This is a genomic window from Fulvimarina pelagi HTCC2506, from assembly GCF_000153705.1.
Lineage (GTDB): Bacteria > Pseudomonadota > Alphaproteobacteria > Rhizobiales > Rhizobiaceae > Fulvimarina > Fulvimarina pelagi.
Window position 1 is genome coordinate 338,561 of record NZ_DS022272.1, and the last position, 55,540, is coordinate 394,100.

Below are 55,540 nucleotides of genomic sequence, written 5' to 3' on the forward strand. Positions count from 1 at the left end.
GAACAGCTCTGTCTGGTCAAGCTCATCGACGTCCCGGAAAATTCGACCGTCGATGCCTTGTCCCGCGCGGCCATCGTCGACGACGCCTTTCCTGAGATGGTTTCCTTCGGCACCCGCCTCTATGTCGCAGGGCCTTCCGATCTCGCTACGGCCGCTCGGCGCTTTGCCGTCGGTGAGATACCCGGCCAGGAAATCCCGGTGACGCTGCGGCGCGAGCGGGGCATCCAGGCTCATGCTGCCGAATAGGCTGATCGCGAAGGCTTGGCAAAGCTCGCTGTTTCGCCGACATAGCGCTCCATGGCGCGCGAACGCATTCTCTTCCTGACAGGGCATCTCGCCCGCCCCCGGCTCCAACGTCTGCTTGAAAGTCTCGGCGAGACCGAGTTCGATTGGGCGATCGCCGACATCGGAGTGAAGGTCGCGGCGCTTGCGACGGGCGATATCATCGAGCGGCGACTGCAGAGACCTGTCGAGGCCGACCGGGTGATGCTGCCGGGCCGCTGCCGTGCCGATCTCGGCAGGCTCTCAGAAAGCTTCGGCGTTCCCTTCGAGCGCGGGCCGGATGAACTGGCCGACCTGCCAGCCCATCTCGGCCGTAAGGGCCCGCCGCCGGATCTTTCTAAGCATGCTATGCGAATCTTCGCCGAAATCGTCGATGCATCGGCGCTTTCCGTGGACGAAATTGTCGCCCGCGCCCGGCCGATGCGGGAGGAAGGTGCCGACGTCATTGATCTCGGCTGCCTGCCGGACACCCCTTTCGACCATATGGAGGAGGCGATCGCCGCCCTGAAGTCCGAAGGCTTTACGGTTAGCGTCGACTCCGCCGATCGCGACGAGTTGCGGCGCGCGATCGCCGCCGGTGCCGATCATGTGCTCTCACTCACCGAGGAGACGCTTGATCTGGCGGAGGGCTATGACGTGATGCCGGTTCTGGTCCCGGCAGTGCCGCATGACATGGCCTCGCTTGGCCGCGCTATCGAGAAGGCGCGGGCGATGGGTATCCGCTTTATGGCGGACCCGATCCTTGATCCGATTCACTTCGGCTTTTCCGCCTCGCTCGTGCGCTATCATCAGATCCGCGAGCGCTATCCCGACATCGAGATGTTGATGGGCACCGGGAATCTGACCGAACTGACGGATGCAGACACATCCGGAATTACCGCCACATTGCTTGGCATCTGCTCGGAACTCGACATCGGCCATCTGCTGATCGTTCATGTCAGTCCGCATACGCGTAAGACGATCGCCGAGCACGATCTCGCTCGGCGGATGCTCTATGCGGCCAAGCGTGACAACGCGCTACCGCGCGGGTATGGACCCGGTCTTCTCCAGATCCACGATGTGCGCCCCTTTGCGGCGACGCCAGAAGAGGTCGCCGAAATGGTGGCCGATGTGAAGGATCGGAACTACCGGATTCAAACCAGTGAGCGCGGCATCCACCTCTACAATCGCGACGTCCATGCTATCGAGCGCGATGCCTTCGACCTTTTCCCTCATATCGACGTCGGTGACGATGTAAGCCACGCTTTCTACCTCGGCGCCGAACTCCAGAAAGCCGAGATCGCGTGGAGCCTCGGCAAACGCTATTCGCAGGACAACCCGCTCGATTTCGGCGTGGGCGCAGCAGTAAGAGAAGAGGACCGGACTCGGCTGGAAAAGGCCGGCCATACGCTGAAGGCGAAAACCGAAAAAGAACGAAAGACAAAAAGCGGCGGCGGCTCGTGCGCCTGAGCCGCGGTCGCCGTTGTGACGGGAGTGACATGGAATGCCCTATATCCGCGAGAGCGTGCTGACGACGAAATCGGCGGATGGCGAGGTACATATCGCACCGCTCGGCATCATTCAGGACGGCGAGCACTGGATCGTCGCCCCGTTCCGCCCCTCGACGACGCTCGAAAACATCGAGGCAAGCCGCCGCGCGGTCGTCAATTATACCGACGATGCCCTGATTTTCGCCGGTTGCCTCACCGGTCGAAAGGACTGGCCGCTGACGGACATCGCCGGCTGCGACATCCCCCGGTTGGAGGCCGCGCTGTCTCATGACGTTCTCGACGTCGTCGAGGTCGAGGAGGACGAACAGCGCCCCCGCTATCGGTGCAAGGTGGTCTCATCGGAAACCCATGCGCCATTCACCGGCATGAACCGCGCCAAGGCGGCCGTCCTCGAAGCCGCGATCCTCGCATCGCGCCTGCACATGCTGCCCGCAGAGAAGATCGAGGACGAGATCGCCTACCTGAAAATCGCCGTCGACAAGACCGCCGGCCCGGCCGAGCACCAAGCCTTCGCTTGGCTGCTGGAGAAGATTATCGAGCATCTGGCGCGGGTGGAGATGGAAGCCGTGGTCGAAGCCGACGACTCGGCTTGAAGCCGAGCGAGTGCTGTATGCGCTTATTCACTGAAGCGATTCTGTCAGTAGCGACGACACGCTGAGTGTTCCGGCCCTCTGAAAACTCGGGCGGCGTTTCGCCGCTAAAGGAAAACAGCGTTCACCCTCGAACCTTTTCGCACGCCGCTTAGTTTCCCGCAGGACTTCGAACCGTTCCAATCTGGAGCCTTGGCCGAAGTGCCCGGATGGAACGTCCCGACAAGCGAAGGGAAATCCCAGTGAACGTCACACTTTCAATTAACGGCAGGTACCACACGCTCGACATCGATCCGCGTACGTCCCTGCTCGATGCCTGCCGCGATCATCTCGCGCTTACCGGATCGAAGAAAGGCTGCGACCACGGCCAGTGCGGGGCCTGCACCATGCTCGTGAATGGTCGTCGCATCAATTCGTGCCTCACCCTCGCGGTGATGCACGAAAACGATACGATCACCACCGTCGAGGGTCTCGGTACCGCCGAAAACCTCCATCCCATGCAAGCCGCCTTCGTCGAACATGACGGTTATCAGTGCGGCTACTGCACCCCGGGCCAGATTGTCTCTGCCGTCGGTATGTTGGGCGAGATCGGCGATGGCTGGCCGAGCCACGTTACCAAGGACATCAAGACCGGTACCGAACTGTCGGGCGACGAGATCCGCGAGCGCATGAGCGGCAACCTCTGCCGTTGCTCTGCCTATCCGAACATCGTCGACGCGATCGAGACCGCTGCCGGCAAGACGAAGGAGCCCGCATGAGACCGTTTGAATATTCCCGCGCACAAAGCGTGGGCGAAGCTCGCACGCTCGGCGGTCGCTATATCGCTGGAGGGACCAATCTCCTCGATCTGATGAAGCTCGAGGTGGAAACGCCCGAGCAACTCGTCGACATCACCCGGCTTCCACTGAACGAGATCAAGGAAACCGAGGACGGTGGCCTCAAGATCGGAGCGCTCGTGACGAACTCCGTGCTTGCTGCGGACGAGCGCATCCGCCGGGATTACGAAGTCCTCTCCCGTGCGCTGCTCGCGGGCGCCTCCGGGCAACTTCGCAACAAGGCTTCGACCGGCGGTAACCTCCTTCAGCGCACCCGCTGCGGCTATTTCTATGAGACCTCTCGGCGCTGCAACAAGCGCGAGCCGGGTTCGGGCTGCGACGCCATCGGCGGCTTCAACCGCATTCATGCAATCCTCGGCCAGTCGAGCAACTGCATTGCGACCCATCCGTCAGACATGGCGGTCGCGATGATGGCTCTCGATGCAGTGGTCGAGACCCAGCAGGCGGACGGACACGAGCGTGAAATCCCACTGAAGGATTTCTACCGCTTGCCGGGTGATACGCCGCATATCGAGAACGAACTCAAAGAAGGCGAATTGATCGTCAACATTCGACTGCCCAAGCCGAAGTCGGGCTATCACGTCTATCGCAAGGTACGTGACAGGGCATCGTATGCCTTCGCTCTCGTCTCCGTCGCCGCGATCATCAAGACCGACGGCAATACCATCACGGAGGCAAGTCTGGCCTTCGGTGGTCTCGCACACAAGCCGTGGCGCGATCCGAAGATCGAGGAAATGCTGGTCGGCCAGGGGCCGCGCCGCAAGCTCTTCGAAGACGCGGCCGATGCCCTCCTCGCCGAAGCCCAAGGCCAGGGCGAGAACGACTTTAAGATCCCGCTCGCGCGGCGCACCCTCATTTCCGTGCTCGCCGAAGCAACGCAAGGAGCGTGAACGATATGAACAAGCACGTCATGGACGAAGCGATCGGCGAGACGCGCCTCGATCGCAACACGCAAGGGGTGATTGGCAAGGGTGCGCCCCGCTACGAGGGCAAGCTCAAGGTGTCGGGCACCGCGCCCTATGCCTACGAGCATCTCGGCGGCGAGGATGTAGCCTACGGCTTCATCGTGCCGGCGAGCATCGCACGCGGTAAGATCCGGTCGGTCGACACCAGCGCGGCCGAGGCTGTTCCCGGTGTCCTGAAGGTCATTTCGGGCGAGAAAATCGTGCGTGCCGCCTCGCAACCGATGGCCCCGGCGGCCCAAACCATCGATGGCGAAGTCTTCCACTACAATCAGCCTGTGGCGGTCGTCATCGCCGACACGTTCGAGGTCGCCCGCCATGCCTCGAAGCTGGTGAAGGTGGAATACTCCGAGACGGAAGGCCGCTTCGACATCACGAACCGCCACACGGTTCGCGAGCCGGATTCGATGCCGATGACGCCGAACCAGTCGCGGGGCGATTTCGAGCACGCCTTTGCTGAAGCCGAAGTCCAGTTCGACCAGACCTATACGACGCCGTCCTATCAGGCGGCGGCCATGGAACCGCACGCGACGACGGCAAAGTGGGACGGCAACCATCTGACGGTCTGGACGTCGCATCAGCTCCTCGAGACCGCTCCCGGCCAGATCGCCAAGCACACCGGGATCGACGAGGACAAGATCACCGTCCACAGCCCCTATATTGGCGGGGGCTTTGGCTCCAAGCTCGGTCTCGGCCCCGATGCGGTCATGGCCGCGAACGCGACGATCGCCATCGGCAAGCCGGTGAAGATCGCACTCACGCGTCAGAACGTCTTCCAGGCGACGTCGCGCCGTGGGGAGACAATTCAGAGAGTGCGCATCGGCGCGACGAAGGCCGGTAAGATCACCTGCTTCGCACACGAGACCGACACGACGAACTCACCGGGCAACGGCTTCTTCGAGCCCTCCGGCATATCTTCTCTCTTTCTCTATCCGGGCAAGGACCGGATCATTGCCCACAACATTGTTGAGACCGATGTCTTGATGACTTCCGCGGTCCGTGCACCGGGCGAAGCGACGGGTATGCTTGCGACCGAGAGTGCTCTCGATGAGCTCGCCGAAACCCTGGGCATTGATCCGGTAGAGTTTCGCCGCATGAACGAGCCGGAGGTTAATCCGCAGGACGACAGGCCGTTCTCGTCGCGTCGCCTGATGGAATGCATCGACGAAGGCGCAAAACGCTTCGGCTGGTCGGATCGACCGGAAAAGCCGGCATCACGACGAGAAGGCGAGTGGCTGATCGGCTACGGGATGTCGTCAGCAAGCCGGAAGAACGATCTCATGCCGTCTGCCGCAGAGATCGAAATGTCATCCGATGGCCGCGCCACGGTGCGTACCGGCATGACCGATATCGGCACTGGCACCTATACGATCCTTCAGCAGATCGCCGCGGAAATGCTCGGCCTGCCGCTCGACATGGTGGATGTTGAACTGGGCGACTCCCGGTTCGCCGCGTCCTCGGGGTCAGGTGGTTCGTGGGGGGCGAACTCAGCCGGCTCATCGGTATATGTCGCTTCGCTCGCGCTCATCCGTGAGCTTGCCAGCCGCCTCGACGCAGATGCCGAGACACTGACCCTCAAGGACGGGCATGCGATTTTCGGCAACAAGCAGATCCCGCTCCCCGATATCCTGAAGGGGGAGACGATCTCTGTCACGGGCAAGATCGAACCCGGCAAGCAGGCGGAGGAGACCCATCAGGCCTCTTACGGCGCGCATTTCTGCGAGGTCGGCGTCAACGTTGTCACTGGAGAGACTCGTATTCGCCGTCTGCTCACCGTTGGGGCAGCGGGCCGCATTCTCAACGAGAAGACGGCAACGTCCCAATGTTACGGCGGTCAGATATGGGGCATCGGCTACGCGCTCGAGGAAGACCTCGTCATCGACAAGCGCAACGGCCTGATCGTCAATCATGATCTTGCCGAGTACCACGTGCCGGTTCATGCCGATGTGCCGGCCCTCGAAGTGGTACTGCTCGAGGATCGCGACCCGCATGCGAGCCCGCTTGCGGGCAAGGGTATAGGCGAACTTGCTATCGCCGGCGTCGGTGCTGCGATCACCAACGCCATCTATAACGCATGTGGAGTTCGTATTCGCGATTACCCGGCGACCCTGGATAAAGTGCTCGCCGGCCTTCCCGACGACTATTTGACAGCTGCCTGACCACGCAGCCCCAAACCGAACTTCCCGGACGGGGCCGGGCAACCGGCCCCGTCTTTTGTCGGCTTCTCTGCAAAAAACCTGTGCAGCCAAGCGTTTGATGCTTTGTCGCGGGAACCGGTTCGCGCCTCGACCCGTATCGAGAGGGAAACTCAATTCCGAACGAACGGGACGCCTCTCAATGGACTATCCGCATCCCCATTCTACTGCGTCGATCGGCGGGCAGCCGGTCCATGCGATGTTTTCGCAATTTCCGACCGTCTGCTTCTCGCTGGCATTACTCACCGACATTTTCTACGTCCTAACCACCAATCTGATGTGGCAGGATTTTTCCGCGTGGCTCCTGCTGGCCGGCCTGGTCTTCGGTGGCATTGCATTGGTCGCCGGGATCATTGACCTGATCGGCAGCCGCGGCATCCGTGAGCAATCTTCGACCTGGCCCTATGCCGTCGGCTTTCTCGCCGCGATGTTGCTCGCCTTCGTGAACAGCCTCGTCCACGCCGGCGACGGCTGGACGGCCGTGATGCCGTGGGGGCTCGCTCTTTCAGTGGTAACGGTGATCGTCGTCGCAATGACGTCCTGGCTCGGTCGATCCCTTGTTTTCAAGTATGGTGTTGGAGTTTCGAACTATGAATAAATCTGTCCGTACCACCCGTACGCTCGCAGTTTCGACGAGTGCCGTCGTACTCCTGACTTTAGGTGCCTGCAGCGACGGCGACTTCGACTTGTCCCGCCAATTTGGCGCTGATCCGTACCTGCCGGAACCGACCAACGACATCATGCCGGACATGAAGGTCGCCTCGGTCGTTGGCTGGGAAGACGGCGAAACGCCGACCGTACCGGACGGATTGACGATCACGCCCTACGCGCAGGATCTCGGCAATCCGCGCACCGTTCACACCCTGCCTAACGGCGACGTACTTGTCGTCCAGTCGCAGGGGCCGTCCGGCAAGCCGTTGAACCGGCCGAAGGATTATATCCGCGGCTGGATCATGTCGATGGCCCATGGCAGTGGCGGCGGCAACCCGCCTGAGACCAACAAGATCACACTCCTTCGCGACACGAACCGCGACGGCGAGGTCGATGAACGTTCAGATCTGTTGACGGGACTTGCTTCACCCTTCGGCGTCGCCTGGATCGACGACACGCTCTACGTCGCGACGACCGAAGCCGTCATCTCGTATCCTTATGAACTTGGTCAGGCGCAGATCAGCGAGCAGCCTACACTGGTGACGCCGCTACCAGGCGGACCGATCAACCATCACTGGACGAAGGATCTGGCGCTGAGCCCGGACGGCGAGATGCTCTATGCTTCTGTCGGGTCGAATTCCAACGTCGTCGAGCGGGGTCTCGAGGCTGAGAAGGGCCGGGCGGCGATCTGGGAGATCGATCGCGAAACCGGCGCTTCGCGCGTTTACGCATCAGGTTTGCGCAATCCGAACGGCCTGACATTCCACCCCGAGACAGGCGAACTCTGGACCGTCGTCAACGAGCGTGACGAGCTCGGGCCGAACCTCGTGCCGGACTACATGACCTCGGTCGAGGAGGATGGCTTCTACGGCTGGCCATGGAGCTATTATGGCGACCATGTCGACGAACGCGTGATGCCGCGCCGGCCGGACATGGTGGAGCAGGCGATTTCGCCGGACTACGCGCTGTCGAGCCATGTCGCCGCGCTGGGGCTGACCTTCTCCAACGACTCGGCCCTACCGGAGGAATACGCCAACGGCGCCTTCATCGGCGAGCACGGCTCTTGGAACCGCGATCAGTTCAACGGCTATCACGTGGTCTACGTGCCGTTCGAGAACGGCGAACCTGCCGGCATGCCGCAGGAGGTCGTGACCGGCTTCCTCGACGGCGACGAGGCGCGCGGCCGCCCAGTCGGCGTCGGCATCGACGGAACCGGCGCACTGCTTGTTGCCGACGATTCCGGCAACACGGTCTGGCGCGTTGCAGCGGCCGATGGGTCGACAACCGACGAGGTGATCGGGACGGACCGTGTCTCGACGGCAGAAGCCGGTGGCGCAGTCAGTTCTTCTGAGGACAATTCGACATCAAGCGAGGGAAGCGCTGTGGCTGGCTCCGACAGTGAGGCCTCTTCCCGGGCGAGCGCTGCCGACGAACCGGTGACCTCCAGCGAGCAATCCGATTCTGAGCAGCCGACTGACTCGGATGCATCTATGTCCGATAGCCAATCGAGCGATACGAATGCGGATGCGTCCGTTGGCGACCAGTCTTCCGGATCCGCAACCGAACCGTCCCAGACCGACATCGCGCCGGCCGTTCTGCCGGAGGGAACGGTGGACGCTGCTCCGGAGGAAGCGCAATAACCGTTGAATGCTGTACCGGGGGAGGCGGTTCTCAACGCCGCCTCTCCCTGTTCCAGCTTCCGCCCATCGAACACCGCCGAAGGTCGCGCACTTTGGCATGGGCGTCGCCTATTTCATTGCCTTGACTGGTTGTGGCAGCGTAGCTGCTACGGAAAACCGGCAGGGCACCCATGTTCATCAGCGTCTTCGACATCTTCAAGATCGGTATTGGTCCGTCGAGTTCCCACACGATCGGACCGATGGTGGCAGCAACCCGTTTCCTTGACGAAGTGCGTGCACTGACCGATGGCGAAGTGAAACCGGTGCGCCTGCGGGTGCGGCTGCACGGTTCGCTCGCATGGACCGGCAAGGGCCATGCGAGCGACAATGCTGTTTGCCTCGGTCTCCTCGGCGAACAGGCCGATCGGATCGATCCGGACGACATCCAGCCGCGTCTTGAAAAGCTGAAGGTCGACAAAGTTGTCGAGGTCGAAAGTCTCGGCCAAATCGCCTTCGATCCGGCGACAGATCTTGTTTTCGACTACGACACACCGCGTGAGGGCCACGCGAACGGAATGACGTTCGAGGCCTACGATGCGGGCGGAACGCGCATCCTCAGATCGATTTACTATTCAGTCGGCGGGGGGTTCGTGATGTCGGAAGCCGAACTCGCGGCCTCGGCGGAAAGACGCAAAGGGGGGCTCGAAGAAGGCAAGAAGGCTCTCGGCTACCCCTATCCCTTCGGCACGGCTGTCGAGATGCTGAAGATGGGGCGCGAGGCCAAGCTTACCGTTGCTGAGATGAAGCGCGCCAACGAGGAGATCCATCTCGATCGCATTGCGCTGAACTACAGGCTCGACCAGATCTGGTTCGCTATGAGGGACTGCATCGATCGCGGCATCGCGCAGGAGGGGCAACTGCCCGGCGGCCTGCGCGTGAAGCGCCGCGCGAAGCGCATCGCCGACCGGTTGAGGGCGGACGAAGGCCGCAACCAGACCCAGCCCTATTCAAAGAACGACTGGCTCTCCGTGTATGCTATGGCCGTCAATGAGGAGAACGCCGCTGGCGGGCGCGTCGTGACCTCGCCGACGAACGGTGCCGCGGGTGTTGTGCCGGCGGTCATCCGCTATTACCGCGACCACTGCATCGGCGCGAACGACGAGGGCATCCGCATCTTTCTGCTCACGGCCGCCGCCATCGGCGCACTCGTCAAGCACAACGCCTCGATCTCTGGAGCTGAGGTCGGCTGCCAGGGTGAGGTGGGGTCGGCTTCGGCGATGGCCGCCGCGGGCCTCTGCGCGGCGCTGGGGGGCACCAACGAGCAGATCGAGAATGCCGCAGAGATCGCGCTGGAGCACCATCTCGGCATGACTTGCGATCCGGTGAACGGCTTGGTCCAGGTGCCCTGCATCGAGCGAAACGGCTTCGGTGCGATCAAGGCGGTCTCTGCCGCCTCTCTATCCCTCCACGGTGACGGCACCCACTTCATGCCGCTCGACAATTGCATCGAGACCATGCGCCAGACCGGCATCGATATGTCTGAGCGCTACAAGGAGACCTCCCGCGGCGGCCTTGCGGTCAACCTGCCGGAGTGCTGAAAGCGGGCAGATAAGCCTGAAGAGCGGGGGTCGCCTATCGCTGCATGTGCCTCGTGACGCGCGCCTCGGCGAAGTTCGTCAGGCGCCGCAGAATTTCGACGACCACAAGATAGAGTACGGCCGCCCAGACATAGGTCTGGAAATCGAATGTGCGTGCATAGGCCTGCCGCGTGATGCCGAAGAGGTCGTAGACGGTGATGATTGCGACGATCGCCGAGCCCTTGATCAGAAGGATGAGCTCGTTGGCATAGGGGCGCAGGGCGACGATCATCGCCTGGGGAAGCACAATCCGCGAGAATATGACGGAGCGCGAAATACCGAGCGAACGTCCACCTTCCCACTGGCCTTTCGGCACGCTTTCGATCGCACCGCGTAGGATCTCTGCCTGATAGGCAGCCGAGTTGAGGGCGATGGTAAAGAGCGCGCAGAACCAGGCCTCCCGGAAGAACCACCAGAGACCGATCGAGTCCAGAAAGCCGCGGAACTCGCCGAAGCCGTAATAGACGAGGAAGATCTGCGCGATCAGCGGAGTACCGCGGAAGAAGTAGACGAAGAGGAAGGACGGCACCCGCGCAGTTCGGCTCTCTGCCATACGCCCGAAGGCGATTGGTACCGAAAGGATCGCACCGCAGACAAAGCTCGAGACAACGAGGGACACTGTGACCCAGAGCCCTTCGAGATATGGCAGCCCGTAACGGGCGAAGAGGTCGGAATTCCAGCTTGCCGCGAGATAGTAGGCGAGCGAGGCGAAGACGACGACCCAGAAGCCGGCGAAGAGAATACCCGCAAGGCCGGGTTTCTTCTTTTCTGTCGATGGTGGTGCGGAAGCGGTGAGATCGGTCATCGTGACACCTCGCCACGCTTGGACCACTGGTCGATCCGCCCGATGGCGATCGATGAGATCAACGTCAGGACGAGATAAAGAAGGATTGCAGTTCCGAAAAAGAGGAACGGCTCGCGCGTCACGCGCGCGGCGATTTGCGACTGTCGCAAAATGTCCGTCAGCCCGATCACCGAGACGAGCGCCGTATCCTTCAGAAGGATCATCCAGAGGTTCGACAGCCCGGGCAGGGCGATGCGGACGAGTTGCGGGAAGATCACGAGCCGCATTGTCATGAAGGAGCCAATGCCGAGCGCATTTGCGCCCTCGTACTGGCCGCGCGGGATTGCCCTGAAGGCCGCGACGAAGACCTCTGATGCGTAGGCGGAGAAGACCAATCCGAGAGCGATCATGCCGGAGACGAAGCTCGAGAGGGCGATGTCCGGCAGCCCAGTCGCGTCCGAGAAGCTCTTCAGCAGGTTGTTAACGCCGAAATAGACGAGGAACAGTGTGAGGAGTTCGGGCAGCCCGCGAAAGATCGTGGTGTAGATATTGGCCGAGATGAAAAGAAGCCGGTCGCCCGACTGCTTGGCTAGCGCCAGAAGGAACCCGACTGCGAGGCCAATGGGCAGAGTGCAGACGGCCAGCGAACCGGTGACGAAGACACCATGGGCGATATCGTCGCCCCAGCCGGTCTCGCCGAAGCCAAGATGTGTAAGTGCTTCCATTCAGGCCCATCCCTTCAGGGGACCCGCAGCGAGTGCAATTGAAACGATCCGTTTCGTTGCCGCAAAACGCCGTCGCGATAAGTTCACACGTGAATTAAACCATGACGGAGGAAGAAAATGGCTTTCAGCCGCCGCACGTTTTTTGCCGGTGCCGCGAGTGCTCCGGTTTTCGTCAACTTCCTGACGCGTAGCGCCGCCGCGCAGGACGCGGAAACATCCGAGGTGGACGCGTCGAGCACTTCGACCCGTGTGCAAGCTCTTCCGATACAGAGAACCCGCGTCGGCGAACACGTCGTCACGGCGATCTCTGACGGCTATCTGGACATCAGCCTCGATCTCCTGACGAACATCGACGCGGACGCCGCGACAGACCTCTTGGCCAGCAAGTTTCAAGGCGACCCCCCGGTGACGACCGGCATCAACGCTTATGTCGTCGAGATGGCCGACCGGCTTGTTCTCATCGACACCGGAGGGGCGGGCGCCTTTCCCGAAATGGGCAAGCTGAACGAGAGAATCCGCCAGGCTGGCTTTCAGCCCACTGACATAACCGACGTTCTGATGACGCATCTCCATCCCGACCACGTCGGAGGTCTCGTCATCGACGGCCAACTCGCTTTCGCGAACGCCAACGTCCACGTTCATCAAACCGAGTTCGACTATTGGACTTCGACGGAAAACCGGGACGCCGCACCGGAGTCGGCGAGGGGATTCTTCGATACGGCCCGCACCGCGATGGAGACCACCGGCGACAAGGTCCAGACCTTCAGCGGCGATAATGAGGTCGTTCCAGGGATCACATCTCGGGAACTCTTCGGTCACACGCCGGGTCACACTGGCTTCATGATTGGGGAGGCTGAGAACGGGCTCTTCGTATGGGGCGATATCGTGCATGTGGGGCCGATACAGTTTGCGCGCCCCGATGTTGGTATCGCCTTCGATGCCAATCCGGAGCAGGCTATCGAAACCCGACAGAGAATCCTTGAGGAACTTGCCAGCAATCGAACGCGCATAGCCGGGATGCATATTGCGTTTCCGAGCTTTGGCCATGTCGTGACCGGCGACCGCGAAAACGAGGCCTATCGCTTCATTCCTTCCGATTGGGAGTATGTGATCGAGGGCTAGAAGGACTAGGCGCGGGCGTAGCCTAGCTATCGAAATGGAGACGGCCCGGCGTGCGGATTTGCGCGCCGGGCATTCTTCTTCCTCGAATGCCGGTAGAGCCGGCAACCGGCCTACTCGCCGTAGACGTCGAAATCGAAATATTTCGACTGGATCTCCTCGTAGGTTCCGTCCTCACGGATCGCAGCGATGGCCTCGTTCACCATGCCTTGAAGTTTCTCGTTATCCTTTCTCAGGCCGATTCCGATGCCTTCCCCGTAGATTTGCTCTTCGGCAGGTAGGGTACCGAGCAGCTTGCAGCAGGCTCCGGCTTCGCTCTTAAGCCACTGGTCGAGAACAACGACGTCGTCGAGCACAGCGTCGACACGGCCCGACTCAATGTCGAGCTTGTACTCCTCGGCCGACGGATATTGGCGCACTTCCGCGTCCGGAAAGTACTCCTCGGCAGCACGAGCGTGGGTCGTCGAGACCTGTGCCCCGATTGTCTTGCCGGAGAGTGCCTCTTCCGTTGCATCGGTGATATCGGAGTCCTTGAGTACGGCGACTGCCGGCGGCGTGTTGTAGTACTTGTTCGTGAAGTCGATCTGCTCTTCGCGTTCCGGCGTAATCGACATTGAAGCGACGATGAGATCGAAGTTGCCGTTCTGTAGCGCAGGGATCATGCCATCCCACTCTTGCGTGACGAAGCTGCACTCTACTCCCATTTCGTTGCAGAGCGCACGGGCGATATCAACGTCGAAGCCCTGCAGTTCGCCCGATGCGTCGAGGAAGTTGAACGGCGGATAAGCGCCTTCGGTGCCGACGACAATGTTCGACCAGTCCTTATCGGCATCGCTTTCTTGGGCGAGGGCCGGAACGGCGGCGAGGAGCGTTGTGGAAACGAGGGTGGATGTCAGGATTTTCAGCATGGATACCCTTTGTTCTTTCTTGCTGTCTTCTTGTTCTTCTATGGTGACTTCGGCGGCGTGCCGAAGCTGGCCGTCACCGCCTCTTAAACAGGCATGGCGCGGATTGCGGCAATGGTGGCATGAATATTATCGCGAAGACAATCGATTCTCTGCCGCTTCCCTAGCCGGTGAGAAATCGTTCCGCGGCCGCAAGCTCCTCAGGCGTGTTGATGTTGGAGAAGGGGTCCGGGCCGGACGTACCCCATTCTGGATTGAACGCGATCGTGCTGTAACCGACATGTTTGAGAAAATGGCGTAGCGCACGCGGACGCTCGTCGTCGAGCCAGCGAGACAGCGTCGACAGGAGGGTCACCGGCCAGAGCGCTACCGTCGGATGGAGGCGCCCGCCGCTTTCGACGCTTACGATTTCCCGTTCCTTGGCCGCGGTGACGAGTCGCGAGGCGATGTCGATGGGCAGGAACGGGGTGTCCGAGGGAAGAATAATGGCGTGCGTAATCTCCTCGTGATACTTCTCGAGCGTCGAAAGACCGGCCTCGATCCCGGCAAGCGGACCCTGGAACCCTGCACGGACATCCGGCACGACCTGCTCGCCGAACGCATCGAAACTGCCGTCCGCCGGCGCGTTGACGAGGATCGGCGTGTAACCGGCCAGCCGCTCCACGACATGAGCGATCATGGGCCGTCCGGCGAGCCTGCGCAGCGGCTTCGGTTCACCCTCCTCGCCCATCCGCGAGCCGCGGCCCGCAGCAAGGATGATCGCCCCCGCTCTCATGTTTCAGCGACGCGTGGAGCAATCAGCGATAATAGAAGAGCGAGAACCGCGGCGCCCAACATGACCAGCACAAGGCTGGTCGCAGCGGCCGGGCCGACGGCGAAGGTCGCCGTGATCGAGGAGGCAATGGCCCCGAGCCCGATTTGCGCCGAGCCGAGAAGGCCGGCAGCAGCGCCGGCTGCATCGGTTCTGACGCTAACGCCGCCGGCGGTCGCGGACGGGAGCGTCATGCCGTTGCCGATGCCGAGCAAGATCATCGGCCCGAACAGGCTCAGCGGGCTGAGGCGATCGAGGAGGATCGGCACGAGGATGACGAGCACCGATGCAAGCGTCAGCACCGAGCCGATTACCATCATCCGCTTGATGCCGACGCGCTCCGACATGCGTCCCGTCAGGAAGTTGCCGATTGCATAACCGAGCGGGCAGAGGATGAACCAGACACCGTACTCGGCCGGCGTCAGGCGGAGCACCTCGACCGAGACGAAGGTTGCGCCGCCGAGAAAGCCAAAGAATGCGGCGGTGATGAAGGAACTCGCACCGGCGAAGATCCAAAAGCTCGGTTCTGAGATCAGCTTGCCGTAGTTCGAGAGTTGCCGCGTTACGGGCGTGCCAAGGTTTGGGTTCGTCTCGTTGAGATCGAAGTGAACAAGGACGAGGCTCAGGACGCCAAGCGCCATCAACAGCCAGAAGACGCTCCGCCAGCCGAGCCAAGTGTCCATGACGCCACCGACCGCAGGGCCGATCATCGGGGCGACCGCCAGGCCCATCGTCACGTAGCCGATCATCGCGGCCGAACGTCGACGCGAATAGACGTCCCGCACGATTGCGCGCGACAGGGCGATCCCGGTCGCACTCGCCGCCTGAACGATGCGACCGATCAGGAACCAGCCGATCGTTTCGGAAAAGAGGCAGATCGCTGTGCCGACGAGGAAGAGCACCATGCCGCCGATGATTACCGGGCGGCGCCCATAACGATCGGAGAGGGGACCGGCGATGACCTGAAGGACGGCGACCGCGACGAGATAAAGCGAAAGACCAAGACCAACCGTGGGCCCATCCGTGCCAAGAGCCTCGGCGATGGTCGCCATGGACGGTATGAATATGTTGATCGCCAGCGGCGATATCGCCGATGCAATCATCAGCGTGACCAACATAGGTTTTCGCGCGGCCACGTCCGGTGTCGAGGTTTGGAGGGTCGTCAAGGGGACGTCTCGTCGTCTGCGGATGCAAACAGTCGGCCGGCGAAGGCGATCCTTCCGACGCGCTGCTGTTCGAACAGCGATATAGAGCGCCTTGAGATCATGGAACCTCTACAACGAAACCACAGATCTTTTCAGAGGATCGCGTTACGCAAGTTTCTACTATATTATAAGTCGTACTTATGAAAAACTCACAGTAATGTCATCGACTGGTTCAAATTGCAGTAAAGCTGGAAACGCAAGGGCAATGAGATACAGCAATTCTTTTCTCACAGAGATTATGAACTGAAGGGAAAGCGATCGAGATGCTGTATGAATTGTTTGTTGGTGGTGGATATAGTGGCGGTTCGACTTCGCCCTCGGCACCCGCAACGCAACCGAGCCAGAGCGAACAGCCGCCTAGTGGCGAGACACAGACTTCGCAGCCAGCGCCAAGCGGCAGTAGTTCGGGCGATGAAACTGCCCCTACTTCCGCGGCGGATACCTCAAGTCAGGCGTCCGGTGCGGGTCAGGCGCAGTCCTCTGCGCCGGCAAGTGCTGCAGCTAAACCTGCTTCGGCTCCACAAAGCGTAGCTACTCGTGCGCCTGCTTCAGGAATGGAATCGAATGCTTCATCTGGTGCTCTGCGTCCGGATGCCGCCGCACCCAAACGGTTCGGCGTTGACGAACGCGCTCGTGCCCTTGCCGTCCAGGCCGAGCTAAGAGTCCGGGCGATGATCGAAGACATGGCGAAAGTGCAGACGATCGACATACTGGGCGATGCACCCGGCGCCGAGGACGAGATGGTCGATGGCCGTGGCGCCGTGGGACAGGTCACGAACGCATATTCAGAGAATTCGGCCGCGGCAAGCCGGTCACCCTATTCCGAGGCCTCTGAAGCCGTCGCGGCCTGATGAAACACATGCGGAAACGTTTCGCGGCTCGGTTCAGCCCTGCAAAGGCGCCGACGGGCCGCGGAGCGAATTCGTAACGTCGCCTACGATCGGATCGTAGGTGTCGCGCGCGCTCTCCGGGTAGCGGATCGCGACCGAATGGATCAGGTCACCGCGAAAGATGTAGCGCTCGTAGAAGATGCGGCCGTCGAGATAACCCGAAACAACCGCCCAACGCTCGCCTGAAGCCTTGTAGGTTACATCGTCCGCATCGGCTCGCTGAGAAATCACCGATTTCGGCGTTTCGCCGCCTTGATTGTTGCGAGCGTAAATGAAGATCTCAGCGCCGCTCGGAGCGCTCCAGCCAAGACCGTCGCCGCTTGTCGGGGCCGGCAGTCGGTTCGGGAAGAGCTCGGTTGGAAAGGTTGCGCTCGTGCCGAAGCGCTCGTTCTTGTAGAAAAGGTCTTCGGCGCTGGCGGGCGTAAGGACTGTGGCGGCGGCAATCGAGGCTGCCGCAAGGGTCGTCGTCAAGCGAATCATCGGTCTTAACCTGCTGTTACTTGCGTATTCCGACGCTTGCAAAACCGGTCTTAACCTCTGCTGAACAGGCTCTAGCCTCCAGTCACGCTCATATGACGGGAAACGGACGGATTGCGCGTCTTCCTGTCGATAACGAAGTCGTGGCCTTTTGGTTTACGCGAAATCGCGCGGTCGATCTCTTCGGCGAGAAGGTCGTTGCCTTCTGAGGAACGCAGCGGCTCGCGCAGATCCACGGCGTCTTCCTGACCGAGGCACATGAAGAGTGTACCGGTGCAGGTGACACGGACACGGTTGCAGCTCTCACAGAAGTTATGGGTCATCGGCGTTATGAAGCCGAGACGACCGCCGGTTTCGGCGACTTCCACATATCGGGCCGGACCGCCGGTCTTGAACGGGATGTCGTTCAGCGTCCATTGCCGCGACAGGTCGGCCCGCACCTTACTGAGAGGCAGATACTGGTCCGTGCGATCCTCGTCGATCTCGCCCATCGGCATGGTCTCGATCAGGGTCATGTCCATGCCTCGGCCATGAGCCCATTCGATCATCGAGGGAATTTCACTGTCGTTGAAGCCCTTCAGCGCAACGGCATTCAGCTTGACGTGAAGACCTGCCTCCTGTGCAGCGTCGATGCCTTCCATCACCTTCTTGAGTTCGCCCCAGCGGGTGATCCGCCGGAACTTGTCGGCGTCGAGCGTATCGACCGAGACGTTGAGGCGGCGGACGCCGGCGTCCGCAAGATCCTTGGCGAATCGCTTGAGTTGCGAGCCGTTCGTCGTCAGGGTCAACTCCTCGAGCGCACCCGTCTCCAAATGGCGCGACAGCGAGCGGATGAGGTACATGATATTCTTGCGCACCAGCGGCTCGCCGCCAGTGAGGCGTAACTTCTTCACTCCCTTCGCGATGAATGTCGTCGAAAGTCGATCAAGCTCTTCGAGCGTCAGGAGATCGCGTTTCGGCAGGAACTCCATATCCTCAGCCATGCAGTAGACGCAGCGAAAGTCACACCGGTCCGTTACCGAAACACGCAGATAGGTGATGTGACGACCGAACGGATCGACCATCTCCCCGTTTGCGCCGTTTTGGAAAGTTGCCAGCTCCGAGCGAGCCCCGCCTTGCCTCACTTCGATAACGCCAGAAGGCGGTCTGAAGGTCGGAAGGCCATCCTGTTTGAAAAGCGTTGTCTTGGTCATCGCATATTCTTATCAGAGGGAAATCGAAGCCGAAACAGATGCTTTCGTTCCAGACATGTTCAATTACGAATGTGGACGCCGGTCCACCTGGGATCAAGCGGTGCGGCTTGATCGGATGTCTTGCTTCGCGCAGACCTCATAGACCCGAAGACCTTGTTCGCCTGTGGCGACATCGCCATTGGTAGGTGAGCCGCAGCTGCCGCCAGCGGCACTCGAACGACAGGAGGCCCCCGCATGATCGCGCGCCAGACACCGCCGAGTGAAATCCGGGTATCGAAGGACAAGCGAACCATGACGCTCGCTTGGCCCGGACGTGAACCCGAGGAGCTTTCGGCGGAGTATTTGCGCGTTCACTCCCCCTCTGCCGAAGTTCAGGGGCATCGAGCGTCCGAGCGCAAGACTCAATTTGGAAAGCGGGACGTCGAGATCCGCAAAATTCAACCGGTAGGCAATTACGCGATCAAGATCAGCTTTTCCGACGGACACGACACCGGGCTTTATTCCTGGACCTATCTCTCCGAGCTCGCGGCTGAGAAAGACGAGAAATGGGCAGCTTATATTCACGAGTTGGAGGAAAAGGGGCTGCCGCGGTAAGTGTACAAGCCAAGCCGTTAGACTCTAGATCTCATTGAACTCCGAAAGAGCTTCAACTGTCGCACTGAGATCCTTCAGTTTGCTGACGACGGTCGTCGCTCCGGCTTCGGTGAGCGCTTCAGCGTGGCCGGGGAAAGTGTGACTTGCGCCGGTGAAGCCGACGACCCGGCAGCCGGCTGCGCTGGCGGCGGATACGCCATGGACCGAGTCTTCGATGACGAAGGTGTCGGACGGCTTCACCCCGAAAGTCTCGCACGCATGTAGGAAGACGTCCGGTGCCGGTTTGCCCTGCTTGGTGCCGACCTCAAGCGCTGCAAAGACGTGCGGGCCGAAGTAGTCCCAGAGCCCCACATGGTCGAGTTCGAGCTCCAGTCTCTTCGAGGATGAATTCGAGCATATGCAGATGGGAACGCCTTTGGCTGCAAAGGCTTCGATCGCTTCGCGCGCGCCGGCGATTTCCTCCACCTCCTCGCCGAGCCGGCGATCAATTTCGGCATCCGCGCGCTCGATAAGGCTCGCCGACATCGGCTGTCCGCTCTCCTCGCTGATCTTTTCAAGGATCACCGGGAAGGTCAGCCCAGCAAAGCGGATTGCGAGATCTTCGGCGCTCATTTCGACGCCATACTCGGCGATCAGCTTCGCCTCGACGTCTGCGGCGATGATCTCACTGTCGACCAGCACGCCGTCGCAATCGAAGATCATCAGCTTTGGCATTGGCATCGTAACGGTTCCTTGCAGCGAGCATCGGAGGAATTTTCGCGCTGCGGTATCACGCGTGGCGGTGAGGCGCCAAGCCTGAGCGGCGCTGATTTCGCAAGCCGCTTTCATCGCTAATTAACCGCGTTCGGTAACTCTGTTCCGCGAAAGACCTGTTGAAATTCGAAGTCAAGCGGCGGTGTAGAGTATGAAGCGTAGCGGACCCGTTCTCGTCCACAGTCAGCCATTCCCGGAGATCGACTGGCGGAACCAGATTCTGCAGGGACACTGCGTGACGGAGATGGAGCGCCTGCCAGCTGAGTCGGTGGATGTGATCTTCGCCGATCCCCCTTACAACCTGCAGCTCGGCGGCGACCTGATGCGCCCCGACCACTCCAAGGTGGACGCCGTCGACGATGCTTGGGACCAGTTCGAGAGCTTCCAGGCTTATGATGCCTTTACGCGTGCCTGGCTGCTGGCGGCGCGGCGCGTCCTGAAGCCGAACGGCACGCTCTGGGTGATCGGTTCCTACCATAACATCTTCCGCGTCGGCGCGAGCCTTCAGGATCTCGGCTACTGGATCCTCAACGACATCGTCTGGCGCAAGACGAACCCGATGCCGAACTTTCGCGGCAAGCGTTTCCAGAACGCGCATGAGACTCTGATCTGGGCGTCGCGCGACGCGAAGGCGAAGAGCTACACCTTCAACTACGAGGCCTTGAAGGCGTCGAACGACGACGTGCAGATGCGATCCGATTGGCTCTTCCCGATCTGTTCGGGCGGAGAACGGCTCAAAAACGAGGACGGCGCGAAGGCACACCCGACCCAGAAGCCCGAGGCACTTCTCGCACGCATTCTGCTGGCCTCGACCAAACCCGGCGACGTGGTCCTAGATCCGTTCTTCGGAACGGGGACGACAGGCGCAGTCGCCAAGCGTCTTGGTCGCGACTTCGTCGGCATCGAGCGCGAGGAGGAGTATGTGAAGATCGCCCAGCAGCGTATCGCCGATGTAGAGCCGCTCGACGACGACGATCTGAAGATGGCCGCCGGGAAGCGCGCTGAGCCGCGCGTGCCGTTCGCGAGCCTCGTCGAGGCGGGCCTCGTGACACCAGGCACCGAACTCACCGACTCCAAACGCCGCTACCGGGCGCGGGTGAGGGCGGATGGAACGATTGCCGTCGGCGACGATGCCGCCTCGATCCACCGGATCGGCGCACGCGTTCAGGGGCTGGACGCGTGCAACGGGTGGACCTTCTGGCACGTCAAGGAAGGCAAGAACCTCACGCCGATCGACGAACTGCGCCAGCTAGCAAGACAGCGGATGGCGACGGCGGCGATTGCCTAGCGCGCATGCCGTTGAGTACCTGGTCGCAGTAGGCTTGCTTGGCTCTGCAGCCTTCGCGTTAATGCACGTTGGCACGAGAAGATTGCTCAAACACTGACTTACTCATGCTGATGACGCCGGTCGTTTTCTCACGGAGGCACTCACCAAAGGCTACTTAATGCGACGGAAGTGTTGGTCCGAGGTCTTACCCGAGAGCCTTATCGACGACCTTCCGCATCAGCGTTGGTAGACCTTGGTCCGCGATTTCATGCCGTGCGGCCCACCAGCCCTCGTTTGAGGGTTCCGCGTCGATCTCGGCGCGGTACACCTCCAACGTCAGCTTGAAATGCGTGAAACCGTGCGCGATCGCGCCAACATGCATCCAATCGGCTTTGAAAGGTGCGACATCGGCTCCGGTCTCGCCGTCTTTCCTTGCGGACCACGCCGTCGATGGCGCTTCCGCCATCCCGCCGAGCATGCCGGAGGCCGGGCGCCGGCGGAGCCAAACCGCGCCGTCGCTCGACCGGGTTGCGACGAAGGCGGCGCCGGTTCTCTGCGGCACCGGACGTTTTGCCGCCTTCACGGGGTAGGCGGTCTGGTCGCCATGGCTGCGAGCCTCGCATTGTTCGGCGGCGGGGCACAGGAGGCAGCTCGGCGAACGCGGCACGCAGATCGTCGCGCCGAGATCCATCATGGCCTGTGCGAAGTCGCCGGGCCGATCCTTCGGGGTGAGGCCAGTGACCTTCTCCTTCACGTGTGGCTTCGCGCCAGGTAGCGGAGCGGAGATGCGGTAGAGCCGTGTGATCACGCGTTCGATATTTCCGTCGACCACCGGAGCGGCTTCGTCGAATGCGATCGAGGCTATGGCGGCGGATGTATAGTCGCCGATCCCTGGCAGCGCCTTGAGTGCGGCCGCTGTCCGCGGGAAGGCGCCGCCGTGATTTTCGACTACCTCTTTCGCGCAAACATGAAGGTTGCGAGCCCGGCTGTAATAGCCGAGCCCCGCCCACTCGGCCATGATCTCGCTCGCCTCGGCGTTCGCGAGGTCGCCCACCGTCGGCCAACGATTGACGAACCGTGCGAAAAAGGGTTTCACCGCCGCGACCGTAGTCTGCTGGAGCATGATCTCCGAAAGCCAGATCTTGTAAGCATCCGGACGATGGCCTTCTCTCCTGGCCTTCGGACCGAGCCGCCAGGGCATGTCGCGCGCGTTCCTGTCGTACCAGGCAAGAATCTCTTCGGAGAGCGAACTGGGCGGAAGCGGCATGGGCAGGCTTTCAGGTCTGCGGAAGGGGCGGAAATGATCAAGGTGGAGCTGAAGACGCGATGAACCCAGTGACGTCTTTTGCTCGCCTGATCAATCCGCCGACCGAAGGGATGGCCGAGCGCAATCGGCCAGCGATCATTCTGTCCTACGCCGTCATGCCGCTCGCCGGGTCGTTGGCCAGCTTCATGATTGTCGTCCTGGCCTGCTGGGCGGCGATTTGTCTCGTTGTCGGACGGCTCGCCTGGCGCCCTTTCGGCGCCGCAGCGCCGATCGTGTGGAGCCATGTCGTTCTTTTCAGCGTCCTTGCGCTCGCGGACATCGTGAATATTGCGCCCGGAACGGCCGCGCTCGATATCGGTTTGCGCCTGTTCTTCCTGATGCCCGTCGTGGCGGTCCACCGGGTGGCGATATCCAGCACGGGGGATGTCCTGGAGGCGGTATTTCGTGGAGCGGCAATCGGCGGCATTCTCGCACCGGTCCTCGGACTAGCGTCCATCCTGCTCTCAGGCAGCTACCGGGCCGAGGGACTGGCGGGGAATGCCGGTCCGTTCTCGATCCTGTGCCTGCTGACGGCAGGTCTCGCACTTCTCGGTCTTCGAGCGAAAAAGGACATGTTGTGGAATGCGGCTGCGCTGCTCGGCGCGTTCGGCGCTGCGCTCGCGGTCGTCATGACTGGTATGCGTGGAGCCTGGCCGGCGCTTCCAATCGTTCTGGCTATCGTGGTTTGGGTCCGATGGCGGGATCTCCCGGACGTCTGGGCTCGCGTCGAGAAGCGGCATCGGGTTTGGGCGATCGGCGCCGCGTTGCTCCTGACCCTTGTCGGGGCGGTCCTCGGTGCGGAGTATATTGGCTATCGAACGCAGAAGCTGATCGAAGATGTCCAGGCGCTTTTCCTGAGTTCGGACGCGAACTCTTCCGTCGGCCTTCGTGCGGAAATGTACCGTGCTGGGATTGCGGCACTTCTCGAACGACCGCTTCTGGGCTGGGGCGAGAGCGGCGTATGGCCAGCCCTCGAGCCGCGCCTCGGCGCAGCATTCGCCGACGGTTTCTCCTACAGCCATCTCCACAACATGATTCTGACGGTCGGCGTCCAGGCCGGCGTTCTAGGCATCCTTGCCCTTATCGCCGTCCTCATCACACCGGTCTGGTGCGCCTATCGCCAGCGGAACCGGGCTGAGGGTCGGGCGCGGCTTGCCTTTGCGCTCATTCTCGTCTGCGCCTATGCGATCCCTGGTCTGACGAACATCATGTTTTTCCATGATATTCTCGATGGGGTCTGGGCGCTTTCGATCTGGACTTTAGCGGGTACGATGATGGCCGATCCAGAAGCCCCGGACGAGAGGGGAGGTGGGTGATGAGCGATTTCGAGAGACCCAAGCGAAAACCTCCCGCGCGGTCCCTCTCAGATGTCGCCGCGAAGCTCGTCGATCCCGTGCTTCGCAAGAAGGCTGGCATGACCTCCGAACTCGCTTTGGCCTGGCCCGAGATCGCCGGACCGCGCCTTGCCGGGCAGACGCGGCCGCTCGAATTCCGCTGGCCGCCGAAGCGCGGCGAAGACGACCCCTTCGAGCCGGCGACGCTCGTGATCGGCGCCGAGCCGGCGGCGGCTCTCAGGTTGCAGCACCAGACCAGCGAACTGATCGCCCGGATCAACCGGCTTTACGGCTTCGTGGCCGTGGCGAAGGTAAAAATCACGCAGATGTCCGTGATGGAAGCCTCGCGAAGCAACAAACCTGGCACGCGTCCCCTGGATGATGCGGATCGCCTAAAGGTCGAAGCGATGGTCGGTCACATCGTAGATGAAACCTTGCGCCAATCCCTGAGGGCTTTTGCCGAGGCAACGCTCGGTCGAACCGATCGCAAGCGCGACTAAGCCGGCGGAGACTTGTGCCCGCATGACGGAATTGTAAGTCCGCGCGCACGTCGTTCGTGGTAGGCAACGCGCATGCGCCCATATAGTGACCGCTGCAAGACGATTTTCACAACGGAGAGACTTCACCCGTGACCCGCTCCAACATATCGACCTTGAAGCTGACCATGCTCGCCATGGCCGGCGCGAGCCTCATCACGCTTGCTGCCTGCAGCGACGAGGACACCTCCGCCAACGGCATCGTACAACCGGATGCGGCTCAGGCCGGCACATCCGATGCGGCCGGGTCGACGGTCCAGGCCGAAGAGCCAGCAGGCACGGACCCCGAAGCGGCAAGCGAGGCCGCGCCCGCCGCGCAGACTTCGGAGAGTTCGTCCGGGCAAACGCTGACCCCCGCTGCCGAGGTGCCTGAGTCCTCTGGAAGCGTCGATGTCGCAGACCTAATGTCCGAGCAGGCCCTGCCGGATATCGTTCAAGGCGATCCTGAGGCGCCGGTTACCATTGTCGAATATGCGTCGATGACCTGCGGCCACTGCGCCGACTTCCATGAGAACAGCTATCCGGCCATCAAGGAGGCTTATCTCGACACTGGCAAGGCGAAATTGATTATCCGCGAATTTCCGTTCGATCCGGTGTCTCTCGCCGCTTTCATGATGGCCCGCTGTGCGGGAGACGATCAGCGGCGTACGGCTATGGTCGACGTTCTTTTCGACCAGCAGAGCACTTGGGCGACGGCGGAAAGCCCATCGCAGGAACTCCTAAAGATCGCCCGGATGACGGGTATGGGGCAGGACGAGTTCGTTGCCTGTCTCGACAATAAGGAACTCCAGCAGCAGATTGTCGATGTCCAAAAGAAGGGCGAAACCGAGTTCGGCGTCTCTGCGACCCCCACTTTCTTCATCAACGGCGCTAAGTATTCCGGCTCGATGAGCCCGGAGAACATGGCGGCCGCGATCGAGGCCGCAACGCCGACGAACTGACCGGAAAGCGATTTCGGAGACACGGCGACGGCGATCCCGTTACAGTGTCTCCGCCCTTTGCCTGTGCCCCCAAGAAGATTCCGCGGGGGCGCTCTTGGTGTTGCGGACTTGCCGCGCTAAACGCGTGGACAGACTTACCAAGACGTTCCGACCCGGCGGTTCGATGCCACAACGCATATTTCCATTTCAGAAGGGCAGGGCCGAACGCCCGGCAGATCCGCTGGAGTCGCTAGGACTCAAGGGCGCAGACCTTTCACTTCTCGCATCGCTAAACCTACCGGTGCCGCCAGGCTTTACCATCTCCACCTATGCCTGGCGCGAAGCGAAGGGCGGACGAGACGACCTCCCCATGGGCCTGCGGGCGGATCTGCGCGATCAGGTCGAGGCCCTCGAAGAGGTCACGGGCCGGCGCTTCGACGGCGATCGTCGGCCGCTTCTTCTTGCCGTGCGTTCCAGCGCGAAGACGGCGATGCCAGGGCTCGCGGAAAGCGTACTCGATGTCGGTCTCAATGGGCGGACGGTCGAGATCCTCGCCGAGGAACTGGATGACGCGACTTTTGCGTTTCGCAGCTATCGCCGGCTGATCGAGAGCTATGCCCAACTCGTCTTCGACACCGATCCCACCGATTTTGAGGAGATTGCCGACGAAGAAGCTGGCGAGAAGGGCTGGACGGGCGAGCCTGCCTCCATCGACGACTGGCGGTCTCTCATAGCGAGATTGAACGCTTTTCTTGCCGACGAGCTCGATGTCGTCATGCCGCAAACGCCGTTCGAACAACTCGTCGAAATCGTGAACGCCGTATTTAAAAGCTGGCGGAGCGCGCCTGCGCAAGCCTATCGGGCGCTGCATGGCATACCGGAGAATTCCGGTCTCGCCGTGACCATTCACTCCATGATTTTCAACGAGCGCAATGCTCAGTCCGGGCGGGGACGTGCGCTCTCGCGCGACATGGCGACAGGCCGCCCTCAGCTGACGGGAGAATTCCAACTCGGCTCGGGTCACGTCCTCAGAAACGGGGAACACCGCACGATCGATCTCGCAGGCGCCTTGGCGGATGGCGGTTCGGATTATCCCGCCGACATCGCGGATCTCGACGATCACGTACGCGCGGTCGAGGCCTATCTTGGCGATCTGGCCGAAGTCGAATTTATGATCGGTGACGGCGAGCTTTTCCTCCTCCAGTCGCGCGTCGGTCGCCGCAGTGCATCCGAGGCCGTGCGACTGGCCGTCGAATTTGTGCGGGATGGCCTAATAGACGAAGCCGAGGCGCTGACGCGCATCGACGCAACCTCGCTGGATCAACTGCTCCACCCGTCTATCCAGCGCGACGAGAGCTTCGTGGTGATGGCACGTGGTATGCCGGCCTCTCCCGGCGCAGCGACCGGCGAGATCGTGTTCTCGTCTGATCGCGCGCAGGCGGTAGCGGCTGAGGGCCGCAAGGTCATCCTCGTCCGCCACGAGACCTTCCCAGAAGACATCCACGGCATGCACGTTTCCGAGGGTGTCCTCACCATCCGCGGTGGCACGACAAGTCACGCTGCGGTCGTTGCGCGTGGAATCGGAAAGCCTTGCGTGACCGGGGCAGGAACGCTCCGCCTCAACGCGGCAACGGGAGAACTCCACGCAGGAAACAAGGTCCTCAGACAAGGCGATGCAATCACGATCGACGGGGCTTCAGGCGAAGTGATCGAAGGCGCAGTGACACTCGTCCGGCCCTCCCTCGATGGCGATTTCGCAACGCTGATGGAGTTCGCCGACCGGGCGCGGCAGATGAAGGTACGCACGAACGCCGAGACGCCCGCAGAAGCGCGAGCGGCGCGGGATTTTGGTGCCGAGGGAATCGGCCTCACCCGAACGGAGCATATGTTTTTCGAGGGTGATCGGGTGCGCGCCATGCGTGAGATGATCCTTGCTTCGGACGAGAATGGCCGCCGCGCCGCGCTTGAAAAGCTTCTACCGATCCAACGCGCGGACTTCGTCGAGCTCTTTGAGATAATGGCCGGACTGCCGGTGACGATCCGGCTGCTGGATCCACCGCTGCACGAGTTCCTGCCCCAGGCCGAGAATGACATCGACGAAGCAGCGGAGTTCCTTGGCGTCAACGTTTCGAGCCTGCGTGAACGCATCGCCGCGCTGCAGGAATTCAATCCGATGCTCGGACATCGCGGTTGCCGGCTTGCAATCTCTTATCCGGAGATTGCCGAGGTTCAGTCGCGCGCGATCTTCGAGGCAGCCGTGGAAGCCGGGGCGAAAACGGGCGCGGCCGTAACGCCCGAGATCATGGTGCCGCTCGTCAGCCTTCGCAGGGAGCTCGATTTCGTCAAGGAAAGGATAGATGCCGTCGCTGCACAGGTGATCGAAGAGACCGGTACGAAACTCACCTACCGCGTCGGGACGATGATCGAACTGCCGCGGGCCATCGTGCGCGCAGACACGATCGCCGAGGCCGCCGATTTCTTTTCCTTCGGTACAAACGACCTCACGCAGACTGTCTTCGGCATATCACGTGACGATGCCGGCACCTTCCTGTCGACTTATGTCCGTGAGGGTATCGTCGAGCGTGACCCATTTCAGACAGTTGATGTGGAAGGCGTAGGTGAACTCATCCAGATTGCCGTCGAAAAGGCGCGGCGCACCAAGCCGGACATCGAACTCGGCGTGTGTGGCGAACAGGGCGGCGACCCAGCCTCGATTGCCTTCTTTGCTGAAGCCGGCCTCGACTACGTCTCCTGCTCGCCCTTCCGCGTGCCGATCGCCCGGCTCGCTGCCGCTCAGGCGGCGATCCGGGAAGGCCGGATCACTCGTGGTGGACGTTCGCGCCGCTGAGCGTCTTCTTCAAAGTCCATAGTAGACGCTGATCGCCAGACAGCTCGCCAGGCCGATGACAACGTTCATCGGTCCGCCGATCTTCAAGAAGTCCACGAAGCGATAATTGCCCGCGGCGTAAACCAAAGTGTTCGTCTGATAGCCGATTGGCGTCGCAAAGGAGGCGGATGCGCCGAACATGACAGCCGCGACCAGGGCGCGAGGTTCCATGCCGATCGAGGCCGCAAGGGCGATCGCGACGGGTGTGAGGATAACCGCGACTGCGTTGTTCGTAACCATCTCGGTCAAAACAGATGCGAGAGCATAGATCAGTATTAAAACGGCGAAGGCGGGCATTGTCCGCAGTATCGGCTCGATCGACGCAACGATGAGGTCGATGCCTCCGGTCTTGGCAAGGCCCTCACCGATCGAGAGCATGGCGAAGATGAGGATGAGAAGATCGGCACGGATCGAGCGCCAGGCTTCGTCGGCATCGATCACCCGCAGCAGCAGCAGGGCAGCGATGGCAACGAATGCGAGTGCCTGAATTGAGCCTACGCCAAGAGCGGAGAGAACGACTACGGCGGCGAGCGCTCCGATGGCAAGCGGCGCCTTCTCCCGCCGAAAGGGCCGGGCATGTGAGGTGTTGATCTCGATCAAATCGTTTGTGTCTGCGATCCTCGTAATCGCCTCCGGCGCACCTTCGAGCAGGAGCCGATCCGCCGGACGCAGGCGCGTCTCCAACAGCGACGGGCCCGGCGTATGGCGATGGCGCCGGACGCCTATCACTGCGACCCCGGAGCCCGAATAGCCGATCAGATCGTCGATCCGCCGGCCAATGCCGCGGCGGTGTGGCGCGGCGGTAGCCTCGACCACGACGGTTCCTGCGTTCTTGCGCGAGCGGCTGAGCCGGCCGACGCGGTAATGATCGCTGTCGTTGAGTGTGAGGAGTTCCTCAGCGGTCGCAAAAAGAATGAGGCGGTCACCCCGTTCGATAACCTGATCCGGCAGGTCGCGCCGGATGGTCTCGCCTCCGCGCCGAATTGCGACGACCTTCACGCCACGCCGTGAAAGGCTGGAAACGTCCTTGATCGTCCGACCGATGGCGCTCGCTTCCTCCCGAACGGTGATTTCGCTCAAATATTTGTCGTTGTCTTCGTCGCCGGATAGCGCTTCCTCCGTCCCGCTGCGGTTTGGCAGCAGCATAGGTCCGAAAACCACGAGGTAGACGAGCCCGACCACCGCACCGAAGAGGCCGATCGGCGTGATCTCGAAGATCGTGAACGCATCGAGGCCTTGCGAACGGGCAACACCGTCGACGAGGAGGTTGGTGGATGTGCCAAGCAGCGAACAGGTGCCGCCGAGAATGGTGACGTAGGATAGTGGGATGAGGAGCCGCGACGATCCCACCTCAAGCTTTTTCGCGATCTCGACGAGGATCGGGATCATTACAATTACAACAGGGGTGTTGTTCATGAAGGCCGAGGCCAGCATGACGCCAGCAGTAAGGATTGCCATCGTTACAAACGGCTGACTGGCTGAGCGTTCGACCAACCAGCTTGCCGCCGCCTCCAAGATACCAGTCCGGATTAAAGCGCCCGACAAAACGAACATGGCGGCGATCGTGATCGGTGCCGGGTTGGAAAAAGCGGCGGAGAGTTCGTCCGCGTCGAGGTAACCAAGTATGAGAAAGCTCACGGCACCGGCGACTGCGATTACTTCCGGCGGGTAGCGTTCGAAAGCGAAGCCTATGAAAACCACAACGACAATCGCGATGCCGATGTAGGCCGAATAGTCGGCGAGGAATGCGCTCATGGGCTTACATGCCGCTCTCGCAGGGCGCACTGAATGCTGACAATCGGAGGAAGACGTCGGGGTCCGGGGGTAGCGCGGATCTGCGGCAATGCTGTTTCGCTGGTCTCATTCCGGAGAAGGTAACGCTCGCGGATAAAAGAAAATCCCGGCCAAGATCAAAATCTTGCCGGGATCGGTGTCGGGACGGCGATCGCCGTCATTATGGGGACTCCGCTTATGCGGCGGCCTTGTTGATGCCGCCGGTAGCGAGAGCGGTCATGGTGCGGTCCCCATCCGCCGTATGATCGAGGCAGGACTGAAGCTTTTTGGCTTCGTCCTCGAGGCCGAGACGTTTCGCAAAGGCCACGAGGCAGCCATATCCAGCGATCGCATAATGGGCCATACGCTGGTACTGGGTGATGATCATTGCATCGCGCGCATCAGGATCGCTGATGTCTTCTTCCAGACCATGGGCACGGGCTTCCTTCACGAGGCCCTCCATTCCTTTGCAGAACTCACCCTTTGGATCTGCGCCATGACCTTCGATGATGGCGGAGAGTGTTTTCATACCATCTTCGATGCCGTCGATGCCCGCATTCAGCGCCTTCTTTAGATCCTCGCTTTTTGCGGCCGCAGCAAGTTCGCGCGTCACCTTTTCCGACTGGTTGCAGGCGCTGTAAATGTCCTGCGCCTGATCAATGTAGATATCCTTCAGATTGCTAATCGTCATAATCAGTCCTTCCTAGATCGGTTGTTGTGGGGCATAGCGCTCTCTGGCACGAATCGTTCCACGCTGAAGGGCTGGCGACACGACCTGCTCTGCAGAGCGATTGGCAAATCAATCGGTCTGTTCAATTCACTCGCGCGGACCGGCCACTTTGCGTGACGGCAAACGGTTGCGAAGGGTCTGTGCAGAAGAGCTTCTAAGTAACGCCTGCGTGAACTGGTCTCATATCGAGACCGTAGCGATTTCGATTACATAGCCTGCCATGGATACGACTACGCGCCAAAGTTTCGATCTACGCCTTCCGCCATTCGTCACCACGATGCGCGAAAGTCAGCGCTTGCGTCTGGCGACCCTTGTTCGCCTGAGATGGCTTTCGGTCGCAGGCCAGATTGCAACGGTAATATTCGTCGCATGGGGCGTATGGTGGCCAATCCCTGCTTGGTACTGCCTCGCCCTGATCGCGGCGTCTGTCGCGCTTAACATCTATCTGACGACCCAGTTTCCGGCCAGTCGACGGCTCTCACCAGGCGCGGCCGCAGGTGTCCTCACATTCGACATCCTGCAGCCCACGGGACTTCTCTACCTTACCGGCGGGCTCAACAATCCGTTCTCAGTATTTCTGATTGTGCCTTGCCTGATCGCGTCGGCGACCCAACCGCCCGCGACCACCTTCGGCCTTGGCTTCCTCGCAACAGTGTGCGCGACCGGCCTCGCAATTTTTCATCTGCCGCTTCCCTGGCCTGACGGACAGAGTTTCGAGCTGCCGGCGGTCTATCTGGCAGGGTTGTGGTATGCCATCGTCGGGACTTTGGTCTTCTCGGCCATTTACGTCTACCGGGTCGCCGCGGAGTCCAGGGCGCTCGCCGACGCTCTAAGCGCCACAGAACTGGTACTCCAGCGCGAGCAGCACATTTCCGCGCTCGATGGTCTTGCAGCCGCAGCCGCCCACGAACTCGGTACGCCGCTCGCGACGATCGCGCTCGCAACAAAGGAGATGAGCCGGACTGTCCCGAAGGATAGTCCTTTGCGTGACGATATCGATCTTCTACTCGAGCAGTCGGAGCGCTGCCGGGAGATTCTGCGCCAGCTTTCGAGCCTTTCCTCTTCGTCGGAAAGCCATATGGCGAAGTTGCCGCTCCTTTCTCTCATTGATGAGGTTGCAGAGCCCCATCGCAATTTCGGCGTAACAGTTGCTGTCGAAACGTCCGGCGATGGTGCAGAGCCGGTAACACGGCGCAATGCCGGCGTGCTGTACGGCCTCGGAAACATCGTCGAGAATGCCGTAGATTTCGCGCAGTCGGCGGTGATGATAGAGGTGATGTGGAGCGAGACGAACGTATCGGTCACCGTCAAAGACGACGGGCCCGGCTTCAACGCGGATGTTCTTGCAAGGATAGGAGATCCTTACATGCCGGACAAGTTACGCAGCGATCGTCGAGCCGGTGGCGGTCTGGGTCTTGGGGTCTTCATTGCGAAAACCCTCCTCGAACGCTCTGGCGCCGCCATTCGCTTCGAGAATCGGCGCGATCGCGACAAGTCCGTTGGCGAAAGAAACGGCGCGATCGTCACAGTCGAATGGGCCCGGACGGCCTTCGAGGAGGGAGGGTCGCTCGCGCGGATGAGCCAGACCGACTGAGCGCTACCTACAGGTAGGTTGCGGCTGGTAGCCGCAGTCTAGGTTTGGCTGCATCCATCGAACTGTTTGTTTCGTTGCATTGACAAGGATCAGTATCCATTTGGTTGCCATGGAAAAGGTCCGGCACTCTGGCTCGTCTAGGTCTCCCCAGTCAGGAGATCGATACGGGAAATTAGCTGCGGACCTAGCTCGCGCTTACGTTTCTGCGCAACCGGACAAGGAGACCGAAATGCTCGATACGGTACAGGCAGACGCACAGACATTTACTCCCGTGGTCGGGGACAATTCTCTGCTGCTGGTGGACGATGATCGCCCTTTCCTTCAACGTCTCGGGCGTGCCCTCGAGCAGAGAGGCTTCGCAGTTACGACAGCCGAGAGCGTAAACGAGGGTATGAATGCGCTCAAACGGTCCTCACCTGCCTACGCCGTCGTCGACATGCGTCTCGGAGATGGCAATGGTCTCGACGTGGTCCAGGCGCTGCGCAACGCTCGGTCGGACGCTCGTGCGGTCGTTCTGACCGGATACGGGAACATAGCAACAGCCGTCACGGCGGTGAAACTCGGCGCGATCGATTATCTCGCAAAGCCCGCCGACGCGGATGAAGTGATTACCGCACTGACCCGCAGTGCCGATGAACGCGCCGCACCTCCGGAAAATCCGATGTCGGCCGATCGCGTTCGTTGGGAGCATATCCAACGTATCTACGAACTCTGCGACCGCAACGTTTCGGAAACCGCGCGTCGACTTTCCATGCATCGGCGCACGCTTCAGCGGATCCTTGCAAAGCGCGCTCCACGCTGAGTTGAACCGCAAGGTTCAGTATCGCCTCAGTCTGAAAGTTGATGGGCTGTCATTCGGTCATAAACGGATTGGCGGCCCATTCCGCTTGCAGCAAACGGTCCGCCGAGAGGCGTGCAAAGCGCAGCATCATTGCCTTGCGCGTCGCAGCACTCAGTCGTTTCTCCGGGGCCTCGCGCAGGACTTCCGCCGTGTAGCCGTCTGAAACGATCAAGCCGTGATCAGTGGGAAAAATGTCGGGCGGCACGCCGGGATGGGTTGCGAAAAAGAATCGGTCGCAATGCAAAAGATATTCCGACCATTTCCGGTCGACCCGCAAATCCTCGATCGAGGTCTTAATCTCGACGATGATGACATCGCCCTGTTCCGAGAGACAAACGAGATCGGCCCGGCGTCCCGATTTCAGCGGCATCTCCGGTAGAAGTGATACCCTATGGGCGATCATCAGCCGCTGAACGCCCCGGCGCACCATCATAGCCCGCTCGGACTGACGACCGTCGATCAGGGGTTCTTTCGAGAATGGGGAGACCAACGGCATACGCCGAGGCTATGAAACAATTTGCCCGCCCGCGCAATACAAAACGTGAACGGGTGATGCTCCAAGCGAGAAGCGAAGCCCCGCGCGTCGGTCAGTTGGTCACGAGTTTGCGATCAGCGCCGATTTCATCAAGGATCGGACAATCGGGATCGGCGTCGCCGTGGCAACGGTTGGTCAAGTCGGCCAAAGCGCGCTTCAAAGTCTCCAATTCCTCGATCTTGCGATCAATCTCCGCCACCCTCCGCTTTGCGACCTTTTTGACATCCTTCGAATGTCGGTTCTCGTCGGCATAGAGCGACAAGAGCCGTCTGGCATCATCGATAGAAAAGCCCAACGAGCGCGAGCGCTGGAGAAAGCGCAAAATGTGGACGTCTCGATCCCCGTAATCCCGATAGCCATTAGACGCGCGGGCCGGCTTTACCAGCCCGATTTCCTCGTAATATCTGATGGTCTTCGGCGGCAGGCCGGACAGCTTTGACGCTTCCCCGATGTTCATTCGTGCCTCACCATGCCCTTCGCGGCAATCCATGAGCCGCACTTCTTTTTCAGATGTCGCGGGGGAGGTGAGCGTCAACTGTGTTGGCGTCGCAACAAGGATTTCTTAAGCATGGTCTGCCACATTCTCGCCGTTGCTTCACCGCATGGGCAAGCTTATCCAAAGTGATAGCAATATCGGGTCTGGCTCGTCGAAGTGCGTCGCAGAGGATCCGCTTTTCTCGCTGCTTAGAAAGCAGCTCCATGTCTCTTGACCGGACGATAGTGATGAAATTCGACACCCTTCTCAAAGCCGGCATGGTCATCGCAGCCGCCGGTCTCTTGTCGGCCTGTTCTACCGGTCCGTCCTCACGGGTTTCGACGGTTTCTCCGATGACCTCGGAGGTCGCCGCCGCCTATGCCGGGCCTTCCAGCTTCAATTCCGGCAGTGTGAATGCGGTGTCGAACCCGGACTACGCTGCTGTCGTCGACGATGGTTTCGCGCTTCCGGCCATTCCGTCGGAGAAGATAGACCCCCAGTATCTGCGACAGGAAGTCTCCTATCCTGAAGGCAGCCAGTATGAGCCGGGCACCGTCGTCGTCGATACGCCGAACCGCTTTCTCTATTTGGTTCAGCCGAACGGCATGGCGATGCGGTATGGCATCGGCGTCGGTCGTGCCGGTTTCTCCTGGTCCGGTGACGCGTATGTCAATTCCAAGCAGCATTGGCCGAAGTGGCATCCTCCGGGTGAGATGATCGATCGCAAGCCTGAACTTGAAGAGTACCGAAACGGAGGCATGGAGCCCGGCCTGACCAACCCGCTCGGTGCACGTGCTCTCTACCTCTTCCAAGGCGGCAAGGACACGCTGTTCCGTATCCATGGTACACCAGAATGGTGGACCGTTGGCACCGCCGCTTCGTCTGGATGTATCCGCATGATGAACCAAGACGTCATCGATCTTTACGAGCGGGTTCCACGCAATGCGAAGGTCGTCGTCAAGCAGGGCCAGGAGCGCATGGCAGCCCGCTGACCCGAAAGGGGAATGGGCCAGTCGCCGGGGATTGCTTCTGCGGCTGCCGGGAGATTGAACGGCGGGGGACGCCATCGAGCCGGATATCTCGAACCGAGATGTCCGGCTTTTTAGTTGCGGAACTTTGTTGCGACGCAATCCATCGGTAGGCCGAGATGTCGAACTGCTATGGGTCGCAACCGAGTTGTAGCTTGCTTTTTCCCGTGATTCTTACGATTTAGGGAGAAACGCCGCAGTAAGTTCTGTTCGCACCGCCTTTGAGGCCGAGTGAGCGATGCGGTGAGGGCCGCCCCCGTGCGGCCCGTTTCAATTTGATCATGTCCTCAAACAAGGGGACGGCTGACAAGGAATACGGATGGCCAAGGAAGAAGTCCTCGAATTTCCCGGCGAGGTCGTGGAACTGCTGCCGAACGCGACTTTTCGCGTCAAGCTCGAGAATGAGCACGAAATCATCGCTCACACCGCCGGCCGAATGCGCAAGAATCGTATCCGCGTGCTTACCGGTGACAAGGTCCTCGTCGAGATGACCCCATACGATCTTACCAAGGGCCGTATTACTTACCGCTTCAAGTGATGCCACCCGACGCCGATTGACGTCCAGCAGCGAAGATTCTTTATGCTGATACTCGCCTCAGCCTCGCCTCGCCGTCTCGGATTGCTTCAGCAAGCCGGGATCGAACCCGACGTGATGATGCCCGCCGATCTTGATGAGACCCCGACACGAAGCGAACATCCTCGCTCTCTTGCAAAGCGGTTGTCTCGAGAGAAAGCGGAAGCAACGTCGAAGCGCGTAGCCGAACTGAACTACGCAAACCCTTATGTGCTTGCCGCCGATACTGTGGTTTGTGTGGGGCGCGATATAATGCCGAAGACCGAGCTTTGGGAAGACGCCCAGGCCTGTCTGCGCATACTCTCGGGACGTGCTCACAGAGTCTATACTGGCGTCAGCCTCATCACGCCCCGCGGTTCGCTGCGACAGCGCCTCATCGAGACCCGGGTGCGCTTCAAGCGCCTCTCCCGCGAGGATATCGACCGCTATCTGCGATCGGGCGAATGGCGCGGCAAGGCTGGAGGCTACGCGATTCAGGGGCGGGCGGGTGCCTTTGTGGTGAGACTGATCGGCTCGTATACCAATGTGGTCGGACTGCCGCTTTACGAAACGGTGAATCTTCTCGCCGGCGAGGGGTATGACATCGATTCGCGTACAGGTCTTCAGCTCGAGGATGACGTGAATGAAGGGCCTAAGCTGACGCCAGTCGATGAGGACGCGACTGCACCAGATCGTGACAGGGAAGCTGTGCCCCTAACCTCATGACCGAAACGATCTCGAAGGTGACACCTCTGCGCCGCAAGCGTAAATGCCCGGAATGCAACCGCGAATCCTCACGAGAGCATTTTCCGTTTTGCTCGGAACGGTGCAAGGCGGTTGATCTCAATCGATGGCTTGCCGGGAGCTATGTTATTCCAGATCCGTCCGTCTCGGCCGGGAATGATGAGGAGGAGAGCTAGCCGAGAGGCTCGCTACCATCCTGGCAATGGAAGCTTCCTCCCGTTTGACCGTGTCGAAATCGACCGGAGCGCTATTTGAAGGAGCGACCGAAAGCGATTTCAGCGCTGCGCTGACGAGTTCGACCAGTTCTCTGTCATCATCGAAACTCACGCTCGTATCCTTCCGGCGAGAGGAGCGTCCCAAATTGAACACTACCGGAAAGCCGGGCCGGATACCATTAAGTCTCTCAGAAAAAATCAATATTTCGCATCGATCAGGCAAGAATGGGCAATTTAATTGACGTCGCGCCTAATAATACACAGTGATATAGAAGCGATGATAAGTGATTTGCGCCTCGAACCGCACTGCAGCATTTGGAACGGGCGCTCGATCTGTTCTTAGAGACGTACCCGCTCAAAAAGGCTCTGTAGCACTCGCGCGATCATCTCAAGATCACTAGGCCGGGACAGTCGGTGGTCGCCGTCTTTGACGAGCGTCAAGGTCGCATCGTCAGCGGACAGGCAGCTCATCAGCGCAAGTGCGTGATCATAGGGCACGTCGGGATCTTCCATTCCCTGAATGATCGCAACCGGACAGCCGGTCTCGATTGGTGCATCCATGACCAGATTGGCCGCGCCGTCATCGAAAAGCGCCTTGGTGTAGATGTTAGGCTTCGCACTGTAGCTCGAAGGCTCCTCGAGACGTCCCTTCGTCGCGATGCTCTGAAGCTGGATCTCGCTCAACCTCGGCCGCATCAGCCGCTCCGTGAAATCCGGGGCAGGTGCGAGGAGCAGAAGCCCTGAGACGGAAAAGCCGGTCTTCCCGAATCTCGCACGAGCGACGAGTTTCAGCGCGATCCAAGCTCCCATCGAGGAGCCAACGAGAAGCACGGATTTGGCGCCTGCGGCTTCGATCGCAGCCTGTGCCTCCTCGGTCCAGCGTGAGATCGTTCCGTCCTCGAACCGACCGCCCGACTCCCCGTGGCCGGAATAATCCAGACGGAGGAAGGCTCGTTTCTCGCGCTCCGCGGCTTCGAGGAGATATTCGGCTTTCGTTCCACGCATATCGGACCGATAACCGCCGAGCCAGACGATGGTCGGTTCCTTTCCGGGAAGCGTCCGGTAGGCGATCTGCCGTGCATCTTCGTTCGCTCCGACAACGACTTTGTGGCCGAAGTCCCGTTCGCCGTCCTGCATCGCGTTTCTCCTTGGCATTCCGTGCTGCGAGGGTCTTAAGAAGATCCCGCCCGGTGTCAAAGGAAGCCCTTTCGAATTGTTCTGCGAGCACGTCCATTCGGCGCCCAGAGTAGCCTTGACTTTCGAGGTCCGCCCCTGCACATCCCTGGCGAGATAGATGGTCGCGAGAGCGAGCAGTCTCGGAGCGTAGCGCAGCCTGGTAGCGCATCTGGTTTGGGACCAGAGGGTCGCAGGTTCGAATCCTGCCGCTCCGACCATGCCTCGTCTTTTCGAAAGCGCCCGGTCGATTTGCGAGAGGATTGCTATGGTCGCGAGGATCTACAAACCGACGCGCACCGCCATGCAGTCGGGCAAGGCCAAGACGCAGGAATGGCTGCTGATCTACGAGCCGCAGGAGCCGAAGCGGATCGATCCCCTCATGGGATACACCTCGTCTGGGGATATGCTGAGCCAGTTGCGCTTGTCTTTCGAAACACGCGAACAGGCGGTTGAATACGCTGAACGCAACGACATCCCCTATCGTGTCGAGGAACCAAAGGAAACCAAGCGGGTCCGCGTCGCCTATGCCGACAATTTCAAGTACGACAGGCGGCAACCCTGGACGCATTGATAGGTCGATCTTGGCCGCGTGATATTCCGCGTCGACGATCTATCATTGTGCAAACGGTCCCATAGCTCAGCTGGATAGAGCAACGGCCTTCTAAGCCGTAGGTCCCAGGTTCGAATCCTGGTGGGATCGCCATTTCTGCGCCGGCCTTTCTGAAATACTGTTAATATGACGTTTCGATCGAGCTCGAATAGTTTGTCTGCCGACGCCAGTCGGCAAACACGGAGTGAACCCATGACCATGCGGCTAAGGTCGAGACTAGGTGCGATAATCGGGATCGGTACGCTCGCCCTCATTTCGGCAACGTTTTTGGCACATGCCGGCGAGGCCATGAAAGTATACTCCTCGCCCACCTGTGGGTGCTGTGCCGCCTGGGTGCGGCATGTTGAGGATGCTGGTTTCACCGTCGAGGTTGAGCATCTCGGCATGGCTGACCTCAACGCGCAGAAAGAGGCAGCAGGTTTGACGCCCAAGCACGCCTCCTGCCACACCGGCCTGATCGATGGTTATGCGATCGAGGGTCATGTTCCAGCCGCGGAGATAAAGCGTCTCTTGACCGAGAAACCCGATGCCATCGGTCTCTCGGTACCAGGTATGCCGGCGGATGCACCGGGTATGGGATCCGGTGACACGCCGTACGAAGTGCTGCTCGTCAAGGAAAACGGGTCGAGCGAAGTCTTCGCGCGCTATCCACGCTGATCCTGAGCCCGCTCGCAGCGAGCTGCTCTGCAGTTGAGTTGCTGCGCTGCACCGTCGGTCGTTGCACGACGGTAGCCGTTTCCGTTTCGCCTATTCTTTGATCAGACCGTCCCAACAAGGTGAGATCGCGATGCGCTGGCGTACGGAGAGGACCGGTTCATAGAAGGCGTAGAGCTCGTCGTTGGCGCTGGTGACCGGGCATTTCGGATAAAGTACGAGATCTGTCGCTTCGAGCTCGGCGAGAACCGCGTCGCTCGGTTCCGGAACCGTGCGGGTGGGATCAGCGCCGATCGGTAAGCCTTTTGGTGCGCTGCGATCCATCAGATAGGGAAACGGGTTGGTGAAGTTGAGGCTGAAAATTGTCTCAAAGCGCACATCATTCGCCGTTTCGTAGGCTTTGATCGCGGCAACGCCTTCGGAGACTGCGCGCAGCCAAGTGAGCTGGGTGTCCTGTTCGGTGTAGAAGGTGAAGCTCGGCAGAAGCTTCCTGTCCGCGTAGCCTTGGAAAGTGTCTGGATACCGCTTGTACAGATCGAGAACGGTGGCCGAGCGTTCGACGATTTCCTGCCGCTGGCTCACTTGGTCGAGCGTCTTCATGTAAGGCAGGTCCATCGAGACATATTGCAGCTGACCGACGGCGGCGCGCGCAGCATTATGGATGGTCGAGACCGCACTCGGCAGCGTCGTCGCGGCCGCAAGCGTCAAGCAGATGAGGCGAATTTTGCCCTTCTGCCGCCTGATATCAACGATGATTGCTAGGACTACTGGCCAGATGAATACGAAGGGTTGGCTCCCTGTGTTCTGAGTCTCGAAAAAGAGACCGGCAAAAAGCGCGATGCCTAGCCAGATCGGGCCGCGATCGCAGAGCGCATTGAGGCGCGCAAGGCTCGTTTCGCGAACGAGGTCGCGCATTCCCGCAAGCAAATCCTTTCGCTCGGCGTAAAACAACGCGAGGCACAGAAGAGCGGCCGAGGCACAGATGCCGAAATGGAGGGATCCCGCCTGCAGAAAGCGCTGAAGGAGCACGCCGTCGTTCATGATTGCGAGCGTCGTCAGGTCGGCGACATAAGCCGACGTCACGCCGGTCGCGAGTTCAAGGCCGAGAAGGAGAACCGCGAAGCCCGCGAGGATGACAAAACCCTCGCTGATTCGAACACGGCCGGCAAGGACTGCGAAAGCGCAGAGAAGCCCGCCCGAGACGAAGCCGGTGATTTTTGTCAGGAAGAGCGCCGTCATCGTACCGATCAAAACCGCAACGATAACGGTTCGGTTGGTCGCAAAGAGAAGGGCCGCAGTCAGCACATAGAGGAGGTGAATAGACTGGCGGTTATAGTAACCGAAGCCGTCGATGCCCGGATAGGACGAATAGGGGGTGCCGTTGATCGGCAGGGCGACGAACAGAAGAAACGGCAGAAGTAGCGCGAGCGCGGCGGTGCGTGAGCGTTGGTCAACATCAGCAAGGACCGCCGCCAGGAGGGGAGCGGCAATGAGAAGTATCATGTACTGGGCGAGCAGCGCCGGCTGAGCTTGCTTGAAAATTCCGTTTAGAAAGGCAAAAAGCCAGTAGCCAAGCGGACCGGCCGGAGCAAAGAAATCGACTGAGGGCATCTGGCCGTCGTGAAGTCGATTTGCAGCATCGAAATAGATGAATGTATCCCAATAGAACGGACCGATCGGCACCGTGATGGGAAACGTGAGAAGCGTAAAGAGAAGGGCCGTTGCGAGGCCAAGAAGGAGCGTCGGCAGGGTGAAGCCCAACCGAGATCCGGTGAGGCGCTCGGGCTGGCTGGTGATATCGGACATCGGCTGAAATTGTCTCGGGACGGAAACGGACGAGACCCAGCATGCGAGGTCGCCGTTAGGGAACCGTTACCGAAGGTAGAATCGGACGGCGGCCAAAGGCAAAGATCGACCGTTCCGACTGGTTTGCGTGCAGCTTTCACCCAGACCGCTTGCCACAATCGACATGACTGCTAATCGGGGAAACCACCGCTAGCTGTCCGATTCCTTCTCCAAGAAGCAATGTCGCAATGACCTTTTCGCTTACCACCTGGAATATCAACTCCGTGCGCTTGCGCGCCGAAAGCGTTGTGAAGTTTCTCAAAATGGAACAGCCCGACGTCCTATGCCTGCAGGAGACGAAGTGCACGAACGAGCAGTTCCCCCATGCGGCCTTCGAAGGGCTCGGCTACGATCACGTCGCTCTACACGGGCAGAAGGGTTATCATGGGGTTGCCGTGCTCTCGAAACTCCCGTTCGAAGACGTCGTGCGCCAGGATTTCTGCGAGGTAGGCGATGCTCGCCATCTTTCGGTAAAACTCAAGGTCGCAGACCGAGCGATCCGGGTCCACAATCTATACGTTCCCGCCGGTGGCGACGAGCCGGATGCAGAGGTAAATCCGAAGTTCGGACACAAGCTGCAATTCATTGAGGAAATGAGGAAGATGCGAGCCGAAGGGGAGGCGGGTGTCTCTGCTCTCCTTTGCGGAGATCTCAATATCGCGCCCTACGAGAGCGATGTCTGGTCGCATAAACAGATGCTGAAGATCGTTTCCCACACGCCGGTGGAGACGAGCGGCCTACTTACGGCGATGTCGGAGGGAGGCTGGACCGATCTCATGAGACGTCATGTTCCGATGGAAGAAAAGCTCTTTACCTGGTGGAGCTACCGCGCCAAGGACTGGGCGGCCTCCAATCGCGGACGGCGGCTCGACCATGTTTGGGGATCAGCCGATCTCGCCGCGAGACTCTCGGACGTGAACGTGCTGACCGATGCGCGCGGATGGGAACGCCCGTCGGACCATGTGCCGGTGACTGCGAGTTTCGCGCTCTGATGCCTGCGAAACTCTAACGCCACCGATTGGACAGTTTGGCCGCTTCGGCGTCGCGGGCTTCGGTGAAGCCGAGAAGCCAAAGCTGGGCCCGCGTGGACGAACCCGGATAGGGGCAGGCGCCTTCATTTTTTCCGGTCTTGAATGCGGCTCGCCCGGCCTGATGAAAGACGCGTTCGGCCTTCGCCCTGTCAATCGCTTCCGCGAGAGTGGGCTGTCCAGCCGTGTTTGCAGGCGTCCTAGCCTGTCTCGTCTGTATTTCGTCGCGCATGTTGATGACACCGTACTCGAACAACAGGACGACGAGCCGAAGCAGCCGCCGCTTTCCGCAACCGCTCGACCAAGGCAGCCGCACCGACGATTTTCGTCAAATGCGGTTGCTCAAATACTAATGAACGCGAAAATTTGTGGAAATGCGAGTCATTGTTGGTCGCCAGACAGAGTCACTCAATTGACAAAGCGCTTCCCGGGGTTTGCCGCCGTTCCTCTGGGTATGTCCGAAAACCGCGCCGAGCCATTCGACGACGACTTTGGCCGACTTCGAAAAGGTTGTGTTGGCATATCCCGAGCGGCGGACCAGCGCCTTCGCGCACTCACGCAGCCAGGGTGCGTCTGATCGCGTTCTCCCAAAGGGCCAGCCGCCGTCCCCGCTCGACGGCTGCCATTTGCGGCTCGAACCTGCGTTCCAGCCGCCACCGTTCGGTAAATCCGTGCCGGTCCGGCCAAACGCCGGCCGAGTGTCCGGCAATCCACGCGGCGCCGAGGGCGGTGGTCTCGAGAACGATGGGTCGATCGACCGGCGCATCCAGAAGATCGGCAAGGCGCTGCATCGTCCAGTCGCTGGCGACCATGCCACCGTCGACACGCAGAACCGTGTCCTTCGCACCTGAAAAATCCTGCTTCATAGCCCGCAGGAGATCGGCTGTCTGAAAGCAGGTGGCCTCCAGCGCAGCGCGGGCGATCTCTTTCGGACCGGACTTGCGCGTAAGCCCGTAGATCGCCCCGCGGGCTTCTGCGTTCCACCAGGGGGCGCCGAGCCCCGTAAAAGCGGGAACCATAATTACATCCTGGTTGTCGTCCGCTTCATCCGCCATCGAGCCGGTCTGTTCGGCGCGGTCAACCACGCCCAGGCCGTCGCGCAGCCATTGAACAGCCGCGCCGGCGACGAAGATCGAGCCTTCGAGTGCGTAGGTGGTGTGGCCGGAGAGCCGGTAAGCGATTGTTGTGAGCAGTCTACTCGTCGAGGGCACGCGTTCCGAACCGGTGTTGAGAACTGCGAAGCAGCCCGTCCCGTAAGTGCTCTTCAACATGCCTGGCTCGAAGCAGGCTTGGCCGAGTGTAGCGGCATGCTGATCGCCGGCGATCCCACGGATTGGGATGGCTGCGCCGAAGAGCGAGGCATCGGTCACGCCGAAGTCTCCGTCGCAGTCCTTCACTTCAGGAAGCATCGCGCGCGGCACGCGTAGAAGCTTTAGAAGATCGTCGTCCCAGGTGTTGGCTGAGATGTCGAAAAGCTGGGTACGGCAGGCATTGGTCGTATCCGTCGCATGTATCCTGCCGCCAGTGAGTCGCCAGAGGAGGAAGGTGTCGATAGTGCCGAAGGCGAGATCGCCGGCCTCAGCTTTCTCGCGCGCACCATTCACGTGGTCGAGCATCCAGGCGATCTTGGTCCCGGAGAAATAGGGGTCGATCAGGAGCCCCGTCTTTTGAGTGATCAGCTCTTCTGCGCCGTCGTTCTGGAGGCTTCGGCAGATATCTGCAGTTCGACGATCCTGCCAGACGATGGCATTGTGGATAGGCTTGCCTGTCGCGCGATCCCAGGTCAGCACCGTCTCGCGCTGGTTCGTTATACCAATTCCGGCGATGTCTGAGGCCGATAGAGAGGCGTCGCTCAAAGCGGTGCGGACAGTCTCGACAACTGAATGCCAGATATCCTCCGGATCGTGTTCGACCCAACCTGAACGAGGAAAATACTGCGCAAATTCCTGCTGGCCGACGCCGACCACACGAAAGTGGTCGTCGAAGACGATCGCCCGGGATGAGGTTGTGCCCTGATCGATCGCGAGTACATAGCCGGACATACTGGTTCCTCCTCCAACTTGATCCAGTGCAAACAGCCATTACGGCGATCGACGCGATGCGCAAGGGCGCGCGCCGATATTGATGGACCGATGGAGGGGCGACCGGGCGCCATCTGTCTGTCTACAAATGACAATTCGTGATCGGCCGTCCGGAACGTATCTGCCCGTTGCGTATTCTTGTCTCATCGTAAACAGACAGGATGATGATCCTATGAAACGTCTTATCGTTGCAATGCTCGCTTCTGCCTTCGTGGCGGGTCCGGCTTTGGCACAGACGTCGACGACGACGACCGTAACGGAGACCACGGTGGTTGAGCAGCCCCAGGTCGAGGAGATTAGAACCTATGTCGTCGACCAGTCCGTCGAGTCTGTCGCTGCACCCGAGGGCGTGACGATCTCTGTCGGGACAGCGCTGCCGGAACCGGTGCCACTGTACAAGCTTCCGGAGGGTGTGGCTCCGCCCACGTACCAGTATACTGTGGTTGACGGACAGACGGTTCTCGTCGATGAAAACCGATCGATCGTTCAGATCATAAACTGACTTGCAACAGGCAAAGCAAAGGGCCCTCCGCGGGCCCTTTTTTGCGCTGATCGCCCCGAGAATCCATCGACGGCTTACAGTCGTTCAGAGCACTCCAGAAAACTTGTCCGCGATGCGTCGGGTCTCGGCTTCGCGCCATTCGGCATCTCGTTCGTTTCTTGGCTGATCGATTACGTGAACCCCGCGCACCGTCGATGGGCGTTCAGTCAGGAAGATGATGCGGTCGGATAAATGCACAGCTTCCCGCAAATTGTGAGTGACCATCAGCGCGGTCGTTCGACGGGCGGACCATACCTCGATAAGGAGGCGGCGCAGGCGCGTGGCAGTCATCTCGTCGAGGGAAACGAAAGGCTCGTCGAGGAGCAGAAGGCTGGGGCGGATGGCGAAGGCGCGAGCGAGAGCGACGCGGCGCGCAAGGCCAAGAGAGAGTTCGGTGGGAAACCGGCCGCGCATCTCCGAGAGACCGACGATTGCGAAGAGATCGTCGAGATTTTCGCCCTCCACCGCGGCGGAAAGTGCGAGACGAATATTCTGCTCCACGGTACGCCAGGGCAGAAGCCGAGGTTCTTGAAATACGGCGGCGATCCTGCCGTCCGGATCAGGCCGCGACACCCCGCCCTCGAAATGTCGGTCTAGCCCAAGCACGATGCGCAAGGCTGTCGTCTTGCCGCAACCAGATGGGCCGATGAGCGTGGTGAACGACCCCGCCGGTGCCTCAAATGCGATGTCTTCAATGGCGTGTACCAAAACCCCGTCGGCGCCCTCAAAGGTCTTACCCGTGATGGATACCCGAAGCGGGCGGGAGGCATTCGTCGGTGCGGTAATGTTCGTCTCGTGCCTCAAGTTCGGCGCCACCGGGTCGCATGTGCCTCCAGTGGCTGAACGATCAGAAGTTCGATCAGGAGCATGACTGCAACGAACGCCAGCGTGTAGGCGAGGATGCCGGCGACGTCGAAAAGCTGGAAGTAGAGATTGATCTGAAACCCTACGCCGTCGGAACGGCCTAGAAGTTCGACGACGAGCGCGATCTTCCAGATCAGAGCGAGGCCGGAGCGCGAAGCTGCAGCAAAATAGGGTTGGAGTTGCGGAAGAACGACATGTCGCAGACGCTTCATCGCACCGAAGCGATAGACTTCCGCCATTTCTGTTAGGTCGCGGTCGAGAGCTCGCGCCCCTTCACGCATTGTCACGACGACGTTGGGAATCTTGTTGACCGCGATCGCGCCGATGGCGGCCACTTCGTTGAGGCCGAACCAGATATAGGCGAGCACGATGACGACGAGCGCCGGGATATTGAGAAAGAGGATCAACCATGGATCGAAGAAGCGATTTGCCTCTCGGCTGATGCCGAGGGCGATCCCGATAGCCGAGCCGATCACCATCGCGGCGACGAAAGCGAAGAACACTCGCATCAGCGTCATGGCGAGATGAAACCAGAGTTCGCCGGTCGCCGCATCACGCCAGAAAGCGTCGAAGACGGCAGGGGGGGTGGGCAGAACGCGGCTGTCAGCGATGACGGCAACCACCCACCAGATCACCAGGAGGCCGAGGAGGGAGAGCGCAGTCACCGCCTTCGGCGTCAGGGAGCGCGTAGCACGCCGATTTGTGCCTTCCTCGTTGGCCGTCCCTCCAGCGTCAATCGCCATCGCCGAGACCAGCGTAATAGGTGCCTTCGACCAGTGACTCGCTCGGGCCGACGAGCTTTTCGCCGCCGATCTCGTAGAGAAGAGCGTAGAGCGTTTCGGTATCCTTCACTTCATCGGCTGCACTGCGCGCGGGTATGCCCTCACGGTAGCGCTCTATCAGGGTTTTGTACGCCGCATCGTTCTCCGGCTGCATCATGCCACGAAGTGGCACCCAAGCCTCGTCGGAAGTGGCGAGCAGATCCTTTGTGGCTCGGTCGGCCATAAGGAAACCATCGATAGCGGCTGGATGCTCGTCAGCGAAGTACTCGCGGAAGACCCAGCCGATGGAGGCAACGGGACCTTCCGTCCCCATCGCGATCGCTGCGTCCGTTCCGGAAATCAGCGTCCTGAAGCCTTCCGCCTCCAGCCGCGCGGCATAGTGCCAGAAGTTGAGAACAGCATCGAGTTCCCCTGTTCGCGCCTTTTCGGCAAGCAGCGGAGGAGCGCCGAAGGCGATCTCGTTCTCAGCCGCAAGATCCACGTCGAAGTCACGCTCGGCGAGTGCCTGGATCAGCAACCAGTTCTTGTCGAGCGGACCACCGGCGATGCCGATCGTCCTGCCTGTAAGATCGCCCAGGTCGGCTATGTCGCTGTCACCGGGTATCATCAGCGAGCCTACAGCCGTGGAGTAGGGGGCGAAGGTGTAGTCCGCGCCGGAGGCGCGCTGACGCGAGACCCAGAGCCAGTCGGATACGATCATGTCGACTTCGCCGGCCTGCAGCGCGACGTTCGAAGCCTGCTCACCGGCGAAAGGCACGATTTCAACCTCGACGCCGTTCGCTTCGTCGAGCCCTTCTCGCGTCATCGCATCGAGTTCCCAGTTGACGGTCCCAAACTTGAGGACGCCGACACGCACGGTCTCTGGTCCGCCGCCGTCGGCTTGAGCTAGAGCAGGGGCACTCGCGAAGAGTGCGGCTGCCAGAGCAAGCGGCGCAATGAGGAATTTCATATCGCCGATCCTCCCGAAATCGTCGAATGGTCTTTTCTGCAATCTTACAGAAATCCGATTTCTCCCGTTATGGAGCGCGGTCACGACTTTGGGATAAGGGGACTTTTTCCCGGTCCCGATGCGAGCTCGATCACGACCGCGCGTCGATCGCCTCGGCGATCGCATCCGCTGATTTCAAAAGCCGGACGATGATTGGCACAGCAAGTGCGATGATGGAATGGCGTCCACCTCGGGCAGCCTGCGCCTCGCGCACCTCGACGACCACCTGCGAGACCAGCGGAATGAACCGGATGGTGAGAGAAATTGCCAGGCTCACCTTCTCCACGTTGACGCCGAGCCACGCGAACGGCCGCAATGCTTTCTCGATCGCTGATACGAGATCGGTCGTGCGCGTTGTGAGTGTGACCAGTGCTGCAGCGAGGATGAGCGCCGAAAAGCGCGTGAGAAAAAGCAGCGCCGCATCAAGGCCGACCAGCCAAAGCTGAGCCGCAAAGAGAGCGAGGAGAATGAGCACAACCGGGCGGATCTGTCGCAGGATCATCGATCCGGAAAATCCGGCGAGCGCATAGCCGAAGAGCACTGTGACCAGACCCGCAGTCGAGAGGGTGATAGAGGCAACCGAAAGCAGCAAGGTCCCGAAAGCGAGAAGCGCTAGAATCTTCGCGCCCGCCTTCATGCGGTGAAGAAAGCTCTTACCCGGCCTGTAGAGACCGGCGATCATGTCGTAAGATTCATGTAGAAGGGGATCGCTTTGGCCGGTGGTCCGTCGAACGCGAGGCGGCCGGTTTCAAAGACGAGCACTCGATCAAAACCAGTGAGGCGATCGAGATCGTGTGTGACGAAGACGATGTTCTGTGAAACTTCGGCGATCGTCCGCATCACGCGATTGGTGTTTCGTCGATCAAGAAGCGTCGTTGGTTCATCGAGGACGATCCATTCCGGTTCCAGAGCCATGACCCCGGCAAAGGCGACCATCTGCCGCTCGCCGCCGGACAGTTCGTGGACTAGGCGATCCTCAAGGCCACTTAGATCATACCGTTGGAAAATGTGATCAAGGCGGGCCCGGATATCCGCTTTCGACCATTTCCGTGCCGTGAGACCGAAGGCGATATCTTCGCCGACCGTCGGATAGACGATCTGGTTGTCGGGGTTCTGAAAGACGAAGCCGACGCGCCGCCGCACCTCTTTCGTTTTCGCCTTCGTATCAAGCCCGTCGACTGTCACCGTTCCCGCGCTTGGTAGAATGAGCCCGTTCAAAAGCCGTGCGAATGTGCTCTTGCCCGACCCGTTCGCGCCGATGACGCCGATTCGGCGCTCATCGAGTTCGAGGTTCAGACGGTCTAGAATGAGCGTCTCGCTTCGCCGCACGCAAACGCCGTCGAGACGGATCATGGCTTGCCGACGATCGTCAGCTGCGGGCTTCTACCAGGGGATAGGTACGCTTCAGCGTTACGATCACCAGCGCAGCGATTACGGCCTTGACGACATCGCCAGGGATGAATGGGGCCGAGCCGGCGAGCGAGGTCCAAAGCGGAATTCCGGCAACGTAGGTAGTTACCGGAACGCCGATCGCGTAGATCACCAGAATGCCGCCGACGAGGCAGTTGAAGAAGGCGAGCGGAAAGCCGAGCCGCATCCACTTGCGCTCGGTGAGCCAGCCGATGACATAGGCTGCCGCGATCCAGCCGAAGAGATAGCCGACGGTCGGCCCGGCGAACACTGCAAGCCCGCCGCGTCCCCCAGAGAGAAGCGGAAGGCCAATTGCCACCAGCAAGAGAAACAAAGCCATCGAAAGCGCCCCGCGCCGCGCACCCAGGATCCCGCCCGCGAGCATCGGACCGAGCGACTGTGCGGTGATAGGTACAGGGATAAGCGGAACAGCGAGCGGCGGAAATGCGCCGAGAACAGCCATCAAGGCAGCGAAGAGAGCAATCAGAACGATGTCGCGTGTAATCATTACGTTGCCGGCCCCGAACCCGCGCCAAAGATGCGAAGGTCAGTAGCCGAGCGGTCCGCTTTTCGCAACGCAGCGCGAGAGATCGATCAGAGCGCCGTTTCTTCCGCATGGGCAATGTAGCGTTCGCGAAGCCGACGGGCGAAGGGACCTGGGGACCCGGAGCCGATCTTAGTGCCGTCGATCGATACGACCGGCATGACGAAGGAAGAGGCGGAGGTAACGAAGGCTTCGTCGGCCTCTCTTGCTTCCGCGACGCTGAAGGGGCGTATCTCCATGGCGCGGCCCTCCTGTTCGGCGAGTCCGACCACAGTGGCGCGAGTAATGCCATGCAGAATATCGTTGGAGAGGTGCCGGGTGACGACGGTGCCGTCCTGCTTGACGATGTAGGCATTGTTCGAAGTGCCTTCAGTCACGAAACCATCCCCGTCGACCATCCATGCATCGTCAGCGCCTCTGGATTTGGCGTCCATTTTGGCCATCGAGGGATAGAGAAGCTGGACCGTCTTGATGTCGCAGCGGCGCCAGCGCTGGTCGGGAACCGTCGCGACGGTGATGCCTGTTTTCGAGGCCGGGGTTTCGCGGAGGGTCTTTGCCTGCGTGAAGAGGACTAGGCTCGGTTCGGTGTTTTCTGGTGGGAAGGCGAAGTCGCGATCGGCGGCCCCGCGGCTGATCTGCATATAGACGAGACCCTCCTCGATCCCGTTGCGGGACAGAAGCTCACGGTGGATAGCGAGAATCATCTCGTCGCTTCCGGGGGACGGTAGAGCGAGTTCCGATAGCGAACGGCGCAGGCGCTTCATGTGTCCGGCAAAATCGACGAGTTTGCCTGACAGCACCGCCGTCACCTCGTAGACGCCATCGGCAAAGAGAAAACCGCGATCGAATACGGAGATCTTGGCTTCTGATTCAGGCACGTAGGAGCCATTGACGTAGACGATGCGGGACATGAGCGGTCTTTCACTGGCCGGTTGATGCGTTCACACGATCTAGAACATTGGACATGAAATCTGAAGCGGGGGCAGGGCGTTCGGGACGACGACCGGCGTCCTGCCACAGAGCACGCACGAAAAGACCCCGGCGCGTGAACGCCGGGGTCCTCGATCTCGTGATCGCGTGTCGACCAGACGCGGCCGAATTAGTTGGCGGGAGCCTCTTCGGTCTCGCCTTCCATAGATCCTTCGGCTTCCATCGAGCCTTCAGACTCCGTCGCCTCTCCGGAAGCGGAGGCTTCGGTCGCTTCGGCTTCGCCGCCGCCCATCGCCGAGTCCATCTGGGCGTATTCGCCGCTGTCCCACTCGTACATGACGTAGCCCGGCAGGGTCACGTCGCCCTTGTCGTCGAAGGACAGATCCCCAATCACGGTCGAGAATTCGCCATCGTTGAGCGCTTCGACAACCGGGTCGAAGTCGGTCGAGCCGGCTTCGTTGGCAGCGTCAGCCCAAGCCTGGATCGCGGCGTAGGTGTAGAGCACGTAGCCTTCGGTGGTCTTGCCCTCGGCTTCGAGCTTCTCGACGACTGGCTGAGCGGCAGGGTTGCCGCGCGGATCCGGCGAGAACGTCATCAGGGTGCCCTGGCCGGCATCGCCGGTGATTGCCCAGTATTCGTCAGTAACGAGAGCGTCGCCGGACATGATTACCGTGTCCATGCCCTGTTCGCGCATCTGACGCGCCATCAGGCCGGCCTCGGTGTGATAGCCACCGATGTAAACGAGATCGATGCCAGCCTGCTTCATCTTGGTGACGAGCGAGGTATAGTCCTTCTCACCGGCCGTATAGGCTTCGACGAGAGCGGGCGTCTTGCCGGCTTCCTCGTAGAACTTCTGAGTCTGGTCGGCGAGGCCCTTACCGTAGGCGGTCTTGTCGTTCAGGATCGCGACATTGGCATCCGGGAAGTTCTCGGCGATATAGTTCCCGGCTACTTCACCCTGCTGGTCATCTCGGCCGCAGACGCGGAAGATACCCTCGCCCGGTCGCTGGTCGGTGAAGTCCGGATTGGTCGAGGCCGGGGTGATCTCGATGATCTGCTCGTCGGCATAGACCTGGGAAGCTGGGATTGAGGAACCCGAGCAGAAATGGCCCGCAACGAACGGGACGCCTTCGGACGCGAAGTTGTTCGCGACAGCGACCGCCTGCTTCGGATCGCAGGCATCATCGCCGATTGAGAGCTGCAGCATTTCGCCGTTGACGCCGCCGGCTTCGTTGATGTCGGCGACAGCCTGTTCGGCGCCGACGCGCAGTTGCTCGCCGAAGCTCGCATACTGGCCTGTCATGGGGCCGGCGACACCGATGGTGATGTCTGCCTTGGCCGCGCCTGAGAAGACGAGACCGAGTGCCGCGCCAGCTAGAAGTGCCTTTTTCATGAATGCTCCCTGGTCGTTTGGTTTTGCCCCTTGCGGGGGTTTGATCAGTCATGGGTGCCCATGCCTGAAGCGGATTAAAAACGGTCGAATGACCTTTGGCTAGTCGTTTCGACGGTTTTTTCGACCTTGATGAATCAAGAGGCGATTCTTCAGGGTTTTCGTATGCTTAACCGGCTCGCAGAAACCCATATTGCCGTGCCATCTGGCGATTTCGGACGTAGGCACGGCCAGCCGCCGCGATGGCGAACAGCACGATATAGTCGATGATGCCGTAGTAGAGAGCCGTGCCGAAACTATCGAGCGGCAGGTAGAACGTGCCGTCGAACAGACTGAAGTGAATGAAGCGTAGCGCGATGTTAAGAAGGAAGACGTAGAAGGCCATCAATCCCCAGCCATTCCACCCGAGCGCCGTCGAGCGTCCGATTGCATAGGACGCAGCGCCTCCGAGTATCACGGTGACGAAGATGAACTCCCAGATCGAGACTTCCCAAAGGAGACCCATTGTTGCGTCCATCAGTGGGCACCCCCTTCGAGATAGGCGCTGCGCACCTCTTCACGCGACAGGAGTTCCTTGCCGGTTCCGCTCATGGTGATCGAGCCGTTGACCATGACATAGCCGCGATGGGCGAGACGCAGGGCGTGGAAGGCGTTCTGCTCGACAAGGAAAACGGTAAGGCCTTCGGTCCGATTGAGCTCCCCGATAGCGGCGAAGATCTGCTTCACGATCAAAGGGGCGAGGCCAAGCGAGGGCTCGTCCAGCAAAAGAAGCTTCGGCCGGCTCATCAGGGCGCGGCCGATCGCGAGCATTTGCTGTTCGCCGCCGGAAAGCGTGCCGCCGCGCTGATTGCGGCGCTCCTTGAGGCGGGGAAAGAGTTCGAAAACCTTGTCGAGACCAGATTGGAAGTCTTTCGGATCTTCCAGGATCGCGCCCATCTGCAGGTTTTCCATCACCGTCATGCGCGAGAAGATGCGTCGGCCCTCGGGCGATTGGGCGATCGACCGCGACATGATGTCGTGCGTCGGCAGTTTGGTGATATCGTCGCCGCGATAGACGATCTGGCCGCTTCGCGCCTGGGGCGAGCCGCAGATCGTCATCATCAATGTCGATTTGCCGGCCCCGTTCGCGCCAATCAGCGTGACGATCTCACCGCGATAGACGTCGACGTCGACACCGCGCAGGGCTTGGATCTTGCCGTAGAAGGTCTCGACGCCGCGGATCGACAGGAGGAGTTCGCGATTTTCGTAGTCGTCGATCACCGCGCTCATGCCTGATCTCCCTCGGACATGGTCTTCATGGAGGCAGCTTGCGGATCATCGCGATGCAAGTCCTCCTCCACTTCGTAGACTTCTTCGTCATCAACGCCGAGATAGGCGGCGATCACCTTCGGATCGTCGCGCACCGCGCGGGAGTCGCCGTCGGCGATCTTCTTGCCGTAGTCGAGCACCACAATGTGGTCGGAGATTTCCATCACGACGCCCATGTCGTGTTCGATAAGGAGCACGGAGACACCGTCCCGATCACGAATGGAACGCAGGAGATCATTCAGCTCGGCTGACTCACGCGGATTGAGGCCGGCGGCTGGCTCGTCCAGGCACAGAAGCCGTGGATCGGTACACATGGCCCGCGCGATCTCCAGCCTGCGCTGATCGCCATAGGAAAGATCGGCTGCCGGATCGTCGGCGCGGTCAAGGAGCGAGATTCGGTCGAGCCAGGCTACGGCCTTGTCCTTGGCGCGTTTTGCCTCACGCCGCCAGTTCGGAAGGCCGAGGAGACCGGCGATGGAAAAGCCCGAGGCGCGCATCAGGTGGTTGTGTTGGGCGACGAGCAGGTTCTCCAGCACCGTCATGCCACCGAACAGGCGTATGTTCTGAAAGGTGCGTGCAACCCCGGCTGTCGCTGTGATGCGGAAATCGTTCATCCGCTCAAGAAGATAGATGCCGTTCTCGCCTTCGCGGCTGTACTGCTGTCCGGTCTTCGTCAGATCCGCAATCGAGGCGTCGGTCGGCTTCTTGCCACGCCTTAGGACAATTCGGCCTTCGGTCGGCTTGTAGAAGCCGGTCACGCAGTTGAAGACGGTCGTCTTGCCGGCCCCGTTCGGCCCGATAAGCGCTGTGATGTCGCCGCGGCCAACGCTGAAGGAAAGGTCGTCGATCGCGACGAGCCCCCCGAAGCGCATGGTGAGATGCTCAACCGTCAGGACCGGATCTTCGGTCCAGCGGGCATGGGCTGCGGGTGTATCGTTGGTGTCATGCATGGTGCTGGACATAATCAATGACCCTCACCCTGACTGACGAGATCGGCGCCGATCTTTTTCTTTTCCTTATAAAACACCGATGGAATGCGGGTCGATATCAGGCCTCTCGGCTTCCAGACCATGATGGCGACCATCGCCAGACCGAAGATCAGCATACGGTACTGGGTCGGATCGAATCCGGCGCCGAATACCGCCTCGAGCACCGTGAGATTGCGCAGGAGTTCGATGCCGCCGATCATCACCACCGAGGCGATCACGACGCCGAGTTGCGAGCCGAGACCGCCGAGAACGACGATGGCGAGGATGATCGCCGACTCAATGAAGGTGAAGCTCTCAGGAGAGATGAAGCCCTGGCGGGTGGCGAAGAATGAGCCCGCGAACCCGCCGAACATAGCGCCGGTCGCGAAGGCTGAGAGCTTGACGTTGACCGTGTTGATCCCGAGTGCCCGGCAGGCGATCTCGTCCTCGCGGAGGGCTTCCCAGGCGCGTCCGACGGGGAGTTTCCTCATGCGCATGGTTACGAAGTTGGTCAGCAGCGCCAGTGCAAGGATGATATAATAGAGGAAGACGAAGCGCTGGATCGGGTCGTAGTCGATGCCGAAATAGGCTGCAAAGCCATCGTCGCCACGAGAAAATTCGAGGCCGAACAGGGTCGGTTTGGGAATGCCCAAGAGACCATTCGGACCGCCCGTGAACTCGTACCAATTCAAGAGAACGACGCGGATGATCTCGCCGAAAGCGAGCGTCACGATGGCGAGATAGTCGCCCCGCAGCCTCAAGACCGGAAAGCCGAGCATGATGCCCCAAAGCGCAGCGAAGAGACCCGCCATCGGCAGGCAGACCCAGAAACCGAGGTCGAAATTCGTTGAGAGCAGCGCGAACGAATAAGCACCGACAGCATAAAACGCGACGTAACCGAGGTCGAGGAGACCCGCGAGGCCCACGACGATGTTGAGGCCCCAGCCGAGCATGACATAGGTGAGGATCAGGATCGACAGGTCGAGGAGGTAGCGGTTCTGGCGCGGCAGAAAGGTGTCGAGCAGCACCGGTAGGAAAATCGCGACGATCAACATCGCTACGCCGAAGATCTTGCCGATCGGCAGCGGTTTCCGGCGGGAGGCGGATGGGCGCTTGAAGTAACGCGTAATCGGCTCTTCGGCACGAAAGATGAAGTAGGACAGAAGGAACCGCGCTCCGAAGGCGATTCCCATCCAGACGAGCCAGAGTTCGGGGCGGAGCGTCAGGTCGAGGCCGCCGCTGCCGATATCGGTTCGGAAGATGAAGAAGAAGACTGTGAGCGCGCCGACGAGCGCGGCGGTGATGCCGGCTTCCTTCAAAGAGCGCACGAAGCGCGAGTCCTCGGGAGGCGCCTCGGTGAAGGGCGGCTCGCCTTGCATGGCGTCGCGGCGGGCCTCGCTTTCAAGTTCCGCGCCCTCGGGCCGGTTCGAGGCGGTGGGTTGATTGGTCGTTTCCATGATGCCTCAGACCTTCTCGACTTCCGGACGGCCGAGCAGGCCGGAGGGCAGGAAGATCAACACAATCGCAAGGATCGAGAAGGCGGCAACGTCCTTGTATTCCACCGAGAAGTAGCCCGACCAGAATGTCTCGATAAGACCGATCGCGAGCCCGCCGAGCATCGCGCCGGGCAGGGAACCGATGCCACCGAGAACGGCCGCGGTGAAGGCTTTCACGCCGGCGATGAAGCCGATGTAGAAGTCGATAACGCCGTAATAGAGAAGGTACATCAGTCCTGCGACGGCGGCGAGCGAGGCGCCCATGACAAAGGTGAGCGAGATCGTGCGGTCAACGTTCACCCCGAGGAGGGCAGCCATCTTGCGATCCTGCTCGCAAGCGCGCTGCTGGCGGCCGAGCGAAGTCTTGCCGATCAGCAGCGAGAAAGCCGTCATCAGCACGATCGTGGTGACGATGATGATGATCTGCATGAAGGAAAGCTGGACGACGATGCCGCCCGGCCCGTCCATG

At 60.5% G+C, this 55,540-nt stretch carries 57 protein-coding genes and 2 tRNA genes (2 of these 59 cut by a window edge); 29 read left to right on the forward strand and 30 right to left on the reverse strand.

Annotated features, from left to right (window positions below; translation table 11 throughout):
* The 9 genes from FP2506_RS01560 to FP2506_RS01600 all read left to right on the forward strand — a co-directional run.
* A protein-coding gene (locus FP2506_RS01560; RefSeq protein WP_007065605.1) for an amino acid kinase family protein crosses the window boundary here: on the forward strand, window positions 1–246 show its final stretch. The gene continues 408 nt to the left of window position 1, outside the view; 246 of the gene's 654 nt are visible here — the last part of the coding sequence; its start codon lies beyond the left edge, outside the window; the stop codon is at window positions 244–246.
* A 51-nt stretch (window positions 247–297) separates the two neighbouring features.
* The gene (locus FP2506_RS01565) at window positions 298–1,731 is read left to right on the forward strand and encodes a DUF6513 domain-containing protein (RefSeq protein ID WP_007065606.1); all 1,434 of its coding nucleotides are present in this window, start codon (window positions 298–300) and stop codon (window positions 1,729–1,731) included.
* 34 nt (window positions 1,732–1,765) lie between these two features.
* On the forward strand, window positions 1,766–2,365 hold the full coding sequence (locus tag FP2506_RS01570; RefSeq protein WP_007065607.1) for a DUF447 domain-containing protein: 600 nt from the start codon (window positions 1,766–1,768) through the stop codon (window positions 2,363–2,365).
* 206 nt (window positions 2,366–2,571) lie between these two features.
* Entirely contained in the window at window positions 2,572–3,120 is a 549-nt protein-coding gene (locus FP2506_RS01575) for a 2Fe-2S iron-sulfur cluster-binding protein (protein ID WP_007065608.1), read from the forward strand.
* Window positions 3,117–4,088 (forward strand): FAD binding domain-containing protein, encoded by a 972-nt coding sequence (locus FP2506_RS01580; protein ID WP_040488829.1) that lies wholly within the window; start codon window positions 3,117–3,119, stop codon window positions 4,086–4,088. The genes FP2506_RS01575 and FP2506_RS01580 overlap by 4 nt, the downstream gene beginning before the upstream one ends.
* 5 nt (window positions 4,089–4,093) lie before the next feature.
* The gene (locus tag FP2506_RS01585) at window positions 4,094–6,319 is read left to right on the forward strand and encodes a xanthine dehydrogenase family protein molybdopterin-binding subunit (RefSeq protein WP_040489289.1); all 2,226 of its coding nucleotides are present in this window, start codon (window positions 4,094–4,096) and stop codon (window positions 6,317–6,319) included.
* A gap of 178 nt (window positions 6,320–6,497) precedes the next feature.
* Window positions 6,498–6,953, forward strand: a complete 456-nt coding sequence (locus tag FP2506_RS01590) for a DUF2231 domain-containing protein (protein ID WP_007065611.1) — start codon at window positions 6,498–6,500, stop codon at window positions 6,951–6,953.
* Window positions 6,946–8,646, forward strand: coding sequence for a PQQ-dependent sugar dehydrogenase (locus FP2506_RS01595; protein WP_007065612.1), 1,701 nt, complete (start codon window positions 6,946–6,948; stop codon window positions 8,644–8,646). The genes FP2506_RS01590 and FP2506_RS01595 overlap by 8 nt, the downstream gene beginning before the upstream one ends.
* Before the next feature lie 170 nt (window positions 8,647–8,816).
* A complete protein-coding gene (locus tag FP2506_RS01600; RefSeq protein WP_007065613.1) occupies window positions 8,817–10,223 on the forward strand; it encodes an L-serine ammonia-lyase in 1,407 nt (468 codons plus the stop codon).
* Window positions 10,224–10,257: 34 nt separating this feature from the next.
* Here the strand turns inward: FP2506_RS01600 and FP2506_RS01605 are convergent, their stop codons facing one another.
* On the reverse strand, window positions 10,258–11,067 hold the full coding sequence (locus FP2506_RS01605; RefSeq protein WP_007065614.1) for an ABC transporter permease: 810 nt from the start codon (window positions 11,065–11,067) through the stop codon (window positions 10,258–10,260).
* Entirely contained in the window at window positions 11,064–11,771 is a 708-nt protein-coding gene (locus FP2506_RS01610) for an ABC transporter permease (protein ID WP_007065615.1), read from the reverse strand. The genes FP2506_RS01605 and FP2506_RS01610 overlap by 4 nt, the downstream gene beginning before the upstream one ends.
* Before the next feature lie 117 nt (window positions 11,772–11,888).
* Between FP2506_RS01610 and FP2506_RS01615 the strand changes: the two genes are divergently transcribed.
* Entirely contained in the window at window positions 11,889–12,893 is a 1,005-nt protein-coding gene (locus FP2506_RS01615) for an MBL fold metallo-hydrolase (RefSeq protein ID WP_007065616.1), read from the forward strand.
* A gap of 110 nt (window positions 12,894–13,003) precedes the next feature.
* Here the strand turns inward: FP2506_RS01615 and FP2506_RS01620 are convergent, their stop codons facing one another.
* From FP2506_RS01620 to FP2506_RS01630, 3 genes are all read right to left on the reverse strand, one after another.
* Window positions 13,004–13,798 (reverse strand): ABC transporter substrate-binding protein, encoded by a 795-nt coding sequence (locus tag FP2506_RS01620; protein WP_007065617.1) that lies wholly within the window; start codon window positions 13,796–13,798, stop codon window positions 13,004–13,006.
* A gap of 160 nt (window positions 13,799–13,958) precedes the next feature.
* Window positions 13,959–14,570: a molybdenum cofactor guanylyltransferase gene (gene mobA / locus FP2506_RS01625; protein ID WP_007065619.1), complete on the reverse strand. Its 612-nt coding sequence runs from the start codon at window positions 14,568–14,570 to the stop codon at window positions 13,959–13,961.
* The gene (locus FP2506_RS01630; RefSeq protein ID WP_244404108.1) at window positions 14,567–15,772 is read right to left on the reverse strand and encodes a multidrug effflux MFS transporter; all 1,206 of its coding nucleotides are present in this window, start codon (window positions 15,770–15,772) and stop codon (window positions 14,567–14,569) included. The genes mobA and FP2506_RS01630 overlap by 4 nt, the downstream gene beginning before the upstream one ends.
* A 710-nt stretch (window positions 15,773–16,482) precedes the next feature.
* On the opposite strand from FP2506_RS01630, the gene FP2506_RS18635 reads away from it, so the two are divergent.
* Window positions 16,483–16,662, forward strand: a complete 180-nt coding sequence (locus FP2506_RS18635; protein WP_148227437.1) for a hypothetical protein — start codon at window positions 16,483–16,485, stop codon at window positions 16,660–16,662.
* Window positions 16,663–16,695: 33 nt separating this feature from the next.
* On the opposite strand, the gene FP2506_RS01640 is transcribed toward FP2506_RS18635, so the two are convergent.
* Window positions 16,696–17,181 carry a hypothetical protein gene (locus FP2506_RS01640; RefSeq protein WP_007065622.1) on the reverse strand — a complete coding sequence of 162 codons (486 nt, stop codon included), beginning with the start codon at window positions 17,179–17,181 and terminating at the stop codon, window positions 16,696–16,698.
* 71 nt (window positions 17,182–17,252) lie between these two features.
* Window positions 17,253–18,242, reverse strand: a complete 990-nt coding sequence (moaA, locus tag FP2506_RS01645; protein ID WP_040489290.1) for a GTP 3',8-cyclase MoaA — start codon at window positions 18,240–18,242, stop codon at window positions 17,253–17,255.
* Window positions 18,243–18,605: 363 nt separating this feature from the next.
* Between moaA and FP2506_RS01650 the strand changes: the two genes are divergently transcribed.
* Window positions 18,606–18,965, forward strand: coding sequence for a gamma-butyrobetaine hydroxylase family protein (locus FP2506_RS01650; protein WP_007065625.1), 360 nt, complete (start codon window positions 18,606–18,608; stop codon window positions 18,963–18,965).
* A 24-nt stretch (window positions 18,966–18,989) separates the two neighbouring features.
* Here the strand turns inward: FP2506_RS01650 and FP2506_RS01655 are convergent, their stop codons facing one another.
* On the reverse strand, window positions 18,990–19,685 hold the full coding sequence (locus FP2506_RS01655) for an HAD family hydrolase (RefSeq protein ID WP_040489291.1): 696 nt from the start codon (window positions 19,683–19,685) through the stop codon (window positions 18,990–18,992).
* A 184-nt stretch (window positions 19,686–19,869) separates the two neighbouring features.
* On the opposite strand from FP2506_RS01655, the gene FP2506_RS01660 reads away from it, so the two are divergent.
* Complete coding sequence (locus tag FP2506_RS01660; protein WP_007065627.1) at window positions 19,870–21,006, forward strand: site-specific DNA-methyltransferase; 1,137 nt, start codon at window positions 19,870–19,872, stop codon at window positions 21,004–21,006.
* 184 nt (window positions 21,007–21,190) lie between these two features.
* Here FP2506_RS01660 and mutY read toward each other — a convergent pair whose 3' ends face one another.
* A complete protein-coding gene (mutY, locus tag FP2506_RS01665) occupies window positions 21,191–22,252 on the reverse strand; it encodes an A/G-specific adenine glycosylase (protein ID WP_007065628.1) in 1,062 nt (353 codons plus the stop codon).
* 59 nt (window positions 22,253–22,311) lie between these two features.
* On the opposite strand from mutY, the gene FP2506_RS01670 reads away from it, so the two are divergent.
* The 4 genes from FP2506_RS01670 to ppdK all read left to right on the forward strand — a co-directional run bounded on the left by FP2506_RS01670 (window position 22,312) and on the right by ppdK (window position 27,929).
* A complete protein-coding gene (locus FP2506_RS01670; RefSeq protein ID WP_007065629.1) occupies window positions 22,312–23,607 on the forward strand; it encodes an O-antigen ligase family protein in 1,296 nt (431 codons plus the stop codon).
* Window positions 23,607–24,125, forward strand: coding sequence for a DUF721 domain-containing protein (locus FP2506_RS01675; RefSeq protein ID WP_007065630.1), 519 nt, complete (start codon window positions 23,607–23,609; stop codon window positions 24,123–24,125). The genes FP2506_RS01670 and FP2506_RS01675 overlap by 1 nt, the downstream gene beginning before the upstream one ends.
* A 128-nt stretch (window positions 24,126–24,253) precedes the next feature.
* Entirely contained in the window at window positions 24,254–25,102 is an 849-nt protein-coding gene (locus FP2506_RS01680; RefSeq protein ID WP_244404109.1) for a DsbA family protein, read from the forward strand.
* 163 nt (window positions 25,103–25,265) lie between these two features.
* A complete protein-coding gene (ppdK, locus tag FP2506_RS01685) occupies window positions 25,266–27,929 on the forward strand; it encodes a pyruvate, phosphate dikinase (protein ID WP_007065632.1) in 2,664 nt (887 codons plus the stop codon).
* 9 nt (window positions 27,930–27,938) lie between these two features.
* Here the strand turns inward: ppdK and FP2506_RS01690 are convergent, their stop codons facing one another.
* Complete coding sequence (locus FP2506_RS01690) at window positions 27,939–29,723, reverse strand: SLC13 family permease (protein WP_007065633.1); 1,785 nt, start codon at window positions 29,721–29,723, stop codon at window positions 27,939–27,941.
* A gap of 214 nt (window positions 29,724–29,937) precedes the next feature.
* A complete protein-coding gene (locus tag FP2506_RS01695; RefSeq protein WP_007065634.1) occupies window positions 29,938–30,432 on the reverse strand; it encodes a YciE/YciF ferroxidase family protein in 495 nt (164 codons plus the stop codon).
* 259 nt (window positions 30,433–30,691) lie between these two features.
* On the opposite strand from FP2506_RS01695, the gene FP2506_RS01700 reads away from it, so the two are divergent.
* Both FP2506_RS01700 and FP2506_RS01705 read left to right on the forward strand, forming a co-directional pair.
* A complete protein-coding gene (locus FP2506_RS01700) occupies window positions 30,692–32,065 on the forward strand; it encodes an ActS/PrrB/RegB family redox-sensitive histidine kinase (protein WP_007065635.1) in 1,374 nt (457 codons plus the stop codon).
* 229 nt (window positions 32,066–32,294) lie between these two features.
* Window positions 32,295–32,867, forward strand: coding sequence for an ActR/PrrA/RegA family redox response regulator transcription factor (locus tag FP2506_RS01705; RefSeq protein WP_040488831.1), 573 nt, complete (start codon window positions 32,295–32,297; stop codon window positions 32,865–32,867).
* A gap of 49 nt (window positions 32,868–32,916) precedes the next feature.
* On the opposite strand, the gene FP2506_RS01710 is transcribed toward FP2506_RS01705, so the two are convergent.
* The gene (locus FP2506_RS01710) at window positions 32,917–33,402 is read right to left on the reverse strand and encodes an MmcB family DNA repair protein (RefSeq protein WP_007065637.1); all 486 of its coding nucleotides are present in this window, start codon (window positions 33,400–33,402) and stop codon (window positions 32,917–32,919) included.
* A gap of 91 nt (window positions 33,403–33,493) precedes the next feature.
* Window positions 33,494–33,898 carry a Cu(I)-responsive transcriptional regulator gene (gene cueR / locus FP2506_RS01715; protein WP_040488833.1) on the reverse strand — a complete coding sequence of 135 codons (405 nt, stop codon included), beginning with the start codon at window positions 33,896–33,898 and terminating at the stop codon, window positions 33,494–33,496.
* Window positions 33,899–34,164: 266 nt separating this feature from the next.
* Here cueR and FP2506_RS01720 point away from each other — a divergent pair, with 266 nt between their 5' ends.
* The 4 genes from FP2506_RS01720 (at window position 34,165) to yacG (ending at window position 36,417) form a co-directional block, all read left to right on the forward strand.
* Window positions 34,165–34,908 carry a L,D-transpeptidase gene (locus tag FP2506_RS01720; RefSeq protein WP_007065639.1) on the forward strand — a complete coding sequence of 248 codons (744 nt, stop codon included), beginning with the start codon at window positions 34,165–34,167 and terminating at the stop codon, window positions 34,906–34,908.
* A gap of 355 nt (window positions 34,909–35,263) precedes the next feature.
* A complete protein-coding gene (infA, locus tag FP2506_RS01725; protein WP_007065640.1) occupies window positions 35,264–35,482 on the forward strand; it encodes a translation initiation factor IF-1 in 219 nt (72 codons plus the stop codon).
* A 42-nt stretch (window positions 35,483–35,524) separates the two neighbouring features.
* Complete coding sequence (locus FP2506_RS01730; RefSeq protein ID WP_007065641.1) at window positions 35,525–36,223, forward strand: Maf-like protein; 699 nt, start codon at window positions 35,525–35,527, stop codon at window positions 36,221–36,223.
* Complete coding sequence (gene yacG, locus FP2506_RS01735) at window positions 36,220–36,417, forward strand: DNA gyrase inhibitor YacG (RefSeq protein ID WP_007065642.1); 198 nt, start codon at window positions 36,220–36,222, stop codon at window positions 36,415–36,417. Before FP2506_RS01730 ends, yacG begins: the two co-directional genes overlap by 4 nt.
* Window positions 36,418–36,795: 378 nt before the next feature.
* Here the strand turns inward: yacG and FP2506_RS18250 are convergent, their stop codons facing one another.
* Window positions 36,796–37,593, reverse strand: a complete 798-nt coding sequence (locus FP2506_RS18250; RefSeq protein ID WP_040489294.1) for an alpha/beta hydrolase — start codon at window positions 37,591–37,593, stop codon at window positions 36,796–36,798.
* Window positions 37,594–37,773: 180 nt separating this feature from the next.
* On the opposite strand from FP2506_RS18250, the gene FP2506_RS01745 reads away from it, so the two are divergent.
* The 4 genes from FP2506_RS01745 (at window position 37,774) to FP2506_RS01760 (ending at window position 38,899) form a co-directional block, all read left to right on the forward strand.
* A tRNA-Pro gene (locus FP2506_RS01745) sits at window positions 37,774–37,850 on the forward strand.
* 47 nt (window positions 37,851–37,897) lie between these two features.
* Complete coding sequence (locus tag FP2506_RS01750; RefSeq protein ID WP_007065644.1) at window positions 37,898–38,203, forward strand: ETC complex I subunit; 306 nt, start codon at window positions 37,898–37,900, stop codon at window positions 38,201–38,203.
* 55 nt (window positions 38,204–38,258) lie between these two features.
* Window positions 38,259–38,335, forward strand: a tRNA-Arg gene (locus FP2506_RS01755).
* Window positions 38,336–38,434: 99 nt separating this feature from the next.
* Window positions 38,435–38,899, forward strand: coding sequence for a DUF411 domain-containing protein (locus tag FP2506_RS01760; protein WP_007065645.1), 465 nt, complete (start codon window positions 38,435–38,437; stop codon window positions 38,897–38,899).
* A 90-nt stretch (window positions 38,900–38,989) separates the two neighbouring features.
* Here the strand turns inward: FP2506_RS01760 and FP2506_RS01765 are convergent, their stop codons facing one another.
* The gene (locus FP2506_RS01765; RefSeq protein ID WP_007065646.1) at window positions 38,990–40,702 is read right to left on the reverse strand and encodes a hypothetical protein; all 1,713 of its coding nucleotides are present in this window, start codon (window positions 40,700–40,702) and stop codon (window positions 38,990–38,992) included.
* Between the two features lie 227 nt (window positions 40,703–40,929).
* Between FP2506_RS01765 and xth the strand changes: the two genes are divergently transcribed.
* Window positions 40,930–41,733, forward strand: a complete 804-nt coding sequence (gene xth, locus FP2506_RS01770; RefSeq protein ID WP_007065647.1) for an exodeoxyribonuclease III — start codon at window positions 40,930–40,932, stop codon at window positions 41,731–41,733.
* Between the two features lie 13 nt (window positions 41,734–41,746).
* Here xth and FP2506_RS19470 read toward each other — a convergent pair whose 3' ends face one another.
* Together FP2506_RS19470 and glpK are read right to left on the reverse strand one after the other, a co-directional pair.
* A complete protein-coding gene (locus tag FP2506_RS19470; protein ID WP_369407266.1) occupies window positions 41,747–42,001 on the reverse strand; it encodes a ribosome modulation factor in 255 nt (84 codons plus the stop codon).
* Between the two features lie 322 nt (window positions 42,002–42,323).
* Entirely contained in the window at window positions 42,324–43,811 is a 1,488-nt protein-coding gene (gene glpK, locus FP2506_RS01780; protein WP_007065649.1) for a glycerol kinase GlpK, read from the reverse strand.
* A 211-nt stretch (window positions 43,812–44,022) separates the two neighbouring features.
* Between glpK and FP2506_RS01785 the strand changes: the two genes are divergently transcribed.
* Window positions 44,023–44,352 carry a DUF1236 domain-containing protein gene (locus FP2506_RS01785; RefSeq protein WP_007065650.1) on the forward strand — a complete coding sequence of 110 codons (330 nt, stop codon included), beginning with the start codon at window positions 44,023–44,025 and terminating at the stop codon, window positions 44,350–44,352.
* Between the two features lie 84 nt (window positions 44,353–44,436).
* Here the strand turns inward: FP2506_RS01785 and FP2506_RS01790 are convergent, their stop codons facing one another.
* The 13 genes from FP2506_RS01790 to FP2506_RS01850 form a co-directional block, all read right to left on the reverse strand.
* Complete coding sequence (locus FP2506_RS01790; protein ID WP_007065651.1) at window positions 44,437–45,207, reverse strand: ABC transporter ATP-binding protein; 771 nt, start codon at window positions 45,205–45,207, stop codon at window positions 44,437–44,439.
* Window positions 45,192–45,998 (reverse strand): ABC transporter permease, encoded by an 807-nt coding sequence (locus FP2506_RS01795; RefSeq protein ID WP_007065652.1) that lies wholly within the window; start codon window positions 45,996–45,998, stop codon window positions 45,192–45,194. Before FP2506_RS01795 ends, FP2506_RS01790 begins: the two co-directional genes overlap by 16 nt.
* Window positions 45,988–46,986, reverse strand: a complete 999-nt coding sequence (locus FP2506_RS01800; RefSeq protein WP_148227438.1) for an ABC transporter substrate-binding protein — start codon at window positions 46,984–46,986, stop codon at window positions 45,988–45,990. Before FP2506_RS01800 ends, FP2506_RS01795 begins: the two co-directional genes overlap by 11 nt.
* 130 nt (window positions 46,987–47,116) lie before the next feature.
* Entirely contained in the window at window positions 47,117–47,707 is a 591-nt protein-coding gene (locus tag FP2506_RS01805; protein WP_007065654.1) for an energy-coupling factor transporter transmembrane component T family protein, read from the reverse strand.
* On the reverse strand, window positions 47,704–48,378 hold the full coding sequence (locus FP2506_RS01810; RefSeq protein ID WP_007065655.1) for an energy-coupling factor ABC transporter ATP-binding protein: 675 nt from the start codon (window positions 48,376–48,378) through the stop codon (window positions 47,704–47,706). The genes FP2506_RS01805 and FP2506_RS01810 overlap by 4 nt, the downstream gene beginning before the upstream one ends.
* A 16-nt stretch (window positions 48,379–48,394) precedes the next feature.
* Window positions 48,395–48,943, reverse strand: coding sequence for a biotin transporter BioY (locus FP2506_RS01815; protein WP_007065656.1), 549 nt, complete (start codon window positions 48,941–48,943; stop codon window positions 48,395–48,397).
* 86 nt (window positions 48,944–49,029) lie between these two features.
* A complete protein-coding gene (locus tag FP2506_RS01820) occupies window positions 49,030–49,890 on the reverse strand; it encodes a D-amino-acid transaminase (protein WP_007065657.1) in 861 nt (286 codons plus the stop codon).
* Window positions 49,891–50,078: 188 nt separating this feature from the next.
* Window positions 50,079–51,302, reverse strand: coding sequence for a branched-chain amino acid ABC transporter substrate-binding protein (locus FP2506_RS01825; RefSeq protein WP_007065658.1), 1,224 nt, complete (start codon window positions 51,300–51,302; stop codon window positions 50,079–50,081).
* Window positions 51,303–51,468: 166 nt separating this feature from the next.
* On the reverse strand, window positions 51,469–51,816 hold the full coding sequence (locus FP2506_RS01830) for a DUF6867 family protein (protein ID WP_007065659.1): 348 nt from the start codon (window positions 51,814–51,816) through the stop codon (window positions 51,469–51,471).
* On the reverse strand, window positions 51,816–52,568 hold the full coding sequence (locus FP2506_RS01835) for an ABC transporter ATP-binding protein (RefSeq protein ID WP_007065660.1): 753 nt from the start codon (window positions 52,566–52,568) through the stop codon (window positions 51,816–51,818). The genes FP2506_RS01830 and FP2506_RS01835 overlap by 1 nt, the downstream gene beginning before the upstream one ends.
* A complete protein-coding gene (locus tag FP2506_RS01840) occupies window positions 52,565–53,557 on the reverse strand; it encodes an ABC transporter ATP-binding protein (RefSeq protein WP_007065661.1) in 993 nt (330 codons plus the stop codon). The genes FP2506_RS01835 and FP2506_RS01840 overlap by 4 nt, the downstream gene beginning before the upstream one ends.
* Window positions 53,558–53,571: 14 nt before the next feature.
* Entirely contained in the window at window positions 53,572–55,032 is a 1,461-nt protein-coding gene (gene livM / locus FP2506_RS01845) for a high-affinity branched-chain amino acid ABC transporter permease LivM (protein ID WP_007065662.1), read from the reverse strand.
* Window positions 55,033–55,038: 6 nt separating this feature from the next.
* Window positions 55,039–55,540 carry the 3' portion of an ABC transporter permease subunit gene (locus FP2506_RS01850; RefSeq protein ID WP_007065663.1) on the reverse strand. The gene runs 416 nt beyond the window's last position, so only the last 502 of its 918 coding nucleotides appear in the window; the start codon falls outside the window, past its right edge; its stop codon occupies window positions 55,039–55,041.

Coding starts and splice junctions, on each gene's coding strand:
- FP2506_RS01835 (WP_007065660.1), bottom strand. CDS start 52,568: ATGAGCGCGGTGATCGACGACTACGAAAATCGCGAACTCCTCCTGTCG.
- FP2506_RS01700 (WP_007065635.1), top strand. CDS start 30,692: ATGGATACGACTACGCGCCAAAGTTTCGATCTACGCCTTCCGCCATTC.
- yacG (WP_007065642.1), top strand. CDS start 36,220: ATGACCGAAACGATCTCGAAGGTGACACCTCTGCGCCGCAAGCGTAAA.
- FP2506_RS01580 (WP_040488829.1), top strand. CDS start 3,117: ATGAGACCGTTTGAATATTCCCGCGCACAAAGCGTGGGCGAAGCTCGC.
- FP2506_RS01595 (WP_007065612.1), top strand. CDS start 6,946: ATGAATAAATCTGTCCGTACCACCCGTACGCTCGCAGTTTCGACGAGT.
- FP2506_RS01585 (WP_040489289.1), top strand. CDS start 4,094: ATGAACAAGCACGTCATGGACGAAGCGATCGGCGAGACGCGCCTCGAT.
- FP2506_RS01640 (WP_007065622.1), bottom strand. CDS start 17,181: ATGATTCGCTTGACGACGACCCTTGCGGCAGCCTCGATTGCCGCCGCC.
- FP2506_RS01760 (WP_007065645.1), top strand. CDS start 38,435: ATGACCATGCGGCTAAGGTCGAGACTAGGTGCGATAATCGGGATCGGT.
- moaA (WP_040489290.1), bottom strand. CDS start 18,242: ATGGTCGATCCGTTCGGTCGTCACATCACCTATCTGCGTGTTTCGGTA.
- FP2506_RS01800 (WP_148227438.1), bottom strand. CDS start 46,986: ATGAAATTCCTCATTGCGCCGCTTGCTCTGGCAGCCGCACTCTTCGCG.
- FP2506_RS01660 (WP_007065627.1), top strand. CDS start 19,870: ATGAAGCGTAGCGGACCCGTTCTCGTCCACAGTCAGCCATTCCCGGAG.
- FP2506_RS01600 (WP_007065613.1), top strand. CDS start 8,817: ATGTTCATCAGCGTCTTCGACATCTTCAAGATCGGTATTGGTCCGTCG.
- FP2506_RS01575 (WP_007065608.1), top strand. CDS start 2,572: ATGGAACGTCCCGACAAGCGAAGGGAAATCCCAGTGAACGTCACACTT.
- mobA (WP_007065619.1), bottom strand. CDS start 14,570: ATGAGAGCGGGGGCGATCATCCTTGCTGCGGGCCGCGGCTCGCGGATG.
- FP2506_RS01650 (WP_007065625.1), top strand. CDS start 18,606: ATGATCGCGCGCCAGACACCGCCGAGTGAAATCCGGGTATCGAAGGAC.
- glpK (WP_007065649.1), bottom strand. CDS start 43,811: ATGTCCGGCTATGTACTCGCGATCGATCAGGGCACAACCTCATCCCGG.
- FP2506_RS01710 (WP_007065637.1), bottom strand. CDS start 33,402: ATGCCGTTGGTCTCCCCATTCTCGAAAGAACCCCTGATCGACGGTCGT.
- FP2506_RS01615 (WP_007065616.1), top strand. CDS start 11,889: ATGGCTTTCAGCCGCCGCACGTTTTTTGCCGGTGCCGCGAGTGCTCCG.
- FP2506_RS01720 (WP_007065639.1), top strand. CDS start 34,165: ATGAAATTCGACACCCTTCTCAAAGCCGGCATGGTCATCGCAGCCGCC.
- FP2506_RS01750 (WP_007065644.1), top strand. CDS start 37,898: ATGGTCGCGAGGATCTACAAACCGACGCGCACCGCCATGCAGTCGGGC.
- FP2506_RS01690 (WP_007065633.1), bottom strand. CDS start 29,723: ATGAGCGCATTCCTCGCCGACTATTCGGCCTACATCGGCATCGCGATT.
- FP2506_RS01610 (WP_007065615.1), bottom strand. CDS start 11,771: ATGGAAGCACTTACACATCTTGGCTTCGGCGAGACCGGCTGGGGCGAC.
- FP2506_RS01570 (WP_007065607.1), top strand. CDS start 1,766: ATGCCCTATATCCGCGAGAGCGTGCTGACGACGAAATCGGCGGATGGC.
- FP2506_RS01825 (WP_007065658.1), bottom strand. CDS start 51,302: ATGAAAAAGGCACTTCTAGCTGGCGCGGCACTCGGTCTCGTCTTCTCA.
- FP2506_RS01830 (WP_007065659.1), bottom strand. CDS start 51,816: ATGGACGCAACAATGGGTCTCCTTTGGGAAGTCTCGATCTGGGAGTTC.
- cueR (WP_040488833.1), bottom strand. CDS start 33,898: ATGAACATCGGGGAAGCGTCAAAGCTGTCCGGCCTGCCGCCGAAGACC.
- livM (WP_007065662.1), bottom strand. CDS start 55,032: ATGGAAACGACCAATCAACCCACCGCCTCGAACCGGCCCGAGGGCGCG.
- FP2506_RS01670 (WP_007065629.1), top strand. CDS start 22,312: ATGAACCCAGTGACGTCTTTTGCTCGCCTGATCAATCCGCCGACCGAA.
- FP2506_RS01655 (WP_040489291.1), bottom strand. CDS start 19,685: ATGCCAATGCCAAAGCTGATGATCTTCGATTGCGACGGCGTGCTGGTC.
- FP2506_RS01795 (WP_007065652.1), bottom strand. CDS start 45,998: ATGGCGATTGACGCTGGAGGGACGGCCAACGAGGAAGGCACAAATCGG.
- FP2506_RS01820 (WP_007065657.1), bottom strand. CDS start 49,890: ATGTCCCGCATCGTCTACGTCAATGGCTCCTACGTGCCTGAATCAGAA.
- FP2506_RS01565 (WP_007065606.1), top strand. CDS start 298: ATGGCGCGCGAACGCATTCTCTTCCTGACAGGGCATCTCGCCCGCCCC.
- FP2506_RS18635 (WP_148227437.1), top strand. CDS start 16,483: ATGATCGAAGACATGGCGAAAGTGCAGACGATCGACATACTGGGCGAT.
- FP2506_RS01785 (WP_007065650.1), top strand. CDS start 44,023: ATGAAACGTCTTATCGTTGCAATGCTCGCTTCTGCCTTCGTGGCGGGT.
- FP2506_RS01675 (WP_007065630.1), top strand. CDS start 23,607: ATGAGCGATTTCGAGAGACCCAAGCGAAAACCTCCCGCGCGGTCCCTC.
- FP2506_RS01805 (WP_007065654.1), bottom strand. CDS start 47,707: ATGATCGCCGGTCTCTACAGGCCGGGTAAGAGCTTTCTTCACCGCATG.
- FP2506_RS01705 (WP_040488831.1), top strand. CDS start 32,295: ATGCTCGATACGGTACAGGCAGACGCACAGACATTTACTCCCGTGGTC.
- FP2506_RS19470 (WP_369407266.1), bottom strand. CDS start 42,001: ATGCGCGACGAAATACAGACGAGACAGGCTAGGACGCCTGCAAACACG.
- FP2506_RS01590 (WP_007065611.1), top strand. CDS start 6,498: ATGGACTATCCGCATCCCCATTCTACTGCGTCGATCGGCGGGCAGCCG.
- FP2506_RS18250 (WP_040489294.1), bottom strand. CDS start 37,593: ATGCAGGACGGCGAACGGGACTTCGGCCACAAAGTCGTTGTCGGAGCG.
- FP2506_RS01815 (WP_007065656.1), bottom strand. CDS start 48,943: ATGATTACACGCGACATCGTTCTGATTGCTCTCTTCGCTGCCTTGATG.
- FP2506_RS01810 (WP_007065655.1), bottom strand. CDS start 48,378: ATGATCCGTCTCGACGGCGTTTGCGTGCGGCGAAGCGAGACGCTCATT.
- FP2506_RS01605 (WP_007065614.1), bottom strand. CDS start 11,067: ATGACCGATCTCACCGCTTCCGCACCACCATCGACAGAAAAGAAGAAA.
- mutY (WP_007065628.1), bottom strand. CDS start 22,252: ATGCCGCTTCCGCCCAGTTCGCTCTCCGAAGAGATTCTTGCCTGGTAC.
- infA (WP_007065640.1), top strand. CDS start 35,264: ATGGCCAAGGAAGAAGTCCTCGAATTTCCCGGCGAGGTCGTGGAACTG.
- FP2506_RS01765 (WP_007065646.1), bottom strand. CDS start 40,702: ATGTCCGATATCACCAGCCAGCCCGAGCGCCTCACCGGATCTCGGTTG.
- FP2506_RS01695 (WP_007065634.1), bottom strand. CDS start 30,432: ATGACGATTAGCAATCTGAAGGATATCTACATTGATCAGGCGCAGGAC.
- FP2506_RS01730 (WP_007065641.1), top strand. CDS start 35,525: ATGCTGATACTCGCCTCAGCCTCGCCTCGCCGTCTCGGATTGCTTCAG.
- FP2506_RS01620 (WP_007065617.1), bottom strand. CDS start 13,798: ATGCTGAAAATCCTGACATCCACCCTCGTTTCCACAACGCTCCTCGCC.
- xth (WP_007065647.1), top strand. CDS start 40,930: ATGACCTTTTCGCTTACCACCTGGAATATCAACTCCGTGCGCTTGCGC.
- FP2506_RS01840 (WP_007065661.1), bottom strand. CDS start 53,557: ATGCATGACACCAACGATACACCCGCAGCCCATGCCCGCTGGACCGAA.
- ppdK (WP_007065632.1), top strand. CDS start 25,266: ATGCCACAACGCATATTTCCATTTCAGAAGGGCAGGGCCGAACGCCCG.